This is a genomic window from Tildeniella sp. (assembly GCF_059505325.1).
The window spans coordinates 1-42,278 of sequence record NZ_JCACKI010000043.1; the positions used below are offsets into that span (position 1 = coordinate 1).

Here is a 42,278-nt window from a genome sequence, read left to right on the forward strand (position 1 = left end):
ATCGGAGCGGCGAGATTCGAACTCACGACCCCTACTACCCCAAAGTAGGAACCTACCAGCCTGAACGTTTCGTATATAAGGTTTGCAGGAATTCTCAATAGATACGTATATCAAAACCATCTCAATCTTTCACACAATCTCCATTTCACGCCTAACCACAGGGCATAAAACCCCGCTTAAATCGGCATTTTCACGATTGACCTCCACCTCCTGTAACTGGCAGCAAGGGTGAAACATTACTTCACCCTTTGCTATGTTCAGCATTTATCAAACCACCGACCAGGGCGCACAGACCCGATCGCACGTCTTAGCGGTACTGAGACAACGAGACGGGCTGACCCGCAACGAGATTGTGGCAGCGTCCAACGGAACCCTGACCTACGAGCAGGTACGGCGACAGACCGAAAATCTTATCTTTGAGCGCTTAATCAAATCGCAACACGAAGGCAGACAACGGCGGTACTACCTTCGCCAAACCTTCACCTGTGAATCCGTGCTTTCTGCCTAGTGGCTCGTTGCGCTTGGCAAGTACCCGTTGATCACTCAACACGAAGAGGTACGAGACGGCATGAAACGGGACTGGAAAGCCTTAACGATTCAACTGTGGTGCTGGTTGAAACCGAGAATCGCCCTGGCGGAAGCGATCACCCTTACTGGCATGGAGCGACTGGTGCGACGGCGTACACAGCAACTAAAGCTGCCAGCACTGCCACCCTGCGAAGCAACGGCTGTAGAAACGATCGTAGTGACTGCTACAGCAGCGCTTTCACCAACAGAACGGGAGATGGTGATGGTGGCTGAGACAGCAGCGAAATTGATGGTTGTGGAGCAGAAGCCTCGGCGTGAGCGGGCAGCGCTGGTAGAAGGTCTACTGGATGAAGCCTGGGTGCAGGGTCTCACCACCTACTCACAGCTCATTGCCTATGTAAAAAAGCAGACTGGGGAAGCCTGTAGCCGTCGTGCGATCGCTCACTGGAAACGTCAACGTGGACTGTTGGTAGAACCATGTCAAGCAGCTTAAAGATCTACCGGACGACCGAGCAACGGCGAATTACAGCGGTACTACGTTCCAGTTCCAGTTTGCTGGTAGTGGGTGAGTCTGGTATCGGTAAGAGCATTCTGGGTGAGGCGATCGCTCAAGAGTTACAGGATGAGGGCTACCTGGTCGCAGTGGCTCAACCAGCCAGTACCAAACAGCTATTAACTCGCCTTGCGGAGCAGTTGGGCGTTGAGACTCAGGATCTGGCGGGAAAGAACCTCACCACTGTAGGGCTACGAACAGCGATCGCTGACTTTCTGCGTGAGCAAACAGCCTTTCTCATCTGCGATGATACCCACCACTACACACCAGAGTTTCGGCGGTTTCTAGAGATTCTGCACGAACAACACCAATCACTGCTGCTACTAGCGACTGCTCCCCCGGCAAAGGACATCTTTCTGAAACTGCCCCGTATGGAACTCAAGCCCCTCAGCGATGTGCAGATTCGGGATCTGATGGCAGCCCACTCTCTGGAGCTGGGACTCAGTATCGGGACGGCTCAACTGGCAGGACTACAGCAGCGCTGCGGGGGTAATCCCATGCTGGCAAAGCGGGTCATTCAGGAAGAATACCTGGGACTCGAAGACACGGCACCGGATCATCAGCAGTGGGTGGATGGTACGCCTTACCTCATTGCCGCGCTCATGGTCTTTGGCATCGTGCGTGTCATTGGCATCGGCTTAAACAGTACCTCGATGTACCTCATTGGCGGCATCCTCACCGTGGTCGTGGGCATTATGCGACTGCTCTTCTACTCACTGCCCAAGAAATCAGCGAGGCTCGGTTAATGCTTACTGTCACTCACGCTGCCTTGGCGATCGCCAGTACCTCTCTCTTCATGGGGACGGCTGACCCCTGGGTGTTGGGTACGGCTGCGGTTGCGTCCCAGTTTCCCGATGTCGATACGACAGGCAGCGTCCCCGGCAGAATCTTCTACCCGGTCAGTCGCTGGCTGGAGTCTCGCTTTCCTCATCGTTCAGTGACCCATAGCTTCCTGGTGACGGGGCTGCTCGCGATCGCCTTGCTGCCGCTTTGGTTCTGGGGTAAACCTGAGTTCTACTGGGCGTTGGTGATTGGCTATTGGATGGGCTGGTTTGGCGATGTGTTCAGTAAGTCTGGTGTTGCTGCCTTCTTCCCCAATCAGGCGAGGCTGGTCATTCCAGCAAACCCTCGGCTCAGACTATCTACTGGCAGCAAAGCGGAAGCGCTCGTACTGGCGGTATTGGTCTTTGTCGCAGTCGTTAGCATCAACATCAACAGTGCGGGTGGCATCATGCGAACGTTTGACCAGGCGCTTGGCTCCCAGTCTGGCGCAATGGAGATCTACCAGCGGGAGAGTAGCAAGCATCAGATCTTTGCTCAAATCCAGGGGCGGCATACCATCACCCAGCAAGCGATCGCGGGTCACTACGAGGTGATCGGTACGGTCAATCAAGATTTGTTGGTGAAGGACACTCAGGCACGGCTGTATCGCGTTGGCACAAGTCCAGAGGCACAGATTGCACCAGAGAAGGTGCACGTTGCTGTCGGGGCAACCATCAGCCTCCTGACCCGCGAAGTGTTCCTTGATAGCCAATCCGTTAGAGCTGCAATCACCTCGTTGACATTGCCCAACACCTACATCTCAGGCAGGCTCACCGTTGACCCGCTCGATCGTGCCGATATCAGGCTGCATGGTTCCAAACAATACTTCCAACCCTTGCAGCAATTTGGTGAGGTGCTGGAGCTGGAATCTGCCTCCCCTGGTGAACTGCTGGCAGTGTTGGGCGATGCCTTTGCGACCGGAAACCTAATCGTGAGGACCATCCATGTTCAGCCGTAAAGTCGAGAAGCCCTTACCCCCTGTTGCGACACTGCCAGTGAGACGCACTGCTCAGACGGAAGAGAACCAGACCGCAGGCGTTCTTTTAGGGAAGGACACCTATTGGAATCCCGAAACCTTACCGAATGCTCATATCGTCTGTATTGGCGCGTCTGGCAGTGGCAAAACGCAAACCCTCAAAGGAATTTGTTTTGCGCTGCGAACTATATATATAGGCTCACAAAAAATTTTAATTGACTTCCACGGCGACCAGGATATCGCTGGTGAGATGGTTTACCCGCTGCATATGGCTTCTCCGTGGGGCATTAACCCACTCACGGTGAATCTTGATCCAGAGGGAGGCGGACCCAACTTGCAGGCGATCGCGGTGGCAGCGGTACTGAAGAAATCGCTCCAGATGGGACCGAATCAGGAAGGAATGTTACTGGATGTGATTGGAACGTGCTATCGGCAGCAGGGTATCGTGCAGGACGACCAGGCGACCTGGAAAAGGGAAGCGCCCAACTTCGCCCACATCGAAGCGGAACTGGTAGCTCGCATTGAGGAAGGTTGCAAGGAGTCGCAACGGCTGAAGCTGAAACTGGCGGCAACGTTCCAGTATGGCGTGTTCAGTCGCTCACAGTTTCCGATGGATGCGAAACATATTCGGGTTGACCTGCACAAGCTACCCCCGGCGATTCAGTCGATCGCGGCTGAGTCACTGGCAAAGCAACTGATGGACAATCACCGACTGTTAGGTGAGATGGCAGGGAAAATACCGCGCACGTTTCTGTTTATCGACGAGGCAAAGGAGATGCCCAAAGGTACGGGGTCAGCCTGCGATCGCATCATTGCCGATGGTCGGAAGTATGGCTTGGCGCTGGTGCTGGCATCACAATCCGAACGGCATTTGTCGGCAGATGTGATTGGGAACTCTAGTACCAAGCTGGTGCTGCCAGTCGATCAAACGGAGGTGTCAAAGGTGGGTAAGAAGTTCCGGTTTGCTGAGGTGAGGGTGGCTGGACTGCGACCGCTCCAGGCGCTCTGTCGGTTGGGGACGGATGCTAAACAGGTTGAGATTGTTCCTTATTACGAGAGACTTCAGTGAGACAGTACGTGGCTCGTTATTGCTGGTGGGGTATTGCCCTGGTGCTTTCGGGCTGCACGGCTCAGGCAGTGTCGCAAGCGTTGCCCACTCCCAGCGCGACAGTTCCCGTAGTACCTGAGAGTGTCGATACCGCACCACAACGACGCTTTCAAATCAAGCTGACGCTAGCGGCTCCTGATGACCTGAAGGTAAAGGAAGGCGATACGGTCATTCCCGGTCAGATTCTGGCGGACAGGGTACGCGATCGGACACGGTTGGAGTTCCAGCAGCGAGAGTTGACACAACGCATTGCACGGCTCAAGGCTCAGATGATGCTACCCGTGCCAGAGGTCAGCGGCTTACCGACTGCCTCAGTGTTGGGTGAGGTAGCCGATGTGGAACGGCTGAAACTGAAGGCGAAGGCTGTACAGCAGGCGAAGGAACAACAGCAGCGTAAGTTAGACCTGATTCAATCGCTGCCGAAGCATGAGGTACCAGAAGCGACCGTGCCCCATGAGCAAGCTGTACTTGAACAAAAGCAACGTGAGGTAGACCAGGCGTTAGCTGAAGTGGAACTGGCACGGGGGAAGTTAGCCAAGGCAATGTCAGACCGTCAGTTTCAGGAGTACCAGCATTCCTTAGAAATGTCCAAACGGACGATCGCGCTCCGGCAACAAGAAATCCAGCAGCAGGGGGAACTTGCCCAGTTAGAGGGGCAGTTATCTCAGGTCGAAACTCAGCTATCCACACTTTCAGCGGTCAGGAGTCCGTATGCAGGCAAAATCTCGCGTCTCAAGTTCCAGGGTCAGACTGACCAAAGCCTTGCTGTTGAGCTGGTGCTGGTTGTCACTGATGACAGTTCACGCCCTGGCGAAGTCAAAGTCTCCCCAAGTGCAACCGTCTCCCCCAGTTCCAGTCCAGCAGACGGAAACGGAGCCCACTGACGAGCCAGCCGCGCTAGAGGGTGATGCGAACCCATTGAATCCGGCGGGTGACTCGCTGGATAAGCTGATTCAGATGCGGGTGAATGATGATTTGTGGAAGTCGATGCTGGGTGATTTGCCCTGCCTGGAGGCTTCTGATACGTGCATTGGGCAGTTGCAGACGGCGGCGATTGCCAAGTCTAAAACGCTGCAAGCCATTGACCAGCGGATTGAAGTCATCAATACCAAGATTGAAGAAGCCCGCAAGAACAACCAGAAGACGATCGCGCTGGGCGTATTTGAACCGCTGGTACAGAGCTATCTGAAGCTGGAAGACGTACCCGTACAACAGGGGCAGCAACCCCGTAAGCGAGGATTACTCGATCGGGTGTTTGATTTCTTTGTCAAGCCCACAGGTGCGATTAACGAAGTCCTTTCGTTGATTGGCGTACCGCTGTTTCGCAATGCCATCGGTGGCGATCCGGCGGCTCAGTCCCGGCAGATTGCGATCGCAGACTTGCAGGTGAAGGTAGCAGAAGTGGAGAAGCAACGGGCTGACCTGGCGGACAAAATCCGGGAACAGGTGATGTTGCAGGTGTTGGACTTTGAAGTACTGCGGCGAGACTTTCAGGTGGCGCAGGAGATCTCAAAGCGCGAGGTACTACGGCACCGCTTGATTGAGGTGGATTATCGGTTTGGACAGGGCGAGACGACGCAGTTTTTGGGCAACCTGAACGCGCTGGACAGGCAGAAGGCGGAGACGTTTAAGACGTGGGCAAGGTTAAGGGCGCAGATGGCGCGGATCAAGCTGCTGGTTTTGGGTGCGGGGGAGGAGTAGGGGCGTAGAGCGATCGGCTTAAACTCAGTTTGCTTGCCCTACTCTTGGCTGATAAACGATCTCTAAAAATAGGTGCTTACCCATGTTAGGATGCCTTATCTTGTCTCAGGGCTAGTCAAGCTATTGCTTTTTGTAGTATGCGTTAAGCAGAGTTTTTCTATATTGATAAGCTCCTAAATGGAACCAAATTATCCCCTTTAAAAATTTGGTTTCCGGCAATTCAAAAACTGATTTATTCCAATCATATCCCTCGCTGACTGACTTCATGGTTTGTAATTCAATGTTTATTTTATAGCCATCAGACAGAGATGATAGAATAGTAAAATCATGAGCGATGCTTCGATTATTCAATTCTATAACAGCAAAGTTTTCTCTATCTTTTGAGAATTGCCCTTGCTTCCTTACCTTATTCAAAAGTTTTTGCCTTACTGATGAAAATGCCTCTTGGGTGTGAGTTCTTATGTCAATAAGCCCATCTGTTGGGAAATCGGGCATTATACAGAAAACTTCAAGATAGTACTTTGAACCATCACAGCGTTCAACGATAACATCACACTCATCAGTTTCAAATGAGATAGAGCGAACCAATCCTTCATTCATTGGTCGAAGGTAGCTTTGGTAAACAATAACCTCTGACACAACAGATTCACATTCTCTCCAATTTTTTTGCTGAGCTTTTACCCTTTTTGCAAAAGATGCTGCATGCTGCTCTCGATATTCATTTATCTCGCTAAAATAATTAATAATACTTAGATAATTCCGATAAGGGTTAAGATAAAAGCCTTTTTCTCTATAGTAATAATATTCTTCTCTATAACGTTGCATATATTCTGTTTTAAGTAAGACCTGGTCGTAAAATGATTCCTCTGCAAAATCTACCTCATTCTTCACAATAATCGTCATGGTGGTTTCTCAAGACTCAATAGTTTACAAGTGGTGGCAATGACTTAAAAGCTAGCCTATCATGACAGTGAACTCCCTTACAGCAGCCCAATATGTTGCGAATAGACGGTCGAAAGTCTCTAGCGGATGTATTAGAGTTATTCGCTGACTTTTGTCTTTAAGTTTAATATTATAAGGTCTCATTAAAATGACACAATTTGACGTAAATATCGAACGAAATCTTCATAAACAATTAATCCCTGATGCTGATTTAGATTCGGCATTCAAGTTTTACTACGATGAGACAAATAACTTTAGAAAATTCTATGTAAAGAAAAGCGATTTCAACTATTCATTCCAGTCAAATTTTGTTCTTGGCGGTGTGGTTTATGATGAATCTGAACCTGATATTCAAAGATTGTTCAGTCAACTAAATCTCCAAAATTCAATAAATGAAGTAAAGCTGAAGCATTTGGCAAAAGGAGATTTTCTATCTTGTCTAAAGTCGCATAAACTAAATAGTTTCTTAAGATATTTATTAGACAATAATATATATATTCATTACTCTAGCATTAACTTATTATATTATTCCATCGTTGATATAGTGGATTCTGCCTGCGAGAATTCGGAAATTGCTATACAACTAGGTCGCGAATTCTCACTATTTTTGAAGAATAATCTTTACAAGCTTGCTAAACTGGAAATAGAGTCTGTTGTAAATCTCTTTTATAGGTTTGAGTACCCTAATCTTAAAAGGGAATCCATTATACCTTTCATAGATGAGCTCATTGATCTATTCGAAGATTATGAAGATGAGGCTGAGTTTCACATTGGACTTACCTCGTTAAAACATATTCTTAAGGAATCTAGGAGAAAGGTATCGCTGCCACTCATAATGAACGAAGAAAATTTTATTCTTTTAAAAAACTTCTCAGACTTTTATTTAAGACCTATTTACTTATTCAAGAACTCTAATCATATCTTTGACAAAGAGAATTCGATTGAGGATTTACTAAGTAAATTTGTTCTTAAAGATGGAGATAAGGTATTAGAATCGTATTCTTTTGAAGACTCAAAGTATAATTTGCATATTCAAGTTTCAGATGTTTTCATAGGTCTGGTAGGAAAACTGTCAACATTCATCAATACTCACTCTCGCGTAGATATAGAAAATAGCATTCAGCATTTAAGTATATTTCAGTTGGAGAGTCTTGATATATACTTGGAACTTATTATAAAAAGTCATAATAAAAATTTTGCTTTTTTACACGCAATAGATAGTTTTGAAGAAACGTCAAAAACAGTATTACTGTATCAAATGAGAAATAAATTGTAATCATCTTTCTTGCGGCGGCAGCAGCCTTATCTTGCAGGTTGGGTTCACTCCAGAAAGAGCATTAATATTTTACATTCTTGCTCTTGGACACTTAAGGGATTACAGCTTAACCGTTGCATATGACAGACGCAGTGATACTCGTCGGTATCAGCCAGCAGATCGTAGCCTTACCAACCGGAATAATTCACTGAAAAAGCCTCTTACCTATTTTGAGTCAGCTTGAGCCTGTGCGCTTTGAAGCTGTTGAATTTGCTCAACAGACAGTTCCGTGACTCGTGCGATCGCGTCGATCGCCATCCCTTCTCGCAGCAAATTGAGGGCGATGCGTTGGGCTTTCGCTTGTTCTCCTTCCTCCAGGATGTCTTGATAAATGACGGATTCCTGCATCAGATCCCTCCTGAGAATGCGCTTCACCAAGGCTCTATCTAATACTAGCCCAGCCAGAATCGCCGCCGATGCTGTGAGGTTGCTTTGCATCGTGCGATCGCTGAGTTGATCCACCCGTTCAGCCACTTGCCGCAGTGCTTGAGTGCGATCGCGACATCACCCAGCCGCGCATCTTTCGGTGACTGTGGAAGATGTGGAAGAATAGAGGAGTAGCGCGTTCCTCCAACCCCTATGACCGTAGTGGAGCTCTTTCCAACCCTGAGAAACCTGCCTCGTGCAGACAAACTGAAAGTGATGCAGTTTCTCATTGCCGAACTCGCCAAAGAAGAGGAACCAACCCTTCAACCGGGAGCAACCTACTCTCTCTGGTCTCCACTCGATTCGCATGGAGCCGCTCACCAACTGGCTCAACTGTTGGCATCGGAGCAACCCGCACCCAATGACTGACCTTCAACGGTTCAGCTTCACCGAACGACTGGATGTCTTCGGCGTGCCCGATGCACTCCCGCAACTACCACTATCCCTTACCTATCGCGATCGTTCGGTAGACGTTTCAGCCCTATTAGATACGGGTGCAAGTGTCAACGTCTTGCCCTATAGCATTGGGGTGCAGCTTGGTGCCGTGTGGGAAGAACAGACCACTTCTGTAACCCTGGCTGGCAATTTAGCAGCAGTCGAGGCGCGTGGTTTGCTGGTCGCCGCAAACATTGGCACTTTTGCTCCAGTGCGGTTGGTGTTTGCCTGGAGCGCCTCTGATGACGCACCGCTACTGTTGGGGCGGATGAATTTTTTCCTGGAATTTGATGTCTGTTTTTATCGATCGCAGCTTGTGTTTGAAGTCCGCCCCAAAGCGTGAAACGCTCTGATGTGGCTTGCTCCTGGCAGGCAACGATTCTCGTTCGAGATGCTGTGCGAACGCTCCATATATTCAGATACGCCATCAAAAAGCCCCCCGATCGGGAGGCTCAAAGGCTCTTGGTAAAGGCGAAACTAGCTGCCGCCATACGGTTGATACGTCACCCCATTGGAACAGCGCCAGGGAGTCTTTGTAGACAGTTGCCCATAGGTGTAGTCGATCCCGTTTACCGTAAAAACAGTTGTGGCAAGGAGTGGTGTAGACGCACTGCTGCCCATCCGCGCAATGCCACAGGCGTTAGATTTCACCTTCCGAATCACAGCCGCATTGTAGGCAAGCTTGTAGTAAGAGCCTGCGGTTTTGCCGACGATGTGAATTTTGCCGTCTGCCGTTTTGAAGTTAGTGGCGCGAGGCTGCTCCAGACTGCCATTCACGCACTTGGGTAGAATGTCTGAGCTGAGGGTAGCAGGATTGACGGTGACACCATCGACCTTAAAGGCAGTAGACAAGGGAATCGCAGTGGAAGGGGTCAGGTGAACAGTGCCACAGGCATCTGCCTTGACATCTTTTTGCTTTTCGACCGACCCAAAGGTGACGGCGACTTCGGCGTTGGCGCTACCAGGTGCAAGATAGACATTGCCCTCGGCATCCTTAAACGGTGCATACTGAGCCGTTTGAGCGGAGGCAGAGAGTTGAGTTAGAAAAGGCGCGATCGCCAACGTTAGACCGAGAATTGCGGCTGCCTTCCTCACAAGAGTGTTGTTCATAGATGAATCGATAGGGGTAAAGTGAGAGTCCCGCATTTGGGCACTCTAAAACCTGTATTCACCAACCCATCTAAAAGACATCGGGGAAGCTACGGAATGAAAGCGAAAGCGCTGTGGAATCTTCTGCCTATAGCGGCGATAGCGATCGTGGGTTGGCTCTACGGTTCCTCGCTGTGGCAGCAGTCGCAGGTAGGGCGCTCAGGTGATGACCGACCTGTACCAGCACCAGGATTGTTGCCCCGTGCTCAAAGCGAGTTGGCAACGGTCATCAATGTGCATGACGGGGACACTATCACCGTAAAGCTAGGCTGGCAGAAGGTGAAGGTGCGGTTGTGCGGCATCGATGCGCCGGAGTTGAGCCAACCGTTAGGGGTGCAGAGCCGAGATCATTTGCAGTCGCTTCTTGCTAGCGCTGGAAATCAGGTGATTTTGTACATTAGTGACACCGATCGCTATGGTCGTAAGGTGGCTGAACTCTATGTTCCGGCTTATAACCCGCAGCAGCCAGAAGAAGAGAAGCTGCTGAATGAGTCACAGTTGCTGGCGGGAATGGCTTACGTCTATGCGAAATACGCTAGTAGATGCCCGAATGGGAGTGGGTTCGCCAAGATGGAGGCAATTGCCCAGAGGAAAAAGTTGGGTGTGTGGAGTGACCCGACTGCTATGAAACCCTGGGACTATCGGAAGATGCAACGGTAGGCTTCAGGCTGCGAATGAATTCTCGAATGACATCAGACTGGCTACGCTGATTTTCTTCGCAGTAGCGTCTGAGGGCTTCCATCTCTGCCACTGGCAGCCTCACATTCAGATGTTCCGGTTTACGTTTCCCTATTTTAGGCATGGTGTAATGAAGCGTGCGTTACGCTATGGCTGATACTATTGTACTGTTTGGACTAAAAGCGAGAGTACCTGAAGTAGAAGTAGAATTGGTGAAACCTCCATTGTTTGACTGCTGTAGAAGAGGACTGACCGATGGTTGCCACTGCTACCTCGATTGATGACCTGCATATCGACGACCTACAGGGTAAAGTGACCCAAAAGATTGTGCTGCAAAACGTGAGTTGGCAGACGTATCAGGCGTTGCTGGCAGACATGGGTGATCACCGGGCTTCTCGCTTGACCTATGACCAGGGGACACTCGAAATTAAGATGCCGTCTAACTTGCATGAGATTATCAATCGGCTCTTGGCACGGATGGTCACAACGCTAACTGAGGAGCTGGGTCTGAATCTTAAGGACTACGGCTCAACCACCCTGGATCGAGAAGATTTGGAGAAAGGGGTAGAGCCTGATTCCTGTTTTTACATTCAAAACGCCGATCAAGTACAAGGGATGAACTCAGATACGGCAACTGACCCACCGCCAGATTTGGCGATCGAGGTCGATATTACCAGTGCCTCAACTCGTCGGATGAGGGTCTACAAGCAGTTAGGCATTCCTGAAGTTTGGCGCTACACGAAGAAGGGGTTAACGATTTCTCAGTTGGAGAACGGGGAATATGTCGAGTGTGAGTTTAGCCCCACTTTTGCGATGGTTTCTCCAGCCGTGATTGCTCAGTTTTTGCAACTGCGGGAAACGACCGATGACAATGCGGTAATCCGGGCACTGCGAACCTGGTTGCGGGAACAGATCAGCCAAGCGTAAGCACCCTCAACCAAAAACATGATGCACTAATTTCTTACAGTGCCGTCTCAAGATGCTCTTTTATAAAGGGCACCTCATATTGAGCTGTGCTGTGTAATGTTTTCTTATTTTGGGCATTTTGTAACTAACAGCGAGTCACGCCAAAGGCTACTTATTGAAGTGGATAGCCGAAGGGGTGGCATCGCAAGCAAAAGCTCTAAAGAAAGTAAATTTCCTGGTTTTGGAATAGCAATTTTGCCGTTGCATCAACCTACTGCCTGGAAACAGGTAGAGGGAAATCTTGCTGCGATCGCTGCTTGCCAATGCCAACAATCAGGTGATGGTAGTTCCTGTCGAAAAAGATCGGTACGGTCATACTGTAGGAGAGATTTTTGTCAAAACCCCTACCCGTGAACAGCCAGAGCAGGAGCTATTCATCAACTATGAAATGGTTGCATCCGGGTGGGCTTACCACTATGAGCGCTACTCTGAGAAGTGCGATCGAGAGATGCTTGCCAAAGCAGAGCAGTTGGCTCAGTCAAAGCACCTGGGTGTGTGGGTAGGCAACTATCAGCGATCGTGGGATTACCGGAGGCAGCAGCAGTAGTTAGCTGATTGCTCAGTTCTCTGGTTTCTCACTAGCGACGTGTAGGGCCAGGGAAATCAGCGGAATCGCGATCGCCCATTGCATCATCAAAAATTCCTCCCCGCCGTTGCAAATCAATTTTTTCTGCCTCCGATAATCCAAGACCCTCTCCAAACCTACATTGCGCCACGCTTGCACCGCTGAGGTCGGCACCGCTGAGGTTAGCACCGCTGAGATTGGCATCGCTGAGGTCAGCACTTCTGAGAGAAACTCCACGGAGGTTTGCTCCATTAAGATTTGCTCTACTAAGGTCAGTATTGCTGAGGTCAGCATTGCTGAGATCCCCCTGAGCAAGGTTGATGCCACTGAGGTTAGCTCCAACGAGGTCAGTTTTGGAATTGCGACCAAGAATGTCAGCTAACTCAAAAAAGTCATCAGTTTCAGCAGTTTCTAAGCGTAAAATAAGAGCTTGAAATTCTTGGAAGTCTTCCTCACGTATGCATAATTCTGGTTCGCTTGAGGGTTGATCTTCATTGCTCATGAACTCCTCAACGCCAGAATAACTATGGCTTACTGAAAGCTCTTGCTCACTAGAAGCTTCGTTTTCGTCCTTAACTGATGAGCTTTCACGGAAAGCATTGGCATCGATTGATGCTTGATTTTCGACACTTGTCGATTCGCTAAGAGTGAAATAGGCAACACTATCGAAAATTGCGCCCCGTCGCCTCAAATCAGATATTATTTTGCGTGTCAGTCCTTTATTCCCTCTAAAGAGAGTTCCTTCTACGGTGGCACCTGCCAGATTGACATCTGTTAAGTTTGCCCAGCGCAAATCAGCGTTGCTCAAATCTGTAGCGTAAAGATTTGCTCCTGTGAAATCAGCCTTAGTCAAGCTTGAGCGGCGCAAATCCACATGATTCAGAGAGGCTAAATGCAGACTAGCATCATCTAGTTTGCACCCAATCAACACAGCACGACGCAAATCAGCGTGGTTCAGGTTGGCTTTCGTCATGTCTGCACCCGTGAGATTCGCACTCAATAGTTGAGCGCGCACAAGATTTACATTCATCATGTCGGCGCTCACCAAACTAGCACCATTTAAATTTGCGTTGACTAGCATGGCACCAGCTAAGTTCGCATTAATCAAGTTGGCTTGTGTAAGGTCTGAGTTGACTAAATTTGCACGTGAAAAATTAGTGGCAATGAAATTTGCTCTTGCAAGTTTGGCAGAGCGTAAATCAAGTCCACTGAGATTTGCGGTCGAAAAGTCTTTAGCGGGATTTAGTCCAGCAATCTTAGCCAGTTCAAAGAAGTCATCCGTATCCGCTTCAACAATACGTTGAATGAGGTCTCGAAGCCGTTGGAGGGATTTTGTTACACTCATAATGCGCCCTCCACACGACTTAAATGTGGTTGCAGTTGGGGAGCGATGAACCGAAGAAAAAATTCACGGGTTGCCCAAGCAGTTTTGTTATGACTTAGGTTCCTTCCAGCGATCAAACCTGTGGAGTCAAGTAGGTAAATATCACTTTGGTTTTGAATGCAAAAGGTGGCAACTAAGGAGCAGGGAGTGCCCGTAATCTCCAGGATGCCAATCGCTTCCTCTGTTAATTGCCCTAATAAAATCAGGCGTTCCTGACTAGCTTGAACCTGAAATTCCCAAATCGGTTGTTCTTCTGTCCCACGATTGGTTACCTGAGGTACAACCTGCTTGATTTTCCTAGCAACCTTGTCAGTATCTTTTGTTTTTACTCCTGCCGCAACCGCTATCGCCGCTTCTGACTCGCGACCTTTTTCTAATTGCTCTTCAACTTCCAACGCCTTGGCAAATTCGGCTTTTAGAGCAACCTTTTCCAAAGGAATTTTGCCATTTTCTAGCTGCAAGGCAAGTTCTCCCCTCTTCAAGCCAAATTCGATAGTGCCTCCGGGAGCTTTAATGGTTTGCTTACCAAATCGGATCGTCAGTTTCAAATCAAGTTGCTCGATCGCTGGAGTAGTCGGCACAGGCTCTACTATTTGAAACCCTAGTGCAGAACCATTTGGGGATTGAACAGGGGTGCAATGCAGCTTGAAAAATACACAGTCGGGTAATCTGTTCTCAGTTCTCAAAGGGCTACTGGGAGAGGGATTCATGAGCTTGGTGGCAAGTTGTTGGAGGGGCTAACGGCTGCACTCAGGCTGCGGATGAATTCACGGATGACATCAGACTGCGATCGCTGATTGGCTTTGCAGTAGTTTCTCAGGATTGCCATCTCGGAGAGGGGGAGCCGGACGTTTAGATGCTCAACCTTTCGTTGCTCAGTGGTTGCCATGTGTAACTGACAACGAGTTACGGAACTAGCCAATCATTGTAAGGGATTTAATTGGCACCTGTATTGCTGAATATACCCTGCGGGAGAAAATCATCGCGGCAGGTGTCCCTTTTCTCGATATGTCTTGATTTCATGACAAGCGAATTTTCTGAACCCTCTTGTTGCGATCTGGCACTGTAACTAGAGGTGAGTTACGCTGTGTCCAGCTAATTTAAAGGGTTGAGCAGCAGTTGTCTCCAGAAAAGGCTCTGAAGATTGGCTATGACCTCGACTGAGATTTCTGAGGAAGGTTAGGGATGGCAACAGCAAAGCATACACATACGCTCGCGCAATACAGAGTGGTCGGGTGTCACGCAAACGACAGCCGAACTGTTGAGCTATTGGTTTGAAGAAGATCGAGACGGTCCCAAGTTTCACCCGTGCTAGCAGAAGGCGATCAAACCCATCATTTACTGTCACGAGATTCTGGGTATCCAAACTCCTTAGCAGCTTTATCAGGAGTTTGCATCATTATATGGGGCTTCAGGGTTACAGATTCAAGAATTTTATATAAAAGATATTCAGTCCAGAGAACCGCGTATATAGTGTTTTGGCTGGAAAATTTAGCTGAAGTAACGCTTTATTTAGCTTTAAGGCTTGTATTTTGATCTCAGATACAAAGATCCGTGTTAACCTTTAGGGTTAATAATTCCCCCTAACCCTGTACAATGGATATTGTATTTAGAACTCAAAAGCTAGAAAAGCTGTTTAACAGTAAAACGAACCTAGTCAGGAAGTTAGGAGCGGATCGAGCTAATCGGGTGCAGAAACGACTTGATGATCTCAGAGCGGCAGCGAACTTAGAGGTTATGCAAACTCTACCAGGGCGATGTCACGAATTAACAGGCGATCAAGCAGGTCAGTTATCACTGGATTTGGATCATCCTTACCGACTCCTATTTATCCCAGCCAACGATCCCATCCCTCGCAAGAAGGACAGTGGGTTGAATTGGAGCGAAGTGACAGAAGTCGAAATTCTTGGTATAGAGGACACCCATGAGTAGCGCGACTCGTAATCAGTACAACCCCGATTATGTTTCTCCCCCTGGTGACACGCTGCTAGAGGTTTTAGAAGAAAGAGGCATGTCTCAGGCAGAACTGGCGGAGCGAACAGGACGACCCCGAAAAACGATCAACGAAATTATTAACGGCAAAACTGCCATTACCCCCGATACCGCCCTGCAATTTGAACGAGTGTTAGGCATTCCTGCCAAATTCTGGAGTCAACGGGAGCAGCATTATCAGGATTTTTTAGCACGACAACGGGAAAAAGACCGTCTGGAAAAGCAGAGTGAGTGGGCGGCAAAATTCCCTTTCAATGACATGGCTAAATTGAGTTGGGTAGAGCCAACTAAGGACAAAATCCAGCGGTGTCTAGCTTTACTTAACTTTTTTGCGGTAGCCTCACCAGAGCAATGGCATAAGCATTGGGAAAACCGGAGGCTTGCTTACCGTAAGTCTGTTGCCTTTGAGAGTGATGCACCTGCTACCAGCGTTTGGTTACGGAAGGGAGAGCTTGAAGCTGAGAAGGTAACTTGCCAGCCCTATAACGCCACGAAGTTTAGAAAAGCCCTGGATGAGATTCGTGCTTTGACGGTGCAACCTCAGAAGGTCTTTCTACCGAGGATCGTTACCCTGTGCGCTGAAGCTGGAGTAGTCGTGGTCTTTGTGCCAGAGTTACCCAAGACCAGAGTCTCTGGTGTAACTCGTTGGCTAACCCCAACAAAGCCCTTAATCCAAATGAGTTTTCGGTATAAGAGCAACGACCATTTCTGGTTTACCTTCTTCCACGAGTCGAAGCACGTGTTGCAGGAAAACAAGGATGAAATCTTCCTGGAAGGTTCAGCCGACTATGATCCAGATTCACCGATGGAGCAGGAAGCCAATCAGTTTTCTGCCGATCATCTCATTCCCCCAGTAGATCTTGAGCAGTTTATTGCGAGGCATAGGCGATTCTCTAAAGTTGCGATCGAGCAATTTGCGGCTGAAATCGATATTGCTCCAGGAATTGTAGTCGGTCGATTACAACATCATTTCGGACTCCCTCATGACCAGTGTAACGAGTTAAAGCAGCGCATTGAGTGGGTATAAGGAACTGGGAGAAACATAGCTGAGCTACCAACCATCACTGCAAAAACGCAGCAAAACCAGCGTGAGATATCAAACCAAGAACTACCAATTGGGAAACAAGCGATCGCGGTGCGTCTAGTAGATGTTTCTGGCAATGACGCAAGTGCAACTGTGGAGGTAAAAAACTAAACTATGCACCGATTTGATTCCCGCAGAGAGCTTACTCCAGCGACAAAACAAATGATTCAAAAAAGTACTATGGAATTTAACAGAAGGAAGATTCTTAACCTAATTTCCTCTTCTATTCAAGGTGATAACAGAATTTCTGACCAACAGATTTCCGAGCAGCTAAAAATGAGTTTGGACGAAGTTAGCTTTCATCTTGATGAATTAGAACGAGGCGGCTTTGTCAAGCTTATTCGTAATCATACCTTCAACACGAATGGTGAAGCTCTGGAACCAATAGCAGTTACTCCACGGGGCAGGATGCTTCTCGAAGGAAAGATTTCTTTTGAGAATGCGCTTAATTCCAGTCCCAATTCCCAAGTGTTCAAGGTCACTAATCATGCCCCAGTAGCAGCCCAGCAGTATGGAAATAAAAACACGGCGAACGTAACACAAAATATCGGTTTAGATACGGCTGAAATTCTCCAAATGCTTCATGCCCTTCGACAAGAGGTAAGTAGCCTACCTTCAGAGAATCAGACAACTGCGATCGAGGCGTTAGATGACATTGAGGAGGAGGTCAAAACTCCTACTAGAACATCAAGAATCCGAGGTGGATTACTGTCACTCTGGAGTGTTGTTAAAGATATCGCCTCATTTGCTAATGCTGTTACAGCCTTAGCACAACGGTTTGGCATGGATCATTTGTTGTCTTAAAAAGGCTGATAAGAAACGATAGAAAGTCAGGATGGTAGAGATGGAAAGCGATTATCAGCATGTTTTAGAGAAGCAGAAAAAACGCTTTGAAGTTCTCAGAGCGATTTTCATAGATACTAATGGAGAAGAAACCAAAACATCATTATCTGGCAAAATTAGTCAATTAACAGGAATTCCCTTAAGCGAGCTTGTTCATATTTTGCGATATCTAAAACAAGAGGGGCTGATTAGACCTTTAGCTCTGATTAACGCTGATAGTGAGCGTATACCAATCCTGATCCTCCATCAGGGAGTTGTTGAAATTGAGGCGGCTATATCAAAGCCACACGAACCAACTGAACATTTTCCGGCTCAGATTTTTAACATTATCAACAATGCTCCCGTTGCGGGACAGCAGTTTGGTAATCAGAACACCCTCAACGTTACCCAAAGGAGTAACCTGGTTGAAGCCGCCGCAGAGATTCAGCAACTTTTGAAACAGTTAGAGCAGAGTTATCCAACTGAAACTTTTGCACAAAAAGCAGTTGTAGTGGATGAAGCTATCAAACAGATCGAGGGTGATCCAAGTTTCAGAAATCGTGTTGTCGGAGCACTGAAGTCTGCTGGCAAAGAGGCTTTTAAGGAAGCGATCGACCACCCACTGGTGAACGTCTTTATGGCTGCAATTGAAGGTTGGCAAGAAGGATAATTAACCCGTCGTGCCCAAGATTCTTCAACCAAAACTTTTTCCTACGAGTGCATCTTCAAACAAGTCAAAAAGTGATGTGTTGAATGTGAGAAACCAACGATGAAAAAGTGGATGGCTGCGATCGCAGGGCTAACAGTTGGAGCAAACCTATTACCAGGAATCACCCTGGCTCAGGAAGTGCCAGCCACATTGAGACAGGGAATGCCCTACGCCCAGGCGCGAAAGATTTTGCTAGAAGCTGGATGGCAAGCCGTTGAGTTTTCCCCCAATCGGGAACGATTTAGTCCAATGGATTACATCATCAACCAGCTTGGCTACAACGAAGTAGAAGACTGCTCTGGCACTGGCATGGGCTACTGTCGGTTCAGCTTTGCTGATGCAAACGGTCGGAAGTTGGCTGTAGTTACGGTGAATAATCAGCGGGGTCAACAGCCTAAACTTCAGCGTTGGTGGATTGATACCGGAAAGTAAAACCCATGAATCCGATTGAAAACAATGGGGCTACTATCGATTTTGATCTTGGAGGCGAGCAGGGTAGCACCAAGAGCAATGCCATTGTTGCGATCGGGGGGAAATTACCTCATTCGTTTCGAGTCCAAACTAGAAAGCTCGTTGATGTCATCATGGCTTTCAGCCCTCAAGCTAGGCAGCTAGAGGGAAAACAACGGCAAAAGTTTAGGAAAACCATTAGCCAGAAGCTTTACAACAAAACTCGTCCTGGCTTCTACTTTGAAGCCAAAGAAACCCTGCATCTGGCATACGCAGGGCAACCAGGCGGAGCGAACACTCAGCATCACTGGCACATCTTTTGTACCGATGAACTGAAGCCATACATCGAAACCATTTTGGCAGGAACAGCCCTAACAACCACCCCTCCTGCCTCTGAAGAAAGCACCACAGGTGGAAACTACTTCAAAGAATGGGGTGGTCTATACCTACGTTCAGAGGCAGAGGTGAAAATTGCCGAAGCCCTCGATCAAACTGGAATTCTATTTTTTGCTAATGCTCGTGGTCGAGTGGGATTGCAAAGCACTCTGGTCAGCGGTAGTCAGCTAACTGGACGAGTGGAAGCCGATTTTATGGCGTTTTATCAGGGTCGATGCCTCATCCTGGAAGTGGACGGGGGGCATCACATGGAGGGAGCGCAAACGATTCGAGACTACGCCCGCGATCGTGTCTTACTTCGTTCTGGAGTGCCCACCGTTCGCTTCACGGCTAAAGATTGCATGATTCGCCCTCGTGAAGTGGTCTCAGAGTTCTTATCAATTTTGATGCAGAAAGACTGAAGTGAAATTGCCACACCTGAAGTGCCTAGTCCAGAACAGGTATTTAATTTGCTATGCAAGCTTCGACGTTGCTATGACCTTCTACCCTTTATCGATGTAAACCCTTGTCCTGTTACCCAACCTGGCTTGTTGTAATGGGAAGAAGCGATCGCAGTGACTACACTAACTAGAGAAGCTCGATACTTATGAAAATGCGTTTTGTCGGTTTGATGGGGACTACCCTCGCGCTGCTCCTGCAATTGCCTGCCCATGCTGTTAACTGGAAGATGCTAGCAAACTGCTATTTCATTGGTGCAGATGGAAAGCAACAGATTGATGATGTTTGTCAGATTGAAGGTGGTAGTGGGCAAGGAATGGAGGGCTTTACAATTTCCTGGAAAGATGGCGTGAAAACGAAGGTTTCAGGCAACTTTGTCACGGGGCAAAACTATCAAGTGGATGGACGACCTGCTGTAATGAAACGAGTGAACAATGTGACTGTCTTACGAACTTACAGCGGTAACGTCATTATCTTCCACAAAATACGAGAATTGCGCCCTCGTGATTGATCGCCCTCCTTTCCACCTCAAACCAGCTTCACCAGCTTCTGATACTGACGTTCCAACGCCGCCACGCGCTTATTCAGCGAGGTAACCGAATTCACATCGACCTGTCCCAAATATTGGGCGATCGCCTCCTGCACGACTTCACTTTCACTCTTCCCCGTCTCATTACAGATCGACTGAATTTGATCCTTCCAGCTATGAGGCACCCTCGCCCCCACCATCGGCTTTTGACCCTTGCTCATGATTTCCCTGCAAACCTGGTTAGCGCTTCACTGGTAGAGTGCCCAGGCGGTTGCGATCGTGCTCAGTGGCAAACTCTGTTAACCCAGTTGACCCTCATGGAGTCACCGCTACAGCACTTTGTCTAATTCTCAATAGATAGGGGTACTGTCGCAATAAGCAGCTCAAAAAATGCCTAAATTTCGGGTGCCACGCAAGAATGCGGGTTTCAGCCTCCAAAACTGTCCGTAAATGAGCTATTTTACGGACAGTTGTGCAAGTCATTCCATGTCTACGCTTGGACGAAAGAAAAATCTGGCTTACCGCAGTCGAGAGTATTTGACCCCAGCAGAAGTGAAACGGTTAATCGAAGCCGCTGGAGAACGAGGACGCTACAGATTGCGCGATCGCACTCTGCTCTTAATGTTGTTCCGGCATGGGCTACGAGCGGGAGAAGCATGTCTCTTGCGCTGGGATGCGGTGATGTTTGATGCCCGGACGATCAACATCACGCGGCTGAAGAAGAGTGAAAGTGGTATCCATCGGCTGCAAGAGGATGAGATCCAGGCGCTCTGGGAGCTGCAAAGCCAGGGCAAGAGTAGCTATGTGTTTGCCAATGAGCGGGGAGACCATCTGAGTACCGGGGCGATTGCCAAGATTGTGGAGCGCTCCGGTGAGGTGGCAGCACTACCGCTCTCGGTGCATCCGCACATGCTGCGCCATGCCTGCGGGTATTATCTGGCAGAACAGGGGCTACCCACCAGAGACATTCAGGCGTATTTGGGACACAAGAACATTCAGCACACGGTCAGGTATACAGCTGCGAATCCCACCCGGTACGATCGCATCGTCTGGTAACGCGATTGCAGGTTAGCAGGTTAGCGTATTGAACGCTGGCATCAGTGCGGCTGGATAGGAGGGAAGAGGAAGCGGGGGACAGAAAATGCCAAAGACCACTATCACCTACTGGAATCCGTTAAGTGCAGCTCACAAGGGACAATGGCAACCGCTCAAGGGGCTGGAAAACGTGGCAGAGGAACTGACGTTGAGCCGGGATGAAACGACTGGTGAATATACCCGTTTGACGCGGTTTTATCCTGGTGCCGATACGACTCCTTATGGCGGCAAATGCCATCCTTACCCAGAAGAGATTTTTGTAGTGAGCGGTCGGCTGTATGACGAAGCCTTTGATCTGTGGCTAGAGAGCGGTCATTATGCCAGTAGACCACCGGGTGAGTTACACGGACCCTTCAAAACGGACATTGGCTGCGTTGTGCTGGAAGTCTCCTTTCCCAACCGCACTGAGGAAGCGGGCGTGGCGTAGACGCTCCTAAGTTGTCGCTTTGGCGATTTTCCAGGCAGACTCAATCCCATTTCTGCCCTGGCGCGTGCAGGTGAAGCCGTAGCGATGAACCATCTGCCCTGTAAGCGTTTTCAACCCCAGCAGTGGCGCAAGTTGGCTGGAGGAGAGTAACCAGCCGCGTTGTGCCGCTTCATCAAGAGTACGTAGGTTAGCCAGTGGGTCAGTCGGCTTAAGGTCGGTTAGCTTTTCAGCGATCGCTTCTACAACCAGCGCCAGAGCAAGGGACTGATCCCCCTTACGGCTCAACGGCAGGGTGGCTACACTGCCCTGTGTCCTATAGGACGATTCAGCGTGTCCTGTAGGACGGTAGGACAGTTGCCCGTCATGTTGAAAATCGGCAATGGTGCCGCCCGCCTTGAGATGTCGGTCGAGCGCATCCATCAACCGTAGCTGGTCAGCATTGAGATAGGCTTTGCCTCCCTGCTTCTCCGGTTCTATACCCAAACCTGATAGACGGTTATAGACATTAGAGCGGGCAACCTCATAGCGATCACTCAGGCTGCTGACGGGAATTAAGTCGAGTTCAGTAGGCATCGTACTGTCTCATGTCTTTTCCTAATTTAAGACAAGCTAGCTCAAAATCTCCCAAAACAGGCAGGTTTCGCTAGTGATCCTGTGTCCTGTCCTGTTGTCCTGTAGTGTCCTGTCCTGTAAACGTATAACCTCTTGCCTTCAGCGCTTCTTCAAGTAAAAGTTCCACCATCTGAGATTTAGAACGCCGTTCAGCAGCCATTTCCTTCTCAATGGCTTGATTAATCTCCTCACCAACATAAGCGTTGAGCTTGGGCTTATTCGTCGCCACAGAACCATTTGTTGACATCGCCATCGATCGTACTCCTTCTGCGTTATTTTGCTCTATCCTTATCTAAAGTAACGCACCGTAGACATTAGTGCGTTACTATTTGAAAAGTCCTGCTACCAGTGAGGTTCTATGTGGTCAGTCGTGTTCCATGCTCCCAATAACGTCCGCCGAACGCTGTTCAAAAGTGAGCAACGAGGCGAGGCAGAAGCCAGCAAACAACGGTATGAACGGCTCATTAGTGCTGAGTTCAAGTTAGAAGTTGTGTTTGAGGAGGTAGAATCGGCGGCTTAAAAATGTCCAAGCAAGACCAGGGCTATGTGACAGCAAATCTTTAGCCCTGATATGCACCTGAACCGGGAGAATTCCGTATCCCTGTTGGTAGTGAATACAATGCACCTGCACAACCATTAGCGCGAAGTGCCGACAAAATGCTGCAAGACCCAGAAAACGTCAGGGACGAGCCGAGAGATATCTATGCTCATTCCCCGGAAGAGGCACAAGCCCAATGCGAAAGGATTGCGGCGATTAGAAGTGTTGGCGGTACGATCGTTACCTGCCTCGGTTGTAAGAAAATGACTTTAGGCAGCAGTGGCAGAGCGGCGAGATATTCGTGTACCCTTCGAGTAGAGACAAGGAGCGAGTTATGAAGCATGACTTTCATCCACTGAAGACTGAGGCGGGAGAGTTCAGAGTGGCACTGAATCTGACTGCTCTGGGCGATCGCGCCTGGGAAGTCCTCTCATTCTCACAACAGCTAGGGTTTGAGGCACCACAATTCAAAACCTATGTTGATGGCGTAGGCTCCCCTGAGACATGGGCTGTCATCTTGCAACAGTCCTACCGCTACGATGCTGATCCGCGTCTGGTGGTAGACCCCTGGGACGAGCAATTGCATGAGCTTTGGCAAGCCTGTGAACCGGATGCTTGCCTGAAAGTGCAGATTGCTGCAAACCTTGAAGAATGCCGCCTGACAGCCTAGATAAAGCAAACTCTACTATGAGGTGATCGCTATGAGGGCGATCGCCTTTTTCCTGTCCTATGTCCTGTAGGTCAGTTGCAGGCACTCAGTAGGGAAAGGAGTGCGATCGCCAGTACAACCAGCGGCAACGCTTCAAAGTGTCCCTGGTAATACCCAGTGTCAAGGGCAGCATCAATAGCAGTAAAGTCTTCCATAGCAAAAATCCAGTCCAAAGACCGGGCAGTAACATTAGGTGCATCTACATGAGACTGACTTAGAGTGCCTAACTAGCAATATTGGCGATCAAACATCACTTCAGCCGACTAACGCCATTAGATTCAAGCCTAATACAGGTATGTGCTCTAGCCAAAGCATTAGCCAAAAGAATCTACTTCTTTTGCTTTTCCCATTGCTCAAGCTGTTGCTGTGCCCATTCTCGCAGTTGCTCATCAGGGTCGTTGATAGCGCGATCTCTCAGTAGTTCGAGGGTTTTGGGATGGGTGGAATATTGGGTGAGAAGTGCTTCTAGTGCTTCTTGACGAGGGGAAGGCGACAGAAGCGCTTTCTGTTGGGATAGCTCATTCTGAGCAACATAACAGAGCAACTCAAATACTCCAGGAAGTTGGCTAAAATTTTTCCCAATTGCTACTGCTACCCATTGCACATCTGCGTGGTTGTTCCGTCGAATTAGGTCTTGAAGCCAAGGCATGGTTTGTGGATCATTTCCGTAATTTTCTACGATTGCCCCTACTGCTGCCACTCGTAGAAACGGACTGTCATTTTCTACGAGATTACGAAGCCAGAGGATTACCTGAGAGTCACTTCGGTAATGTCTAGCGATTGCCCTCACTGCTTCTCCCCGAACATCAGGATGGTCAGCCTGTTGCACAAGGTCTTGAAGCCAAAGCAAAGTTTGTGGATCATCTCGATAAAAGTTGGCAATTCCTTCCACTGCTATTGATCGCACAAAAGCAGTGGGAGATTGTTGTAAGTAACTGGATAGCCAAGCTGCACTATCTTCATAGTTACTGGAGACAGCTTGATTATTTTGCTTCACAAAATCGCGTAACATGGAAATAACTTGAGAATTTTGGTAATGCTCCATGATTGCTGATAATGCTGAGGCTTGTATGAACTGATCTTTACCTCGTTGCATACAATCTTGGAGCCAGGTTAAAGTTTTTGGGTCCTCTGAATAGTATTTAGCAATTGCGCTTGCTGCTTCTAGTTTTACTTCAAACTGGTTGTTGTAATTTAGAAAACAATCTTGAAGCCAGGGTAAAACTTGTGGCTCATAACTGTAATGTTCAGCAATTGCGCTGAAAACAGCTTTGAGTCCAATCCTACTCAACTGAAAATTGGGTTTTTCTTGAATTAAGTGTTTGAGAGCGTATAAAAGTTGCATGGAAACCGATGAAAGCGAACTTTGAGATCTCACCTCTCCAAAGCATCTGGTTGCCAGCAGTAAGTTCCAAATTCCTCCTCTGTTAACCTTAAAATCTTCATCTAAAAATTTTGCTTCATCTATTTTTATCGTCACCAAAAACTTGATCAAATCCCCTGCAAATGTGGCATCAATCATGCCACAGATAAGTTGTAATACTTCACGCCAGGCTTCGTCTTGCCAATGTTGACCGAAGACCTCATCGCGCAATTGTTCAAAGGTGATGATGCGCTGTTTCTCAAAGCGATTTACAATTTCAACCGCACAGAAATATTCTAAAAAGGTGCGATGGACAAAGCCGTAGGTGTCAGCTCCCCGATCGCATAGAATAAAGTTGCGATGGCGTAGCTGATCGATGAGTTTGTTGGCTTTTTCGCGGGGTTCGTTAAAGCCTTGGTCGCGCAAATAGTCGGTGAGGATGCAGGTCAGGCGATCAGCGCTAATTAGATTTCCCTTCAGCCCATCCTCGCCTGCCTGCATCTCATAGGCGATTGCCCGCAGCAGTTCCTGTTTCTCCCGCCGCCCGATCGTGTCCATCGGCAATTGCAACCGCTTGTGATCCACATCCCAGTGGTAGAGGAGTACCCGTGAAGCCTGATCGTAGAGATCTGCCCGATCGCGCGGTAATTCCTGCCGTCGATTCAAGATTGCCATCATCGTCAGTAGCAGAGGATTATCTGCCAGATTCTGGATGGCTTTAGAATTGGCGATCGCGTCCTTTAACCGCTGGACTAAGCGAGGTTTGTCCGGGTCGTTAAGCAGGGCGAGGGTATACCAGCGATCAATAAACTCATGAATCTCGTCAGTGTCTAGAGGTTGAAGCGTGAAATGTTTGAACTCTGCGTGTTGGAGTCGCTCTGGGCTGTAGCCAACGATCCGGGAGGTAACCAGCACCTTTGCTTGGGGGTACTGCTGGGCAAAGCGGATGATGTCATCAGTGACCGTAGATTGAGTAGCGCGATCAAACACCTCATCCAGCCCGTCAAACATCACCAGAGTCGGATGCTCCAATAGGTACTGATGCAACTGTTGCTGGTCAAACTGCCAATCAGCACCCCGTCCTTTGTGCAGGAATTCCAAAAACCCGTTTGCGTGGGCGATGGCATACTCTCGCAACTCAATCAGTAACGGTAACATCTCAGTTTTGCCCTCTACCCACTCCAGGGCGAGATACTGTAATAGGCTAGATTTCCCAGCCCCCGGATCACCCAGGATGACAGCCCGTGGAGAAGCGGCGATCGCCTCAAAGGCTTTCCGTGAAGGTTGCTGGAAATACTCCCGCCGATAGTGCTCCAACGACTCAGGCGAAAGATCTGCCTCCAGTTGCCCCTGTTCTTGCAATTGACGTTTCAGATCCAGGGGCAAGTCATACCGCATCGGCGGCAACGCTTCCCGTACCGTCTGCTCGATGAACATCTGCCATAACCTGATCGCATCAACCCGATCGGTACTGTCGAGAGTGTAAAGCTTCAGATAGCCATAACTGGTTTGCAGGCTTTCCCGATACTTAGCAACATCAAAGCCTGGAGAAACTTGAGCCGTGTTGCGGGCAATGTCTTCCAGTAGTTCTGTTTCTAGGAGCGCTTTTAGTTCTGGAGTCTCACGCACCAGTCGTCGTACTCTTCTCAAGTACTCATTGCCAATATGCGCCCAGTCAAACCCTTCTGGTAAAGTCGGAAACGGTTGCCCTTTGAAGGTCGATCGCTGCCAGAGAGTGGCTAGGGCTGCCACGTCGATCGCTCGACAGTCTTTCTCAAAAGCACTTCCCAGGATGGGCTTGACCGTCTCATCTTTCACAAACTGCACCATTGGCTGGTCGTAGCGATCGCGGATCTCAGCTTTGGCGATGTCCTGGTCTTCGAGTTCATCCACCACCAACAGTAAAAACGCTTGCACCGCTGCCGCTGCTGCCTTCCTCGCCACCTCCGGTTTCGCTGCCAGCATCCCGCCCTTGAGACAGCCCTTGAAAAAGTCTTTCACGTAGTCCTCAGCCGCCGCTTGTCCTAGCTTGAGGACTTGCTCAAACACCACTTTTCCCAGTTCTGCTGCGCCGATCGTGGCTAACCATTCCAACATACTGACCGCTCAGGTGTGACTCCTGCTTGCATCTTAATCCTCCACAAGCGCTTTGTCCTGTAGGACGGTCACAGGTTGTCTCATAGGACGCTTTCTGCCAGATGTGCGATCGCTTTCTCGCTCATGTGTCGTGCCTAGTCACATCATTCCTCCTGATCCGAACCAGTGGCTGAAGCTTATAACCTCGCCGACCTCCGCGAAGCGCCGAGGGCTTTAGGAAGAGCACCGCTTTCCGTTGGTCAGCCGTGCGGGAGCCAGGAAGCCAAACTACTTTCAAAAAAGTTTCTTGCCTTCTAATTAAGAAATTCCACCACAAAAGCTACTTTCTGTTAGGAACATCGGAAGTCTAAAAAGCGGTAAGAGATTGCTCGTTCGTGTCTCGCTACCTCCATCAGCAGCGCTTCGCACTATTTCAAGAGATAGCAGCCCCTCACAGGGTTATCTGCATCTAGTGAAAGTTTTAATCCTCAGCCATCGCGTAGGAAGAAGAAAGCAGGATTCTGGAGCAAACCCGGAGATGAACATATAGAGAAAATGCCCCGGCTCGGTCTAGCTGTCAAGAGGTTTTTTACGATTTTCCATGCCTCGTTTTTATACCATAATTAGTATGGTTGAGCTTGTTTTCTACCTATGCCCTTGCTTTGTCCTTTTACCTTTCCCTCTGGCTCATGGTGCCGTCCAGCTTCTCATCGGTCTGGTTGCGTAGTGCTATGGCTCCCAGCTAGCGCAGCCTTGCCCTGTGGTTTTGCTCTCTGGTTGCACTCCTCCGGCGGTTCGTTGTTAGCTTCAGCTCCCTGTGGTGGTTCTACGGCTGTGCTGCTGTCCTGTCCGCTAGTGTGGTTGTCGTCTGCGTTGCTGTCTGCCGTGCCTCGTCCAGTGGCTCACGGGTCACGCACGGCTGGGTCGTTACTGCCCTGGTAGTCAGTTTAGGCTGTGTCACCACTGCCCTTCTGCTAGATCAGAGGGGCTTTTTCTTGTGTAAAGAAATGATGAAATCATACTAGAATTGGTATACTAACTAGGCTATTTTGATATACTAATTTTAGTAGAGTTTGGTTTCTCGCATGGTCACAGCTTTCAATCTCATCTATTCCGTTTCTGCCATTCGTCGCCTGTTGGGTCTAGCGGTTGGCGTTTCTATTCGCATTCAAAAGTTCTTCTACGTCATTTGGGTTCATGTGGCTGGTCGCCGCCCCACGTTCATCAGCAAGTCAGCATTCAAGGCTCATTTTGTTGAGCATCGCAAGGCAGCAGCAAAGGCGCTAACCGTGACTAAGAGCGTCTTTCAGGGGCATATCTACAGCGTTCGCAACGAGAGCAAAGGCACTGCCTATCAAATCAACATTGGCTCTGGTCAGCCTATCTGCTCTTGCGATGACTTCAACAATCAGATCCAGTTTCTCAACGGTCTAGCCTGCTGCAAACACGCCTATGCAGTGCTAGGGCATCTCGGTTATGGCTCATTACGCGAGTATTTAGCTCGTTAGCTTCCTGCCCTGGGTATGGCGCAAAACTACCCCCCTAGCGCGAACTAGGGAGGCTTTCCACCCAGAACATAGATGGAGATTTAATTATGTCACCTCAAGATTTACAAGCACTAGAGCAACGCGATCGCACTCAGCAACAGATAGCGGAAGAGCGCCACTTAGACGGTTGCAACGATGCAGGGTTTGGGAAACTGCCTCAGTACCAGGATGAGGCTTATCTTGGCGGCTACCTTGCCACGATTCGGACGTTGCCCACCGATAGCGACGGTAGGATTCAGCACTACAGCCATTATCAGCACTTTGCTTTCGGGTATGTGGATAGCCCCGACCCCGACCACCGCGACGAATTGTAAGGGGTGTGGCAGATGGTTTATTGATAACCGCTAACTCAATGGCTGGGGCAGTGCCAAAAACTGCCCAGTGAGAACTTTTAACCCTTTTGCTCATACGAACTATGCACAACTATCTCTACAAAGGTTTTCTAGTCGAAATTTGTGAGCTTCCTAATGAGTTATGGGAAGCGATTGTGAATGAGGGGAATAACCGCATTACGGTCACTCAAACAGCCATGAGTCAGGAGGAAGCAGAGTTTTACGCAGAAGAGCTAATCGAATCCTGGAACTAAGAATCTGACCTGAGCAAGTCTTCAAAAAGGCTCACTGCACATTTCTCTAGTGAGTACTCCAATGTTTCAAAAAGCGACCAAAATTCAATCACGCTTGCGTCTTGCCTTGTCCGGTGCCAGTGGCTCAGGCAAAACTTATTCAGCCTTGGCGATCGCTTCCCATTTGGGGCAGTCAATCGCAGTCATCGACTCCGAAAGAGGATCTGCCAGTAAGTACGCCGATCGCTTCAATTTCGATGTCTGCAACTTGACCGACTTTCACCCCTCTCGCTACGTGGAGGCAATCAAAGCAGCCGATGCAGCAGGCTATGACGTGATTATCATTGATTCGCTCTCTCATGCCTGGTTCGCAGAGCTTGATATGGCAGGCGGTAACTTTAGCAATTGGGCAAAAATCAAGCCTCTGGAACGTGCCCTAGTCGATGCGATGCTCAGTAGCAGTGCCCATCTGATTGGGACAATGCGGAGCAAGACTGAATGGATTATGACTACAACGACCAACAAAAGCGGTAAGGAGACTCTATCACCTACAAAGGTTGGTACTGCCCCTATGCAAGCGGCAGGTATCGAATACGAGTTTGATTTAGCTGGAGAACTTAACAGCGATCACGTTCTCAACATCTCAAAATCTCGGTGTCCCGGCTTGAGCAACACAACTCACCTTAATCCTGGTCGAGAGTTGGCTGAACTGCTCCTAATGTGGCTCACAGATGGCGTTGAAATGCCAGAAACCGGACAATCAAAACGCGATCGGGTAAAGGCGGCAAGGACAGCGATCGGCTTAGATGTCGAATCAGTGAAAGTGCTGCTAAAAAATCGTTTCGAGGTTGCAGACCCGATGCAGTTATCGTCTCAGCAAGTCAATGAACTCATTGATGAGCTTGCAAAGATGGCGGCTCACACTCACAGTTAAGAGCAGGATTAAACTAAGATGGCTATGCTGTTCTGCCTTGACTTCATGGAGACAACAAGCGCTAACGCCATACTGGAAGCCATCAAAGCCCGTGCAGTTGCTAAATGGGGTGAGAAGAAATGGATAGCCGAATTAGTACGGGAATATGTTGAGATTAGTAAGGCTAATGGCGATCAGGTCGCCACTACGGTCAATCGCCGCCCTCAAGTTGAGCGAGCATTTAAGGTGGGGAGCTGCACCCTGGATACCGCGATCGCGTTGGCTGCTGCGGTCGGCTGTCGGTTTCAGATGGCTTGTACGAGTGTCGAGGTTGTAGACCTGTAGCCAGCCGAAAAAGATCGATCGCCAGCGTAGTCTGCCTCCCTGGCAAAGAATGTACGCTTAAAGGAGCGGTCAGCATTGATAGCATAGTGATAGGAAGCATATCAGCTATAACGGTTCCCAAGGGCGTTGGTGATGCTTTTAGAGATGCTGTGTGAACGTAGCGAGAGAGGTGAACGATGACGATTGCAACGGCACCCCAAACAACTGATCAACGGATTGTGCTGTCAGGACGTTCCTGGGAGCAATTCAAGCTGATTCAGCAGGGGCTTGAGGACTCCCCAGGTACTCGCTTGTTCTATTACGACGGTACGATCGAGATTCTTATGCCGGGACGTGACCATGAAGTGTTCAAAAGCATCATTGCCTTACTGTTAGGCATCTACTTTGAAGAGCATGGCATTGAGTTTGAGCCCACTGGTTCGATGACGCAGGAACGGGAAGGAACCGCATCGGCTCAGGCAGATGAATCTTACTGCATCGGAGCATCCAAGCCTGTTCCAGACCTGTCAATCGAAGTCGTCTTTACCAGCGGTGGATCCAGCAAATTGCAGCGCTATCAGGCATTAGGCGTACCGGAGGTGTGGTTCTGGCAGGATGGGGTGTTTACGCTGTATCGCTTGCGTGGAAATGGGTACGATCAGGTTAACCGCAGTGAGATTCCTGAATTGACAGGGCTTGACGTTGAGTTGCTGACCCGCTGTGTGTTGATGGGTGAGACTTCTAGACTGGAGGCAATGCGCGAGTTCCGTAAAGGAATTCAGGCAGGATAAGAGAGCATGACCAATGCAAAGGCTGACAAAAGGCTGAACGTCAACCTGGATTGAAGTCCTCAATATTGTTCTAGACTCAGATATTTTTGATCATTACTTCAACTCAACTATGCAACGTATTACTCTCCGCTCTCATGTTGGATCAGATGGTGTTCTGCACCTGCAAGTCCCAGACGACCTGAAGGATCAGGATGTCAGTATTACGATTCAGCCCATTCCTGCCAATTTGGACAGGAAGCTGGGTGTAGAGTTGGGCTGGCCCGAAGGTTTTTTTGCCGAGACTGCGGGCGCTTTCGCGGATGATGACTCATTTGTTCGCCAGCCTCAGGGAGAGTATGAAGCGCGAGTGCTTCTGGAATGATCTATTTACTAGACACCAATGCCTGCATTGTCTACTTACGCGGACAGAATGCAGGGCTTATTCGCAGGCTGGCAGCATTACCTCCCAGCGATATCGCGCTCTGCTCCATTGTCAAAACAGAGTTGTTTTACGGAGCGATGTTGAGCCGCGATCCAACCCGTAGTCTCCGCATCCAGCAAGCATTTGTGGCGCAATTTGTGTCTCTACCGTTTGATGATCAGGTAGCGCTCATCTGCGGTCGTATCCGAGGTCAGCTTGCGACTCAAGGAATTCCCATTGGTCCCTATGATGTTCAGATTGCGGCGATCGCGATCGCCCATCATCTGACGCTCGTTACCCACAATACTCGTGAGTTTAGCCGGGTTGAGGCGTTGCAGATGGAAGATTGGGAGTTAGAGACATAGGAGCGGCGATCGTGCCTTTCTCGCAGGCACAATTGCTAAATTTAAACTCTACCGGGCATACGGTAAGACGAGAAACGAAAAGGTGCGATCGTTTTTAGAGGAGGTTGCAGAGTTCTAGTTCAATCTATTTTTGAGTGCTAACGTCATCGCAGAGAGTTCGATCGCTCTTTTCAAGATTGCTGCTGGTCCTCAAATAAGCACGAGCTTTGGTGCAGGCTTCTACAAGAAGAGTGTCCAGGCTCATATTCCATAGAACTAACCCATCACTATCAGTAGCAACGGCGATCGTTAGACCATCTGGGCTAAGCCTTGCGTCAAGAGCTGATAAGGTGCTGTTTACAGTTTCAGAATCAGAAATACTTTGTAGAAGCGTGCCATCTATACTCCAGAATTTAACGGTTCCATCACTGCTACTAGAGATAAGTTTCTTCCCATCAGGGCTGAAGTAGGCAGAACTTACGTTGCTGCTGTGCCCCTTAAGCGTTCTAAGTTCACGCCCATTTAAGTCCCAAAGCTTAACAGTATTATCCCAACTAGCTGAGGCAATCAGTTTACCATCGGGACTAAAACTAACTTGGCTGACCCAGCTAGAATGCTTACTCATCGTGTGAATTACTATGCCATCCAGATTCCGAAGTTTTACAGTCCGATCCCTACTGGCAGAGGCAATCAATTTGCTATCAGGGCTAAAGCTGATGCCATATACTTCATCCGCCTCCACAAAAGTTTGTAGATTTTTTCCATCCAGGTTCCAAAGCTTAATTGTTTTGTCTCCACTCGCTGAAGCAATCAGTTTGCCATTTGGACTGAAACTGACATCGTAAACTACATCATCATGCCCTACGAGGGTTTGCAATACCTTTCCCTGTGCATCCCACAGCTTAATCGTGCCATCTCGACTAGCTGAAGCCAACAACGCGCCATCGGGGCTAAAGCTAACAGCCGTTATACTATCACTATGCCCTCTCAATGTCTGAAGTTCTTTTCGCTCAAGATTCCACAGCTTAATGGTACTATCCTCTCCTGCTGAAGCAATGGTTCTACCATCGGGGCTGAAACTGGCGCGGTTCACAGCAGTATGCCTACGATACTTCTGCTCTGGAAAAGTCTGGAGCAACACGCCATTAAGCTTCCAGAGCTTAACCAAATGGTCATCTCCGCCAGAAACAAGAGTCTGCCCATCGGAGCTGAAGTTGGCACTGAGAACTCCATCGCTAGAATGTCCCCGAAATGTGTGAATTACTTTGCCATCAAGGCTGAAAAGACGGATGGTACCGTTTCCACAGGCGGCAATAATGGATTTTCCATCTGGGCTGAAACGAGCTGTTGTAATCCAATCGTCAAATTCTATGGTTTTAAGCCATTTCAACGAACCATCAACCGTCCAGAGTCTTACAGTTTTATCGGAACTGCCCGAAACGAGTAATTTCCCATCCGGGCTGAAACTGGCGCTATGAAGTGCATCAGTATGTCCCTTGAAGGTTGTCAGCAAATCGCCATCCAGATTCCACAGCTTAACCGTCTTATCGGCACTAGCTGAGGCAATCAGGCTACCATCAGGGCTGAAACTGACACCCAATATTACATCCGTGTGTCCCTTAAATGTTTTTAGCATATCTCCATTAAGATTCCACAGCTTAACCGTCTTATCGGCACTAGCTGAGGCAATCAGGCTACCATCAGGGCTAAAACTGACACCCCAGACAGAGCCAGTATGTCCCGTGAGAGTTTTGAGTTCTTTCCCATCCAGATTCCACAACTTAATCGAGTTGTCTGAACTGCCTACTGCGATCGTCTTCCCATCTGGGCTGAAACTGATGCCATTGATCCAACCGTCATAGCCTCCAAACGTCTTTAGTCCCTTCCCAGAAACCTTCCACAGCTTCATAGTCCCATCCCTACTACCTGAGGCAATCGTTGTGCCATCCGGGCTAAGATTTGCGCTGGAAACGATATCTGTGTGCCCTCTGATGGGGTAGAAGTTCTTTGAATCAACGGTCCATTGCTTAATAGCTCTGTCATCGCTTGCTGAAATGATCGTCTTAGCATCCGGGCTAAAAACTATATCGTTGATTTGGTCACTATGCCCCTTAAAAGTCTGGAGTTCCTCTCCAAAGAGGTTCCATAGTTTAATAGTTTTATCAGCACTGGTTGAAGCAATTGTCCTGCCATCTGGGCTGAAAATAGCTGCTTGAACAGCCTGACTATGTCCGCTGAAGGTTTGCGGTTCTTTACCGTCAAGACTCCAAAGTTTGATGGTCTTGTCATGACTCGCTGAAACAAGCAGCTTACTGTTCGGGCTGAATCGGACAGTCACAATCCCAAACGTATGACTTTTCAGGGTTCGCTGTTCTTTTCCATCAAGACTCCAGAGCTTAATCGTTTTGTCGTCACTAGCTGAAGCAATCGTTTTCCCATCAGGGCTAAAGCTAACATCAGTAACAGCATCAGTATGTCCCCTAAGCGTTTTAAGTTCCTTGCCGTTGTTGATACTCCAGAGCTTAATCGTTTTGTCCACACTGGCTGAGGCAAGCATCTTCCCGTCTGGACTGAAGCTTAACCCATATACCCACTCGGTGTGTCCCTTGAAGAGCCGTCGTCTTTCTCCGCTAAGCTCCCAAAGTGCAATTGTGTTCTCTTTATCTGCCGCAGCAAGCAATTGACCATCTGGACTAAATTGGATGCCACTGAAGCGGGAATTCTTGTTGTCTTTGCCTTGTTGTAACGTCCTTAACTCTTTCCCATCACTACTCCATAGCTTGATGGTATTATCCTTACCGATTGAGGCAATGGTTTTACCATTTGGACTGATACTAATGCTAGAAACACCGCTACCATGTCCTTCCAGGCTATTTAATTCTTTAACGCCGTGAATTGCCTGTTGCAAAGAGGTGATAACCTTCATTCGAGTATCTGGGTTCACGTCCAACGATCCCTTCAATTGTTTCCCAGCTTTGATGCTGATTATCAAGGCATCAAAGTTTCGATTGGCATTAAATAACGATCCTGAGGATTGGGCAAGAGCGTCTAATTTGGCATCGGCTGCGTTGAAGGCGAATTTGATTCCCAGCCCGATCGCCAAAACTGTCAGCACTCCCATAATGCCTCCTGCAATCCGGGAGTCTCGCAATTTTCGCTTGAGAACCTGATTTAACTCCTCCTTGCTGCGCTTCAGTGCCTCGACAAGATCTGCCTTCTGCTTCTGCCGGATAAACGCCGCGAGGTAGTCGTGCACCAGTTGGTAACGATCTTGAGGGGCTTCTGGAAGCAACACCACTAACCCAGATTTCACAATGATCGTCAGCACTAGATCCAGGGAAGTGGTTGTCTCTGCCAGCACTTCTAGTACCTGCAATTCCTTCTCTAACTCCACTCTGGTTTTAAGAGGACGGGTATCCTTTTCGTCAGTCAGCAGGTATAGCACCAGTTCTGCTAACTGCTGATTTTCAGCGCCACAGTCGGCAATCACTTCCGAGAGGTAGCGATCGACCAATGTTTCCTTGGGTTTGCTGCCCAATGCCTGGTATTGAGGCAGGGTCGTAACCATATCTGCCTGCAACTGTGCCCCTACCACTTGAAGCTCGATCGGGCGCACCTCCCCTAAATCACCCGCCAGATCGACTACCAGTTGATCGACTAATGCTGGCTCCAGGTAAAAGTGAGCACGATTTGTCAGACTATGAATAATTGCCCTCGTGTCTTCAAGCGAGAAATTGCCCAAACTATAGAGCACATTACGGCTCAAAACATCAATGCCAGTTTTAGGCTCTTTCACTGTTGCCAACAAACGATTAAATTCCAGCAGCAAGTGTAGGTAGTCCTCACGAAGCGACAGGAACACTTTGATTGACAAAATCTGCAAACATTTGACCAGGAAGTCAAAGAACGGTTTACGGTCTTCTGGTTTGGGATAGGTGAAAAAGAACTCTTCAAACTGATCGAAGATCAGCACCGTTCGCAGGTTGCGTTGATCGAGTTGCCGCAATTGGGCGAGTAAGGTTTGAATGCTGCTTTCTAAGGTTTGAATGTCTGCTGCTGCCTGATCCCCCAACCTCTCACTCAGTAGCCTTTCTAACTCATTCACCCATTGGGTATACACTCGCATCACGATCGGCACATTATCGCGTGCGGCAATTGGCTTCTGTAGCGCTGGTATTAGTCCTGCATTGACCAGTGAACTCTTGCCCACTCCGGAGCTACCGTGAATCACAATCAAGCGATATTCCCGTAATTCCACCCGTTCGATCAGTCGCTCCAAATCCCGTTGCCGTCCAGCCGCCGCGATTTCGGGAGCAACCATGCCTTCTGTTGGTGCCTGAAACTCTGTTACCACCGCTTGCCGCTGCGGTCGCAATCGTCCAGCGCCCACAAATGCCCGAATCCCATACTGTTGCTCAATCGATAAACGCTCTTGTTTTGCCTGAAATGCCTCTACGTAATCCTTCTGCTCAAAGTGCAGTTCCCGCAGTTTCCGCAAAATTTGGATGGCAATTTTCGGATAACCGCGATCGCTCACGTCCCTAGCATTTGCTTCTTCCAGGTGAGCGATCGCTGTTTTAGGGTCTCTCAATTGCTGCTCTGCTTGTGCCAAAAACAATCGATAGAGTCCTCGTAACCAGTTTCGATCGTCTGGTTCGCCTGCTAGCTCCGTTAGTGCCTGGTTCGCTGCCTCCCGTGCTGCTGCCCACTGCTGCCGTTCCAGCAGGGCTCGTGCCAGGAAGCCGTAATCTTGAGAGAGGCGTGTCTGGTTCCTGTAGACCTTATGCAGTTCCAGACCCTTTCTAGCAGCACTCTCTAGTTCATTCCACGCCTGCAATTTCTGCAACACCCGTTCCAGTTGAGGAATGCAAAGCGCTACCAGGTCGAGACGATCCGCCTGCTCAAACCGGGCGATCGCCTGCTGCAACGTTTGCCGAATGGGTTCCCAGTCCGGGGGCTGCTGCGATGCAGTCTCCGCGATCGCAACCTTGGCACGCCCAATATGCATCAGCAGCAAGCCAACTTTCAGGCTAGGCAGTTCGTCCTCTCCCCTCTTCTCTTCTTCCTGCCAAAATCGTAAGCTCTGCTCAAAGAACACCAATGCCTCAGTTAGATTTGTGGCATTTAAGCCTTTCGCAAAATCTAGGCTGGCTTGCAGGCTTAGATCGAGAGTCTCTCCCTGAAGTTGGAGATCTTGCATAGCAGACCGCACTTCTGAAGGTTGCAGAAATCCTAAGTCAAGGGTTTGCCGCCATGCATCGAAGGATGTGTGAGCTACTGGAGCTAATAAGGTAGTGAAGAGATGATCTGCGGCTTGCTTTAGTGATCGTGTGAGGGCTTCTAGCGGTAGTGTAAAGTGCGTTTTGGTTGACCAGCTTTCCAGATCAGGAGCGGCATGAACTAACCCCTTCATCACGTCATCCGTCACCCACAGCACGATCGGGAACGAACAGTTTTTGCGAAACTCCTCCCGCACTTGATTAGCGTTGGATAGCAGTTGCGCTAGGTCAGCCACCGTCTCCAAGCCAAACACCATCAACGCACCGGGTTGTTCTCCCTTGAGTTCACTCTGAATCCGGGTATAAAGTGCTGTTTCTGAGGGCTGCAACACCATGACCCGGATCACCACAAAGCAAATCTGCCGCAGATGTTCCACCAACTCGTCCCGCAAGCGAGCATAGTTGCAACGCGCGAGCATCAGCGAAAACTGTCCCTCTGCCGACTCAAGTTCCCAGGCAAGATCCTCCAGTTCCGACTGGTTATGCACAATCAACGCTTGCGAGGGGAGATCGCTCATACCTGCAACTCACTTGCTCCCAGCAAAATGGGATTGACTGTGAACCAGGAACCATCGCTGTCACGGTACTCAAAGACCAGCCGCCGTCGAATCAAGGTTTGGTAGCCCAAATCAGGACCGACCCGCCGCGACTGGTGCACTTGCCGCAAAAGTTCCCATTCCTCTTTAGCAATGGTCATGGTCGTATCATTGTGGCTGGCACGAATGAGCCTCTCCAGTACATCACCCGCTAGCGGCAGTTGCTTCCCTTTGGCAATCCATTCACTCAAGAGTCGCAGTAGATCCCGGACGTGCCCACCACAAATGCGGCACAGCCGATCGAGACTCTCTACACTGTCAAACACCTCTGTGATCTGGCTGAACCGCTCCTCATGGCTGAGTTCTGGAAATGCTCTCGCCAGCACCATCTGACGCAATAGGTTCATACCTGTCTCACAGTCACTGCCGTCTCGATACTGCACTGGCACCATCGGCAGCATCTTGGGTTCTTCCCCAAACCACTGCTTCAGCGTCTCGTAATCGGGCGAGAATTTGAGTGCCAGCGGCATGGTGTACACCACATGACAGTGTAAGCCGAGCAAACACTCGTTTTGGTCGATAAACAGGTACTCCTGCTGCGATCGACTGGCTGACTTCTGACGGTTATCAATCCGATCCAGGTTGTCGATAATCACGACCAAACCCTTTTTGCCCGTTTGCTGAAGTTGGGCGATCGCGGGTGCAATCAACTCCTGGTTAATCGTCTCCAGCAGCTTATTCTTTTGAGGACCCAGGAACTGATTCAGCTTCTCCCGCAAACCCTGATCATTCTTGGCAGTTACAGTCAGCTCGGCAATGCCAGCCGATAGAGAAACCTCTCGCTTGGTGGTGTCCACCCCCACTTTGCCACCAAAAAGACTCGCGCCTGCCTTCACCTCTACTTCGGTCATGAGCACTTTCTTGGTGGCATCCAGTAACCCTCGAAAGCCAGTGGCTTGAGGACTGAGTTGAATGTTTTCCAGGCTCTCACTAATCCGACGCGCGATCGCTAAGAGCACATCACTAATATCAACATCTGCCATTTCCAGATCATCACTCGATACAAAGTAGACCACATGGAAACCGTCATCCTCTAGTTCCGCTTTCAGCCGCAGCAGTTCCGTTGATTTACCACACCCAATATGCCCCGTGAACAAGGCACAGGTCGGCACATCAAAGAAATCAACAATGTTGCCTTTCAGCTCCTCGATAACTTCGCTGCCTCGCACTGAAGCAAAGTCAATGTAGTATTTTTTGTCTTCAGGGTTTTTAAACACCAGCGTCTTACTGGGGTCACACGCTCTGCGAAATTTAGCTCGATCAAGACTCATAACGCGTTTCTCTCTGATCAACTGCGAGGCGGGCAACTCTCTTTATTCTTCTCGAAGCTTATTTAATTCAGAACTTTCTGTTTTCTGCGGCAACTCCAACCTGATTCGCGGCTCCTCCTTCCCCGCCACCTTCTCCCGCTTCACCACGGGCGGTGCATCCTTCGCCGTATCCAACCGATCCGCCATCACCCGCATTACCTGGGCAAAATCCCGCGATGGCATCACCTCAACTCGATCCAGGATGTCCTTGCTCGTTAGTCCCCGATTTCGCCCATACAGGTAAGCGACAAAGTCCTCAACCAGCATCCCCCGCCTCCGGGCAAGCTTCTCTAGATTCTCCAGGTTCGGCAAATTCTTGCCGTTCTCCCACGATTGCACCGTCGATTGCGACACATCTAGTAGTTGGGCAAATTCACGCTGGGACAACTCACCCCTTGCCTCCAACGTTGCAGCCGCTAATCGTTTCAGTACGTTTTCGTCCACAAACACCGCAACGAACCCTCACTCTAAGGAAACACAGAATTAACTCTCACACAATCAAATGATTGCTTAATCATGTATTATCCTATTGAATGATAGTTCGTTCAAAAGCGAACATAGTTTTGTTCAAAGCCATGAGCCAATCCTCTCTGCCTAAGCAACGCGAAAACGTCACGATTCGCATGAACCCTGACTTAAAGGAGCAACTACAGATCAAAGCGATTAAAGAGCGGTGTCACCTCTCCGACCTCATTGAACAAGCTGCCCTTCTCTACCTAGAACAACAAAAGCCTGCATAGGAAAAATGCCCCATCTACAGCCAGCAGCGGGGCATCTACTTGTACTTATCTGCATCATGACAAATTCAGCTCCGCATTCTGAAGCATCAGGGATACAAAAGCCTCCCCAGTTCGTGCAGATTCCCAAAGAGCTGATTCGGTATGCCCGAACTTTAAAGCTGACGGGAACTCAATACGACCTCTGGCTTTACCTCTGGGAACTTGACCCCTATGGCGATCGCTGGGTAGACATTCCCCCACCTGTCGAAATTGCCGCTCTGCTGTCCGTAGACCCTCGCACCGTGCAAAGAGCCGCCCGCCGACTAGAAGACTGCGACCTGTTTGACTTCCAGATTGAGCGCTGGAAGTGCCGCAATACAACCATTTCAGTCAAAACCCGCGATCATTCTACGGGCAAAGAGATCCGCCTTCCGACAAAACGATCCAAAGGGCGACAGAACGATCCCGTTGCCACCAACCAGATCTCCCTGCCATCAACGGGATCAAACGATCCAAATGAGGAGCTAAGACCTTTGCAGGCAGAGGGTTCTGAGCCTCCTCATACTCTTCATACTGATCCACACTCTCTCATACATGCGAGAGAGAGACAGGCAGAAAGAACAGGAAAAAACAGTCAATTTTTACTCAACGAAGATTTTCTGCCAGCCTTCCGAGAGTGGTTACTAGACCGAGCCAAACAACTACCGCAATATCCAGCTCTCATCGAGCAGTGGGTCGAAATACAGGCAACCGTTGAAGCGAACCAAAAAGACTTTCTCAACCACCTCGAATCCAAAAAGGGGGTAAACGTTCCGCCGCCCGTTCCAGATCGCTTTCAAATTGAAATGGCGTGTGCTCAAGCGGTACTCAATGGTGATCGGGCTTGGGCACTCGGCAAACTACGGCAGCTCTGGGCTGAAGGCTGGACTGATTTAGTCCAAGACCTTTGCAAACTCTACCAGGAATGGGGTTTCATCATCACCAACAGCGGTGTGGAGGATAGGCAAGACCAGAGCACTCAAGCGTCAAGCAATAGAGGTGAAGCATCGTGACCGCTATCCGGTTTGAATTTATCGACAAGCACGAAGCCGCCGCACTTCTCAAAGTTCACCCTGGCACCCTCAACCGATATCGTCAGGAAGGGAAACTGATTGAGGGCGTTCACTATACCCGCCTCAGTTCCCAGACCATTCGGTACAACAAAGCCTTATTAGAAGACTGGGTCATCAACCGTGACGACCCAGCAGCCCACCGTCGAGCGATCGAAGTCTACCTGGCTTCCCTCTTAGGCAACCAGTCTAAGAAGAAGAACCAATCAAGTACCAATCAATTCCGGTAGTTTCGGTCTTCCCTGAACATTGCCCGCGTAATCTCGAAAGAGCGTTTGAATCTCGTGTCCGGTCATCTCTGCAATCATCGCCGGGTTCAGTCCCATATCCAGCGCATGAGAGATCAAGGTGCTGCGGGTGGTGTAAGGCTTACGGTACTCTACCTCCACCTTAGACAGTACCGCTTTCCAGGCACGGTTCCTAAAGTTGTGATCGTCGATCGCCCGACCTTTAGGAGACGGGAACACCAAATCATCCGGCTTTGCATCGGCAGGCTTTCGACTGAGAAGCATTGCTTGTAGTCTCGGAGTCAGAGATACAAACCTGGCTCGATTGTTCTTCACCTCTTTCCGATGCCCCCGGCTCAGACTCTCTCCAATCCAAACCACGGAGCAATCATGGTTGAGATGTACCCACCGCAGCCCGATCGCTTCGCCTGTTCGACAGCCCGTTGATAGCAGAAACTCTACGTAGCCTGAATAATGCGCGTAGTAGCGATCGCTCCTGAAACCCTCCAGAATTTTCTCAATTTCCGCCTTGGTAAACGGTTTTGCCTTCTGGCGGGGCGGCACCTTCACTGTCTTTAGAACGTCCACCCACAGATTGTTATCCACCAGCTTCTGCTTCATTCCCCATTCCCAGCAGGCGCGCATCAAGGTAATCCGCTCGTGTAGGGTAATGGGTGCGATTCGCTTCGCTAACCAGACTTTGAACGCCTCAGCTTCAGTCTCCCTTAGAGCGATCGCTGCTTTACCCCTAAAGAACTGATTGATATAGCCCAGCAGTGCCGTGTACTTTGCCAGCGTCTGTTTGTAAACCTGCTTCGTTTTGTAGCTGATGAATTTCTCAAACAATGCCGCTACTGTAATGTGGTCGCTGATGGGGCGCTCCGGTTTGTACTTCACCAACGTGCGATCGAAGTTCCCTGTCGCAATATCACCCTCAATCTGCTTCGCCTTCCCCTCCGCCACAGTTCGATTGGTCTTGCCCTCTGGCAGTTCCAAATACAGAAAGTACCGCTTACTTTGATAGCTCCAACACAAACGCAGTCGTCCTTTGAATGCCTGCACTGCAACCGTCCCCTTCGGAGATTTCTTGCGCCTCCCTAATTGAGATAACGGTTTGGGCGATTTCGATATATCAGCTCTGACCACATACCCTCCTGAAAGGTCGCTATCAGTGGAATTCAGTATCGCAATCGTATCTCAATCAATGCTTGAAACCGTGTCAGGATGTGTAAGGTTGAGATACCTTATTGAGAATGGTGACTCTAGACCCGGCTTTCTTTAAAACGCAAAAACCCGCTACTAGAGCGGGTTTTATGCCATCGGAGCGGCGAGATTCGAACTCACGACCCCTACTACCCCAAAGTAG

General features: G+C 49.1%; 52 protein-coding genes and 1 tRNA gene. 35 read left to right on the top strand and 18 right to left on the bottom strand.

Translation table 11 applies throughout. The features are described 5' to 3' along the window. Position 1: 1 nt before the first annotated feature. A tRNA-Pro gene (locus AC5JO6_RS15525) sits at positions 2-72 on the bottom strand. A gap of 181 nt (positions 73-253) precedes the next feature. Here AC5JO6_RS15525 and AC5JO6_RS15530 point away from each other — a divergent pair. Genes AC5JO6_RS15530 through AC5JO6_RS15560 form a run of 7 tightly spaced genes read left to right on the top strand, consistent with a single transcriptional unit; the run spans position 254 to position 5,688 of the window. Continuing rightward, the gene (locus AC5JO6_RS15530) at positions 254-508 is read left to right on the top strand and encodes a hypothetical protein (protein WP_496081972.1); all 255 of its coding nucleotides are present in this window, start codon (positions 254-256) and stop codon (positions 506-508) included. Between the two features lie 60 nt (positions 509-568). Further along, positions 569-1,021, top strand: coding sequence for a hypothetical protein (locus AC5JO6_RS15535; RefSeq protein WP_496081973.1), 453 nt, complete (start codon positions 569-571; stop codon positions 1,019-1,021). Then, positions 1,006-1,827, top strand: coding sequence for an ATP-binding protein (locus tag AC5JO6_RS15540; RefSeq protein ID WP_496081974.1), 822 nt, complete (start codon positions 1,006-1,008; stop codon positions 1,825-1,827). Before AC5JO6_RS15535 ends, AC5JO6_RS15540 begins: the two co-directional genes overlap by 16 nt. Continuing rightward, positions 1,827-2,861: a metal-dependent hydrolase gene (locus tag AC5JO6_RS15545; RefSeq protein WP_496081975.1), complete on the top strand. Its 1,035-nt coding sequence runs from the start codon at positions 1,827-1,829 to the stop codon at positions 2,859-2,861. The genes AC5JO6_RS15540 and AC5JO6_RS15545 overlap by 1 nt, the downstream gene beginning before the upstream one ends. Continuing rightward, positions 2,848-3,948 carry an ATP-binding protein gene (locus AC5JO6_RS15550; RefSeq protein ID WP_496081976.1) on the top strand — a complete coding sequence of 367 codons (1,101 nt, stop codon included), beginning with the start codon at positions 2,848-2,850 and terminating at the stop codon, positions 3,946-3,948. Before AC5JO6_RS15545 ends, AC5JO6_RS15550 begins: the two co-directional genes overlap by 14 nt. Then, complete coding sequence (locus AC5JO6_RS15555; RefSeq protein WP_496081977.1) at positions 3,945-4,871, top strand: HlyD family secretion protein; 927 nt, start codon at positions 3,945-3,947, stop codon at positions 4,869-4,871. The genes AC5JO6_RS15550 and AC5JO6_RS15555 overlap by 4 nt, the downstream gene beginning before the upstream one ends. After that, positions 4,819-5,688, top strand: coding sequence for a hypothetical protein (locus tag AC5JO6_RS15560; protein ID WP_496081978.1), 870 nt, complete (start codon positions 4,819-4,821; stop codon positions 5,686-5,688). Before AC5JO6_RS15555 ends, AC5JO6_RS15560 begins: the two co-directional genes overlap by 53 nt. Before the next feature lie 120 nt (positions 5,689-5,808). Here the strand turns inward: AC5JO6_RS15560 and AC5JO6_RS15565 are convergent, their stop codons facing one another. Beyond that, the gene (locus AC5JO6_RS15565) at positions 5,809-6,591 is read right to left on the bottom strand and encodes a hypothetical protein (protein ID WP_496081979.1); all 783 of its coding nucleotides are present in this window, start codon (positions 6,589-6,591) and stop codon (positions 5,809-5,811) included. A gap of 187 nt (positions 6,592-6,778) precedes the next feature. Here AC5JO6_RS15565 and AC5JO6_RS15570 point away from each other — a divergent pair, with 187 nt between their 5' ends. After that, the gene (locus AC5JO6_RS15570) at positions 6,779-7,906 is read left to right on the top strand and encodes a DUF3800 domain-containing protein (protein ID WP_496081980.1); all 1,128 of its coding nucleotides are present in this window, start codon (positions 6,779-6,781) and stop codon (positions 7,904-7,906) included. 204 nt (positions 7,907-8,110) lie between these two features. On the opposite strand, the gene AC5JO6_RS15575 is transcribed toward AC5JO6_RS15570, so the two are convergent. Beyond that, positions 8,111-8,419, bottom strand: a complete 309-nt coding sequence (locus tag AC5JO6_RS15575; RefSeq protein WP_496081981.1) for an Rpn/YhgA-type helix-turn-helix domain-containing protein — start codon at positions 8,417-8,419, stop codon at positions 8,111-8,113. A gap of 105 nt (positions 8,420-8,524) precedes the next feature. Between AC5JO6_RS15575 and AC5JO6_RS15580 the strand changes: the two genes are divergently transcribed. Further along, a complete protein-coding gene (locus tag AC5JO6_RS15580; protein WP_496081982.1) occupies positions 8,525-8,740 on the top strand; it encodes a hypothetical protein in 216 nt (71 codons plus the stop codon). Further along, the gene (locus AC5JO6_RS15585; protein WP_496081983.1) at positions 8,733-9,149 is read left to right on the top strand and encodes an aspartyl protease family protein; all 417 of its coding nucleotides are present in this window, start codon (positions 8,733-8,735) and stop codon (positions 9,147-9,149) included. The genes AC5JO6_RS15580 and AC5JO6_RS15585 overlap by 8 nt, the downstream gene beginning before the upstream one ends. A gap of 134 nt (positions 9,150-9,283) precedes the next feature. Here the strand turns inward: AC5JO6_RS15585 and AC5JO6_RS15590 are convergent, their stop codons facing one another. Then, positions 9,284-9,916 (bottom strand): hypothetical protein, encoded by a 633-nt coding sequence (locus AC5JO6_RS15590; protein WP_496081984.1) that lies wholly within the window; start codon positions 9,914-9,916, stop codon positions 9,284-9,286. A 96-nt stretch (positions 9,917-10,012) separates the two neighbouring features. Here AC5JO6_RS15590 and AC5JO6_RS15595 point away from each other — a divergent pair, with 96 nt between their 5' ends. Further along, positions 10,013-10,615, top strand: coding sequence for a thermonuclease family protein (locus AC5JO6_RS15595; protein WP_496081985.1), 603 nt, complete (start codon positions 10,013-10,015; stop codon positions 10,613-10,615). Here AC5JO6_RS15595 and AC5JO6_RS15600 read toward each other — a convergent pair. Further along, positions 10,578-10,757, bottom strand: coding sequence for a ribbon-helix-helix protein, CopG family (locus AC5JO6_RS15600; RefSeq protein ID WP_496081986.1), 180 nt, complete (start codon positions 10,755-10,757; stop codon positions 10,578-10,580). The two genes, AC5JO6_RS15595 and AC5JO6_RS15600, sit on opposite strands and share 38 nt — an antisense overlap. A 131-nt stretch (positions 10,758-10,888) precedes the next feature. On the opposite strand from AC5JO6_RS15600, the gene AC5JO6_RS15605 reads away from it, so the two are divergent. Both AC5JO6_RS15605 and AC5JO6_RS15610 read left to right on the top strand, forming a co-directional pair. After that, positions 10,889-11,560: a Uma2 family endonuclease gene (locus tag AC5JO6_RS15605; RefSeq protein WP_496081987.1), complete on the top strand. Its 672-nt coding sequence runs from the start codon at positions 10,889-10,891 to the stop codon at positions 11,558-11,560. 280 nt (positions 11,561-11,840) lie between these two features. Then, on the top strand, positions 11,841-12,146 hold the full coding sequence (locus AC5JO6_RS15610) for a thermonuclease family protein (RefSeq protein ID WP_496081988.1): 306 nt from the start codon (positions 11,841-11,843) through the stop codon (positions 12,144-12,146). Positions 12,147-12,177: 31 nt separating this feature from the next. On the opposite strand, the gene AC5JO6_RS15615 is transcribed toward AC5JO6_RS15610, so the two are convergent. From AC5JO6_RS15615 to AC5JO6_RS15625, 3 genes are all read right to left on the bottom strand, one after another. Beyond that, entirely contained in the window at positions 12,178-13,509 is a 1,332-nt protein-coding gene (locus AC5JO6_RS15615) for a pentapeptide repeat-containing protein (protein WP_496081989.1), read from the bottom strand. Next, the gene (locus AC5JO6_RS15620; RefSeq protein WP_496081990.1) at positions 13,506-14,096 is read right to left on the bottom strand and encodes a hypothetical protein; all 591 of its coding nucleotides are present in this window, start codon (positions 14,094-14,096) and stop codon (positions 13,506-13,508) included. Before AC5JO6_RS15620 ends, AC5JO6_RS15615 begins: the two co-directional genes overlap by 4 nt. Before the next feature lie 158 nt (positions 14,097-14,254). Further along, entirely contained in the window at positions 14,255-14,437 is a 183-nt protein-coding gene (locus tag AC5JO6_RS15625; RefSeq protein ID WP_496081991.1) for a ribbon-helix-helix protein, CopG family, read from the bottom strand. Positions 14,438-15,144: 707 nt separating this feature from the next. Between AC5JO6_RS15625 and AC5JO6_RS15630 the strand changes: the two genes are divergently transcribed. The 7 genes from AC5JO6_RS15630 (at position 15,145) to AC5JO6_RS15660 (ending at position 19,950) form a co-directional block, all read left to right on the top strand. Continuing rightward, positions 15,145-15,480 (top strand): type II toxin-antitoxin system RelE/ParE family toxin, encoded by a 336-nt coding sequence (locus AC5JO6_RS15630; protein WP_496081992.1) that lies wholly within the window; start codon positions 15,145-15,147, stop codon positions 15,478-15,480. Further along, positions 15,473-16,567: a helix-turn-helix domain-containing protein gene (locus AC5JO6_RS15635; protein WP_496081993.1), complete on the top strand. Its 1,095-nt coding sequence runs from the start codon at positions 15,473-15,475 to the stop codon at positions 16,565-16,567. The genes AC5JO6_RS15630 and AC5JO6_RS15635 overlap by 8 nt, the downstream gene beginning before the upstream one ends. A 171-nt stretch (positions 16,568-16,738) precedes the next feature. Then, positions 16,739-17,428: a winged helix-turn-helix domain-containing protein gene (locus AC5JO6_RS15640; protein WP_496081994.1), complete on the top strand. Its 690-nt coding sequence runs from the start codon at positions 16,739-16,741 to the stop codon at positions 17,426-17,428. Between the two features lie 40 nt (positions 17,429-17,468). Further along, positions 17,469-18,116, top strand: a complete 648-nt coding sequence (locus tag AC5JO6_RS15645) for a hypothetical protein (RefSeq protein WP_496081995.1) — start codon at positions 17,469-17,471, stop codon at positions 18,114-18,116. Positions 18,117-18,215: 99 nt separating this feature from the next. Continuing rightward, positions 18,216-18,587, top strand: a complete 372-nt coding sequence (locus AC5JO6_RS15650; protein ID WP_496081996.1) for a hypothetical protein — start codon at positions 18,216-18,218, stop codon at positions 18,585-18,587. A gap of 5 nt (positions 18,588-18,592) precedes the next feature. After that, positions 18,593-19,402 (top strand): endonuclease domain-containing protein, encoded by an 810-nt coding sequence (locus AC5JO6_RS15655; protein ID WP_496081997.1) that lies wholly within the window; start codon positions 18,593-18,595, stop codon positions 19,400-19,402. 185 nt (positions 19,403-19,587) lie between these two features. Beyond that, positions 19,588-19,950 carry a hypothetical protein gene (locus AC5JO6_RS15660; protein WP_496081998.1) on the top strand — a complete coding sequence of 121 codons (363 nt, stop codon included), beginning with the start codon at positions 19,588-19,590 and terminating at the stop codon, positions 19,948-19,950. Positions 19,951-19,967: 17 nt separating this feature from the next. Here the strand turns inward: AC5JO6_RS15660 and AC5JO6_RS15665 are convergent, their stop codons facing one another. Continuing rightward, positions 19,968-20,189 carry a hypothetical protein gene (locus AC5JO6_RS15665; RefSeq protein ID WP_496081999.1) on the bottom strand — a complete coding sequence of 74 codons (222 nt, stop codon included), beginning with the start codon at positions 20,187-20,189 and terminating at the stop codon, positions 19,968-19,970. A gap of 265 nt (positions 20,190-20,454) precedes the next feature. On the opposite strand from AC5JO6_RS15665, the gene AC5JO6_RS15670 reads away from it, so the two are divergent. Next, positions 20,455-21,024 carry a tyrosine-type recombinase/integrase gene (locus AC5JO6_RS15670; protein WP_496082000.1) on the top strand — a complete coding sequence of 190 codons (570 nt, stop codon included), beginning with the start codon at positions 20,455-20,457 and terminating at the stop codon, positions 21,022-21,024. Positions 21,025-21,109: 85 nt separating this feature from the next. After that, positions 21,110-21,490 carry a cupin domain-containing protein gene (locus tag AC5JO6_RS15675; protein WP_496082001.1) on the top strand — a complete coding sequence of 127 codons (381 nt, stop codon included), beginning with the start codon at positions 21,110-21,112 and terminating at the stop codon, positions 21,488-21,490. A gap of 6 nt (positions 21,491-21,496) precedes the next feature. On the opposite strand, the gene AC5JO6_RS15680 is transcribed toward AC5JO6_RS15675, so the two are convergent. Both AC5JO6_RS15680 and AC5JO6_RS15685 read right to left on the bottom strand, forming a co-directional pair. Then, entirely contained in the window at positions 21,497-22,063 is a 567-nt protein-coding gene (locus AC5JO6_RS15680) for a hypothetical protein (protein WP_496082002.1), read from the bottom strand. Positions 22,064-22,133: 70 nt separating this feature from the next. Then, a complete protein-coding gene (locus AC5JO6_RS15685) occupies positions 22,134-22,355 on the bottom strand; it encodes a hypothetical protein (RefSeq protein ID WP_496082003.1) in 222 nt (73 codons plus the stop codon). 105 nt (positions 22,356-22,460) lie between these two features. Here AC5JO6_RS15685 and AC5JO6_RS15690 point away from each other — a divergent pair, with 105 nt between their 5' ends. Together AC5JO6_RS15690 and AC5JO6_RS15695 are read left to right on the top strand one after the other, a co-directional pair. Further along, positions 22,461-22,622, top strand: coding sequence for a hypothetical protein (locus tag AC5JO6_RS15690; protein WP_496072391.1), 162 nt, complete (start codon positions 22,461-22,463; stop codon positions 22,620-22,622). 352 nt (positions 22,623-22,974) lie between these two features. Then, positions 22,975-23,310 (top strand): hypothetical protein, encoded by a 336-nt coding sequence (locus AC5JO6_RS15695; RefSeq protein ID WP_496082004.1) that lies wholly within the window; start codon positions 22,975-22,977, stop codon positions 23,308-23,310. 71 nt (positions 23,311-23,381) lie between these two features. Here the strand turns inward: AC5JO6_RS15695 and AC5JO6_RS15700 are convergent, their stop codons facing one another. The 3 genes from AC5JO6_RS15700 to AC5JO6_RS15710 all read right to left on the bottom strand — a co-directional run bounded on the left by AC5JO6_RS15700 (position 23,382) and on the right by AC5JO6_RS15710 (position 27,749). Further along, a complete protein-coding gene (locus AC5JO6_RS15700; protein ID WP_496082005.1) occupies positions 23,382-23,504 on the bottom strand; it encodes a hypothetical protein in 123 nt (40 codons plus the stop codon). A gap of 173 nt (positions 23,505-23,677) precedes the next feature. Further along, positions 23,678-26,809 (bottom strand): HEAT repeat domain-containing protein, encoded by a 3,132-nt coding sequence (locus AC5JO6_RS15705; protein ID WP_496082006.1) that lies wholly within the window; start codon positions 26,807-26,809, stop codon positions 23,678-23,680. An 805-nt stretch (positions 26,810-27,614) separates the two neighbouring features. Then, complete coding sequence (locus AC5JO6_RS15710) at positions 27,615-27,749, bottom strand: hypothetical protein (RefSeq protein WP_496082007.1); 135 nt, start codon at positions 27,747-27,749, stop codon at positions 27,615-27,617. A 124-nt stretch (positions 27,750-27,873) separates the two neighbouring features. Between AC5JO6_RS15710 and AC5JO6_RS15715 the strand changes: the two genes are divergently transcribed. The 8 genes from AC5JO6_RS15715 (at position 27,874) to AC5JO6_RS15750 (ending at position 31,693) form a co-directional block, all read left to right on the top strand. Next, on the top strand, positions 27,874-28,296 hold the full coding sequence (locus tag AC5JO6_RS15715) for a hypothetical protein (protein ID WP_496082008.1): 423 nt from the start codon (positions 27,874-27,876) through the stop codon (positions 28,294-28,296). 86 nt (positions 28,297-28,382) lie between these two features. Then, positions 28,383-28,649 (top strand): hypothetical protein, encoded by a 267-nt coding sequence (locus AC5JO6_RS15720; protein ID WP_496082009.1) that lies wholly within the window; start codon positions 28,383-28,385, stop codon positions 28,647-28,649. Positions 28,650-28,750: 101 nt separating this feature from the next. Beyond that, positions 28,751-28,921 (top strand): hypothetical protein, encoded by a 171-nt coding sequence (locus AC5JO6_RS15725; protein ID WP_496082010.1) that lies wholly within the window; start codon positions 28,751-28,753, stop codon positions 28,919-28,921. Positions 28,922-28,970: 49 nt separating this feature from the next. Further along, positions 28,971-29,834, top strand: a complete 864-nt coding sequence (locus AC5JO6_RS15730) for an ATP-binding protein (protein ID WP_496082011.1) — start codon at positions 28,971-28,973, stop codon at positions 29,832-29,834. A gap of 24 nt (positions 29,835-29,858) precedes the next feature. Further along, positions 29,859-30,158, top strand: a complete 300-nt coding sequence (locus AC5JO6_RS15735; RefSeq protein ID WP_496082012.1) for a hypothetical protein — start codon at positions 29,859-29,861, stop codon at positions 30,156-30,158. A 176-nt stretch (positions 30,159-30,334) separates the two neighbouring features. Then, positions 30,335-30,928 (top strand): Uma2 family endonuclease, encoded by a 594-nt coding sequence (locus AC5JO6_RS15740; protein ID WP_496082013.1) that lies wholly within the window; start codon positions 30,335-30,337, stop codon positions 30,926-30,928. A gap of 109 nt (positions 30,929-31,037) precedes the next feature. Next, positions 31,038-31,289, top strand: coding sequence for a hypothetical protein (locus tag AC5JO6_RS15745; RefSeq protein WP_496082014.1), 252 nt, complete (start codon positions 31,038-31,040; stop codon positions 31,287-31,289). Continuing rightward, complete coding sequence (locus AC5JO6_RS15750; protein WP_496082015.1) at positions 31,286-31,693, top strand: type II toxin-antitoxin system VapC family toxin; 408 nt, start codon at positions 31,286-31,288, stop codon at positions 31,691-31,693. The genes AC5JO6_RS15745 and AC5JO6_RS15750 overlap by 4 nt, the downstream gene beginning before the upstream one ends. A gap of 124 nt (positions 31,694-31,817) precedes the next feature. On the opposite strand, the gene AC5JO6_RS15755 is transcribed toward AC5JO6_RS15750, so the two are convergent. Genes AC5JO6_RS15755 through AC5JO6_RS15765 form a run of 3 tightly spaced genes read right to left on the bottom strand, consistent with a single transcriptional unit; the run spans position 31,818 to position 39,307 of the window. Then, a complete protein-coding gene (locus AC5JO6_RS15755) occupies positions 31,818-37,469 on the bottom strand; it encodes a WD40 domain-containing protein (RefSeq protein ID WP_496082016.1) in 5,652 nt (1,883 codons plus the stop codon). Further along, entirely contained in the window at positions 37,466-38,818 is a 1,353-nt protein-coding gene (locus AC5JO6_RS15760; RefSeq protein ID WP_496082017.1) for an ATP-binding protein, read from the bottom strand. Before AC5JO6_RS15760 ends, AC5JO6_RS15755 begins: the two co-directional genes overlap by 4 nt. A 42-nt stretch (positions 38,819-38,860) precedes the next feature. Continuing rightward, positions 38,861-39,307 (bottom strand): helix-turn-helix transcriptional regulator, encoded by a 447-nt coding sequence (locus AC5JO6_RS15765; protein ID WP_496082018.1) that lies wholly within the window; start codon positions 39,305-39,307, stop codon positions 38,861-38,863. A gap of 125 nt (positions 39,308-39,432) precedes the next feature. Between AC5JO6_RS15765 and AC5JO6_RS15770 the strand changes: the two genes are divergently transcribed. The 3 genes from AC5JO6_RS15770 to AC5JO6_RS15780 are packed head-to-tail and all read left to right on the top strand — an operon-like array spanning position 39,433 to position 40,915. Further along, the gene (locus AC5JO6_RS15770; protein WP_496067938.1) at positions 39,433-39,597 is read left to right on the top strand and encodes a ribbon-helix-helix domain-containing protein; all 165 of its coding nucleotides are present in this window, start codon (positions 39,433-39,435) and stop codon (positions 39,595-39,597) included. A 56-nt stretch (positions 39,598-39,653) separates the two neighbouring features. Beyond that, positions 39,654-40,628 (top strand): hypothetical protein, encoded by a 975-nt coding sequence (locus AC5JO6_RS15775; protein WP_496082019.1) that lies wholly within the window; start codon positions 39,654-39,656, stop codon positions 40,626-40,628. Next, positions 40,625-40,915: a helix-turn-helix domain-containing protein gene (locus tag AC5JO6_RS15780; protein ID WP_496082020.1), complete on the top strand. Its 291-nt coding sequence runs from the start codon at positions 40,625-40,627 to the stop codon at positions 40,913-40,915. The genes AC5JO6_RS15775 and AC5JO6_RS15780 overlap by 4 nt, the downstream gene beginning before the upstream one ends. Here AC5JO6_RS15780 and AC5JO6_RS15785 read toward each other — a convergent pair. Next, entirely contained in the window at positions 40,892-42,058 is a 1,167-nt protein-coding gene (locus tag AC5JO6_RS15785; protein WP_496082021.1) for a tyrosine-type recombinase/integrase, read from the bottom strand. The genes AC5JO6_RS15780 and AC5JO6_RS15785 overlap by 24 nt on opposite strands. Positions 42,059-42,278 lie beyond the last annotated feature (220 nt).

Bases quoted from the DNA above. Each gene is read 5' to 3' on its own strand.
- AC5JO6_RS15630 (WP_496081992.1), top strand. From the start codon at position 15,145: ATGGATATTGTATTTAGAACTCAAAAGCTAGAAAAGCTGTTTAACAGT.
- AC5JO6_RS15760 (WP_496082017.1), bottom strand. From the start codon at position 38,818: ATGAGTCTTGATCGAGCTAAATTTCGCAGAGCGTGTGACCCCAGTAAG.
- AC5JO6_RS15755 (WP_496082016.1), bottom strand. From the start codon at position 37,469: ATGAGCGATCTCCCCTCGCAAGCGTTGATTGTGCATAACCAGTCGGAA.
- AC5JO6_RS15725 (WP_496082010.1), top strand. From the start codon at position 28,751: ATGCACAACTATCTCTACAAAGGTTTTCTAGTCGAAATTTGTGAGCTT.
- AC5JO6_RS15695 (WP_496082004.1), top strand. From the start codon at position 22,975: ATGAAGCATGACTTTCATCCACTGAAGACTGAGGCGGGAGAGTTCAGA.
- AC5JO6_RS15715 (WP_496082008.1), top strand. From the start codon at position 27,874: ATGGTCACAGCTTTCAATCTCATCTATTCCGTTTCTGCCATTCGTCGC.
- AC5JO6_RS15685 (WP_496082003.1), bottom strand. From the start codon at position 22,355: ATGGCGATGTCAACAAATGGTTCTGTGGCGACGAATAAGCCCAAGCTC.
- AC5JO6_RS15735 (WP_496082012.1), top strand. From the start codon at position 29,859: ATGCTGTTCTGCCTTGACTTCATGGAGACAACAAGCGCTAACGCCATA.
- AC5JO6_RS15645 (WP_496081995.1), top strand. From the start codon at position 17,469: ATGGAAAGCGATTATCAGCATGTTTTAGAGAAGCAGAAAAAACGCTTT.
- AC5JO6_RS15775 (WP_496082019.1), top strand. From the start codon at position 39,654: ATGACAAATTCAGCTCCGCATTCTGAAGCATCAGGGATACAAAAGCCT.
- AC5JO6_RS15530 (WP_496081972.1), top strand. From the start codon at position 254: ATGTTCAGCATTTATCAAACCACCGACCAGGGCGCACAGACCCGATCG.
- AC5JO6_RS15595 (WP_496081985.1), top strand. From the start codon at position 10,013: ATGAAAGCGAAAGCGCTGTGGAATCTTCTGCCTATAGCGGCGATAGCG.
- AC5JO6_RS15640 (WP_496081994.1), top strand. From the start codon at position 16,739: ATGCACCGATTTGATTCCCGCAGAGAGCTTACTCCAGCGACAAAACAA.
- AC5JO6_RS15550 (WP_496081976.1), top strand. From the start codon at position 2,848: ATGTTCAGCCGTAAAGTCGAGAAGCCCTTACCCCCTGTTGCGACACTG.
- AC5JO6_RS15625 (WP_496081991.1), bottom strand. From the start codon at position 14,437: ATGGCAACCACTGAGCAACGAAAGGTTGAGCATCTAAACGTCCGGCTC.
- AC5JO6_RS15700 (WP_496082005.1), bottom strand. From the start codon at position 23,504: ATGGAAGACTTTACTGCTATTGATGCTGCCCTTGACACTGGGTATTAC.
- AC5JO6_RS15750 (WP_496082015.1), top strand. From the start codon at position 31,286: ATGATCTATTTACTAGACACCAATGCCTGCATTGTCTACTTACGCGGA.
- AC5JO6_RS15635 (WP_496081993.1), top strand. From the start codon at position 15,473: ATGAGTAGCGCGACTCGTAATCAGTACAACCCCGATTATGTTTCTCCC.
- AC5JO6_RS15540 (WP_496081974.1), top strand. From the start codon at position 1,006: ATGTCAAGCAGCTTAAAGATCTACCGGACGACCGAGCAACGGCGAATT.
- AC5JO6_RS15615 (WP_496081989.1), bottom strand. From the start codon at position 13,509: ATGAGTGTAACAAAATCCCTCCAACGGCTTCGAGACCTCATTCAACGT.
- AC5JO6_RS15665 (WP_496081999.1), bottom strand. From the start codon at position 20,189: ATGAGCAAGGGTCAAAAGCCGATGGTGGGGGCGAGGGTGCCTCATAGC.
- AC5JO6_RS15600 (WP_496081986.1), bottom strand. From the start codon at position 10,757: ATGCCTAAAATAGGGAAACGTAAACCGGAACATCTGAATGTGAGGCTG.
- AC5JO6_RS15745 (WP_496082014.1), top strand. From the start codon at position 31,038: ATGCAACGTATTACTCTCCGCTCTCATGTTGGATCAGATGGTGTTCTG.
- AC5JO6_RS15675 (WP_496082001.1), top strand. From the start codon at position 21,110: ATGCCAAAGACCACTATCACCTACTGGAATCCGTTAAGTGCAGCTCAC.
- AC5JO6_RS15580 (WP_496081982.1), top strand. From the start codon at position 8,525: ATGACCGTAGTGGAGCTCTTTCCAACCCTGAGAAACCTGCCTCGTGCA.
- AC5JO6_RS15650 (WP_496081996.1), top strand. From the start codon at position 18,216: ATGAAAAAGTGGATGGCTGCGATCGCAGGGCTAACAGTTGGAGCAAAC.
- AC5JO6_RS15705 (WP_496082006.1), bottom strand. From the start codon at position 26,809: ATGTTGGAATGGTTAGCCACGATCGGCGCAGCAGAACTGGGAAAAGTG.
- AC5JO6_RS15545 (WP_496081975.1), top strand. From the start codon at position 1,827: ATGCTTACTGTCACTCACGCTGCCTTGGCGATCGCCAGTACCTCTCTC.
- AC5JO6_RS15690 (WP_496072391.1), top strand. From the start codon at position 22,461: ATGTGGTCAGTCGTGTTCCATGCTCCCAATAACGTCCGCCGAACGCTG.
- AC5JO6_RS15680 (WP_496082002.1), bottom strand. From the start codon at position 22,063: ATGCCTACTGAACTCGACTTAATTCCCGTCAGCAGCCTGAGTGATCGC.
- AC5JO6_RS15605 (WP_496081987.1), top strand. From the start codon at position 10,889: ATGGTTGCCACTGCTACCTCGATTGATGACCTGCATATCGACGACCTA.
- AC5JO6_RS15660 (WP_496081998.1), top strand. From the start codon at position 19,588: ATGAAAATGCGTTTTGTCGGTTTGATGGGGACTACCCTCGCGCTGCTC.
- AC5JO6_RS15590 (WP_496081984.1), bottom strand. From the start codon at position 9,916: ATGAACAACACTCTTGTGAGGAAGGCAGCCGCAATTCTCGGTCTAACG.
- AC5JO6_RS15570 (WP_496081980.1), top strand. From the start codon at position 6,779: ATGACACAATTTGACGTAAATATCGAACGAAATCTTCATAAACAATTA.
- AC5JO6_RS15670 (WP_496082000.1), top strand. From the start codon at position 20,455: ATGTCTACGCTTGGACGAAAGAAAAATCTGGCTTACCGCAGTCGAGAG.
- AC5JO6_RS15565 (WP_496081979.1), bottom strand. From the start codon at position 6,591: ATGACGATTATTGTGAAGAATGAGGTAGATTTTGCAGAGGAATCATTT.
- AC5JO6_RS15740 (WP_496082013.1), top strand. From the start codon at position 30,335: ATGACGATTGCAACGGCACCCCAAACAACTGATCAACGGATTGTGCTG.
- AC5JO6_RS15655 (WP_496081997.1), top strand. From the start codon at position 18,593: ATGAATCCGATTGAAAACAATGGGGCTACTATCGATTTTGATCTTGGA.
- AC5JO6_RS15585 (WP_496081983.1), top strand. From the start codon at position 8,733: ATGACTGACCTTCAACGGTTCAGCTTCACCGAACGACTGGATGTCTTC.
- AC5JO6_RS15535 (WP_496081973.1), top strand. From the start codon at position 569: ATGAAACGGGACTGGAAAGCCTTAACGATTCAACTGTGGTGCTGGTTG.
- AC5JO6_RS15720 (WP_496082009.1), top strand. From the start codon at position 28,383: ATGTCACCTCAAGATTTACAAGCACTAGAGCAACGCGATCGCACTCAG.
- AC5JO6_RS15770 (WP_496067938.1), top strand. From the start codon at position 39,433: ATGAGCCAATCCTCTCTGCCTAAGCAACGCGAAAACGTCACGATTCGC.